General features: G+C 67.3%; 51 protein-coding genes and 2 pseudogenes (1 of these 53 running past the window's edge). 18 read left to right on the top strand and 35 right to left on the bottom strand.

Features of this window, described 5'->3' with window-relative positions; genetic code table 11:
- The 4 genes from ACN675_RS04205 to ACN675_RS04190 form a co-directional block, all read left to right on the top strand.
- Positions 1–222, top strand: partial view of a TetR/AcrR family transcriptional regulator gene (locus ACN675_RS04205; protein ID WP_420749659.1) — the 3' portion only. It extends 462 nt beyond the left edge of the window; only the last 222 of its 684 coding nucleotides appear in the window; the start codon falls outside the window, past its left edge; its stop codon occupies positions 220–222.
- Between the two features lie 54 nt (positions 223–276).
- On the top strand, positions 277–1,314 hold the full coding sequence (locus tag ACN675_RS04200) for a TIGR03857 family LLM class F420-dependent oxidoreductase (protein ID WP_420749658.1): 1,038 nt from the start codon (positions 277–279) through the stop codon (positions 1,312–1,314).
- 102 nt (positions 1,315–1,416) lie between these two features.
- On the top strand, positions 1,417–2,175 hold the full coding sequence (locus ACN675_RS04195) for a cutinase family protein (protein WP_420749657.1): 759 nt from the start codon (positions 1,417–1,419) through the stop codon (positions 2,173–2,175).
- 105 nt (positions 2,176–2,280) lie between these two features.
- Positions 2,281–3,243 carry a DUF808 domain-containing protein gene (locus ACN675_RS04190; protein WP_420749656.1) on the top strand — a complete coding sequence of 321 codons (963 nt, stop codon included), beginning with the start codon at positions 2,281–2,283 and terminating at the stop codon, positions 3,241–3,243.
- A gap of 59 nt (positions 3,244–3,302) precedes the next feature.
- Here ACN675_RS04190 and ACN675_RS04185 read toward each other — a convergent pair whose 3' ends face one another.
- Entirely contained in the window at positions 3,303–3,914 is a 612-nt protein-coding gene (locus ACN675_RS04185; protein WP_420749655.1) for a phosphoribosylanthranilate isomerase, read from the bottom strand.
- 159 nt (positions 3,915–4,073) lie between these two features.
- On the opposite strand from ACN675_RS04185, the gene ACN675_RS04180 reads away from it, so the two are divergent.
- Complete coding sequence (locus ACN675_RS04180; protein ID WP_420749654.1) at positions 4,074–4,547, top strand: SRPBCC family protein; 474 nt, start codon at positions 4,074–4,076, stop codon at positions 4,545–4,547.
- Positions 4,548–4,593: 46 nt separating this feature from the next.
- Here ACN675_RS04180 and ACN675_RS04175 read toward each other — a convergent pair whose 3' ends face one another.
- The 9 genes from ACN675_RS04175 to rpsF all read right to left on the bottom strand — a co-directional run bounded on the left by ACN675_RS04175 (position 4,594) and on the right by rpsF (position 13,063).
- The gene (locus tag ACN675_RS04175; protein ID WP_420749653.1) at positions 4,594–5,043 is read right to left on the bottom strand and encodes a hypothetical protein; all 450 of its coding nucleotides are present in this window, start codon (positions 5,041–5,043) and stop codon (positions 4,594–4,596) included.
- Positions 5,044–5,195: 152 nt separating this feature from the next.
- The gene (locus ACN675_RS04170) at positions 5,196–5,675 is read right to left on the bottom strand and encodes a hypothetical protein (protein WP_420749652.1); all 480 of its coding nucleotides are present in this window, start codon (positions 5,673–5,675) and stop codon (positions 5,196–5,198) included.
- Positions 5,676–5,863: 188 nt separating this feature from the next.
- Entirely contained in the window at positions 5,864–6,625 is a 762-nt protein-coding gene (locus ACN675_RS04165; RefSeq protein WP_420749651.1) for an alpha/beta hydrolase, read from the bottom strand.
- A gap of 316 nt (positions 6,626–6,941) precedes the next feature.
- Positions 6,942–8,420, bottom strand: a complete 1,479-nt coding sequence (locus tag ACN675_RS04160; RefSeq protein WP_420749650.1) for a glyceraldehyde-3-phosphate dehydrogenase — start codon at positions 8,418–8,420, stop codon at positions 6,942–6,944.
- Between the two features lie 368 nt (positions 8,421–8,788).
- Positions 8,789–10,987, bottom strand: coding sequence for a replicative DNA helicase (gene dnaB / locus ACN675_RS04155; RefSeq protein ID WP_420749649.1), 2,199 nt, complete (start codon positions 10,985–10,987; stop codon positions 8,789–8,791).
- Positions 10,988–11,433: 446 nt separating this feature from the next.
- Positions 11,434–11,889, bottom strand: coding sequence for a 50S ribosomal protein L9 (gene rplI / locus ACN675_RS04150; protein ID WP_197250690.1), 456 nt, complete (start codon positions 11,887–11,889; stop codon positions 11,434–11,436).
- Between the two features lie 16 nt (positions 11,890–11,905).
- Positions 11,906–12,148, bottom strand: coding sequence for a 30S ribosomal protein S18 (gene rpsR / locus ACN675_RS04145; protein WP_197250689.1), 243 nt, complete (start codon positions 12,146–12,148; stop codon positions 11,906–11,908).
- 41 nt (positions 12,149–12,189) lie between these two features.
- Positions 12,190–12,711 (bottom strand): single-stranded DNA-binding protein, encoded by a 522-nt coding sequence (locus ACN675_RS04140; RefSeq protein ID WP_420749648.1) that lies wholly within the window; start codon positions 12,709–12,711, stop codon positions 12,190–12,192.
- A gap of 64 nt (positions 12,712–12,775) precedes the next feature.
- Complete coding sequence (gene rpsF / locus ACN675_RS04135; protein WP_068161222.1) at positions 12,776–13,063, bottom strand: 30S ribosomal protein S6; 288 nt, start codon at positions 13,061–13,063, stop codon at positions 12,776–12,778.
- A 130-nt stretch (positions 13,064–13,193) separates the two neighbouring features.
- Between rpsF and ACN675_RS04130 the strand changes: the two genes are divergently transcribed.
- Genes ACN675_RS04130 through ACN675_RS04120 form a run of 3 tightly spaced genes read left to right on the top strand, consistent with a single transcriptional unit; the run spans position 13,194 to position 15,599 of the window.
- On the top strand, positions 13,194–14,564 hold the full coding sequence (locus tag ACN675_RS04130) for a hypothetical protein (protein WP_420749647.1): 1,371 nt from the start codon (positions 13,194–13,196) through the stop codon (positions 14,562–14,564).
- Complete coding sequence (locus tag ACN675_RS04125; RefSeq protein WP_420749646.1) at positions 14,561–15,163, top strand: GNAT family N-acetyltransferase; 603 nt, start codon at positions 14,561–14,563, stop codon at positions 15,161–15,163. Before ACN675_RS04130 ends, ACN675_RS04125 begins: the two co-directional genes overlap by 4 nt.
- 22 nt (positions 15,164–15,185) lie before the next feature.
- Positions 15,186–15,599, top strand: a complete 414-nt coding sequence (locus ACN675_RS04120) for a DUF2752 domain-containing protein (RefSeq protein WP_420749645.1) — start codon at positions 15,186–15,188, stop codon at positions 15,597–15,599.
- On the opposite strand, the gene ACN675_RS04115 is transcribed toward ACN675_RS04120, so the two are convergent.
- The 6 genes from ACN675_RS04115 to ACN675_RS04090 form a co-directional block, all read right to left on the bottom strand.
- Complete coding sequence (locus tag ACN675_RS04115; protein WP_420749644.1) at positions 15,600–15,740, bottom strand: hypothetical protein; 141 nt, start codon at positions 15,738–15,740, stop codon at positions 15,600–15,602.
- A 102-nt stretch (positions 15,741–15,842) separates the two neighbouring features.
- Positions 15,843–16,118, bottom strand: a complete 276-nt coding sequence (locus ACN675_RS04110) for a response regulator transcription factor (RefSeq protein WP_420749643.1) — start codon at positions 16,116–16,118, stop codon at positions 15,843–15,845.
- Between the two features lie 145 nt (positions 16,119–16,263).
- Positions 16,264–16,725, bottom strand: a complete 462-nt coding sequence (locus tag ACN675_RS04105) for an RNA polymerase subunit sigma-24 (RefSeq protein ID WP_420749642.1) — start codon at positions 16,723–16,725, stop codon at positions 16,264–16,266.
- Between the two features lie 26 nt (positions 16,726–16,751).
- Positions 16,752–18,359, bottom strand: a complete 1,608-nt coding sequence (locus ACN675_RS04100) for a glycosyltransferase family 87 protein (protein ID WP_420749641.1) — start codon at positions 18,357–18,359, stop codon at positions 16,752–16,754.
- Between the two features lie 10 nt (positions 18,360–18,369).
- Positions 18,370–20,973, bottom strand: a complete 2,604-nt coding sequence (locus ACN675_RS04095) for a transglycosylase domain-containing protein (protein ID WP_420749640.1) — start codon at positions 20,971–20,973, stop codon at positions 18,370–18,372.
- 488 nt (positions 20,974–21,461) lie between these two features.
- Positions 21,462–21,884, bottom strand: a complete 423-nt coding sequence (locus ACN675_RS04090; RefSeq protein WP_420749639.1) for a DUF5318 family protein — start codon at positions 21,882–21,884, stop codon at positions 21,462–21,464.
- A gap of 96 nt (positions 21,885–21,980) precedes the next feature.
- Between ACN675_RS04090 and ACN675_RS04085 the strand changes: the two genes are divergently transcribed.
- The 4 genes from ACN675_RS04085 to ACN675_RS04070 all read left to right on the top strand — a co-directional run bounded on the left by ACN675_RS04085 (position 21,981) and on the right by ACN675_RS04070 (position 25,221).
- On the top strand, positions 21,981–22,832 hold the full coding sequence (locus ACN675_RS04085) for a DUF1707 SHOCT-like domain-containing protein (RefSeq protein WP_420749638.1): 852 nt from the start codon (positions 21,981–21,983) through the stop codon (positions 22,830–22,832).
- 200 nt (positions 22,833–23,032) lie between these two features.
- Positions 23,033–23,587 (top strand): PadR family transcriptional regulator, encoded by a 555-nt coding sequence (locus tag ACN675_RS04080; RefSeq protein WP_420749637.1) that lies wholly within the window; start codon positions 23,033–23,035, stop codon positions 23,585–23,587.
- Positions 23,580–24,674 carry an inositol-3-phosphate synthase gene (locus ACN675_RS04075; protein WP_420749636.1) on the top strand — a complete coding sequence of 365 codons (1,095 nt, stop codon included), beginning with the start codon at positions 23,580–23,582 and terminating at the stop codon, positions 24,672–24,674. The genes ACN675_RS04080 and ACN675_RS04075 overlap by 8 nt, the downstream gene beginning before the upstream one ends.
- 100 nt (positions 24,675–24,774) lie before the next feature.
- Positions 24,775–25,221 carry a hypothetical protein gene (locus tag ACN675_RS04070; protein WP_420749635.1) on the top strand — a complete coding sequence of 149 codons (447 nt, stop codon included), beginning with the start codon at positions 24,775–24,777 and terminating at the stop codon, positions 25,219–25,221.
- Between the two features lie 26 nt (positions 25,222–25,247).
- Here ACN675_RS04070 and ald read toward each other — a convergent pair whose 3' ends face one another.
- A complete protein-coding gene (gene ald / locus ACN675_RS04065; RefSeq protein WP_420749634.1) occupies positions 25,248–26,348 on the bottom strand; it encodes an alanine dehydrogenase in 1,101 nt (366 codons plus the stop codon).
- A 162-nt stretch (positions 26,349–26,510) separates the two neighbouring features.
- On the opposite strand from ald, the gene ACN675_RS04060 reads away from it, so the two are divergent.
- Positions 26,511–27,062: an Lrp/AsnC family transcriptional regulator gene (locus ACN675_RS04060; protein ID WP_420749633.1), complete on the top strand. Its 552-nt coding sequence runs from the start codon at positions 26,511–26,513 to the stop codon at positions 27,060–27,062.
- Positions 27,063–27,115: 53 nt separating this feature from the next.
- On the opposite strand, the gene ACN675_RS04055 is transcribed toward ACN675_RS04060, so the two are convergent.
- The 3 genes from ACN675_RS04055 to ACN675_RS04045 are packed head-to-tail and all read right to left on the bottom strand — an operon-like array spanning position 27,116 to position 30,185.
- Positions 27,116–27,877, bottom strand: coding sequence for an SDR family oxidoreductase (locus ACN675_RS04055; RefSeq protein ID WP_420749632.1), 762 nt, complete (start codon positions 27,875–27,877; stop codon positions 27,116–27,118).
- Positions 27,878–28,942, bottom strand: a complete 1,065-nt coding sequence (locus tag ACN675_RS04050) for a phosphotransferase family protein (RefSeq protein WP_420749631.1) — start codon at positions 28,940–28,942, stop codon at positions 27,878–27,880.
- Between the two features lie 10 nt (positions 28,943–28,952).
- Positions 28,953–30,185 (bottom strand): acyl-CoA dehydrogenase family protein, encoded by a 1,233-nt coding sequence (locus ACN675_RS04045; RefSeq protein ID WP_420749630.1) that lies wholly within the window; start codon positions 30,183–30,185, stop codon positions 28,953–28,955.
- A 50-nt stretch (positions 30,186–30,235) separates the two neighbouring features.
- Here ACN675_RS04045 and ACN675_RS04040 point away from each other — a divergent pair, with 50 nt between their 5' ends.
- Entirely contained in the window at positions 30,236–30,826 is a 591-nt protein-coding gene (locus ACN675_RS04040) for a TetR/AcrR family transcriptional regulator (protein WP_420749629.1), read from the top strand.
- 163 nt (positions 30,827–30,989) lie between these two features.
- Here ACN675_RS04040 and ACN675_RS04035 read toward each other — a convergent pair whose 3' ends face one another.
- From ACN675_RS04035 to ACN675_RS04020, 4 genes are all read right to left on the bottom strand, one after another.
- Positions 30,990–32,474 (bottom strand): amino acid permease, encoded by a 1,485-nt coding sequence (locus ACN675_RS04035; RefSeq protein ID WP_420749628.1) that lies wholly within the window; start codon positions 32,472–32,474, stop codon positions 30,990–30,992.
- Positions 32,475–32,643: 169 nt separating this feature from the next.
- On the bottom strand, positions 32,644–33,966 hold the full coding sequence (locus ACN675_RS04030; RefSeq protein ID WP_420749627.1) for a purine-cytosine permease family protein: 1,323 nt from the start codon (positions 33,964–33,966) through the stop codon (positions 32,644–32,646).
- A gap of 176 nt (positions 33,967–34,142) precedes the next feature.
- Positions 34,143–36,104 carry a hydantoinase B/oxoprolinase family protein gene (locus tag ACN675_RS04025; protein ID WP_420749626.1) on the bottom strand — a complete coding sequence of 654 codons (1,962 nt, stop codon included), beginning with the start codon at positions 36,102–36,104 and terminating at the stop codon, positions 34,143–34,145.
- A complete protein-coding gene (locus tag ACN675_RS04020) occupies positions 36,101–38,164 on the bottom strand; it encodes a hydantoinase/oxoprolinase family protein (RefSeq protein ID WP_420749625.1) in 2,064 nt (687 codons plus the stop codon). Before ACN675_RS04020 ends, ACN675_RS04025 begins: the two co-directional genes overlap by 4 nt.
- 109 nt (positions 38,165–38,273) lie before the next feature.
- On the opposite strand from ACN675_RS04020, the gene ACN675_RS04015 reads away from it, so the two are divergent.
- Together ACN675_RS04015 and ACN675_RS04010 are read left to right on the top strand one after the other, a co-directional pair.
- Positions 38,274–39,833: a PucR family transcriptional regulator gene (locus ACN675_RS04015; RefSeq protein WP_420749624.1), complete on the top strand. Its 1,560-nt coding sequence runs from the start codon at positions 38,274–38,276 to the stop codon at positions 39,831–39,833.
- Between the two features lie 28 nt (positions 39,834–39,861).
- On the top strand, positions 39,862–41,430 hold the full coding sequence (locus ACN675_RS04010) for a PucR family transcriptional regulator (protein ID WP_420749623.1): 1,569 nt from the start codon (positions 39,862–39,864) through the stop codon (positions 41,428–41,430).
- 300 nt (positions 41,431–41,730) lie between these two features.
- Here the strand turns inward: ACN675_RS04010 and ACN675_RS04005 are convergent, their stop codons facing one another.
- The 3 genes from ACN675_RS04005 to gabT form a co-directional block, all read right to left on the bottom strand.
- Positions 41,731–42,846 carry a CaiB/BaiF CoA transferase family protein gene (locus tag ACN675_RS04005; protein ID WP_420749622.1) on the bottom strand — a complete coding sequence of 372 codons (1,116 nt, stop codon included), beginning with the start codon at positions 42,844–42,846 and terminating at the stop codon, positions 41,731–41,733.
- Positions 42,843–44,309, bottom strand: a complete 1,467-nt coding sequence (locus tag ACN675_RS04000; protein ID WP_420749621.1) for an aldehyde dehydrogenase family protein — start codon at positions 44,307–44,309, stop codon at positions 42,843–42,845. The genes ACN675_RS04005 and ACN675_RS04000 overlap by 4 nt, the downstream gene beginning before the upstream one ends.
- Before the next feature lie 214 nt (positions 44,310–44,523).
- On the bottom strand, positions 44,524–45,882 hold the full coding sequence (gene gabT / locus ACN675_RS03995) for a 4-aminobutyrate--2-oxoglutarate transaminase (RefSeq protein WP_420749620.1): 1,359 nt from the start codon (positions 45,880–45,882) through the stop codon (positions 44,524–44,526).
- Positions 45,883–46,058: 176 nt separating this feature from the next.
- On the opposite strand from gabT, the gene ACN675_RS03990 reads away from it, so the two are divergent.
- Positions 46,059–49,196: an NAD-glutamate dehydrogenase domain-containing protein gene (locus tag ACN675_RS03990; protein ID WP_420749619.1), complete on the top strand. Its 3,138-nt coding sequence runs from the start codon at positions 46,059–46,061 to the stop codon at positions 49,194–49,196.
- A gap of 102 nt (positions 49,197–49,298) precedes the next feature.
- Here the strand turns inward: ACN675_RS03990 and ACN675_RS03985 are convergent.
- The 8 genes and pseudogenes from ACN675_RS03985 to ACN675_RS03950 form a co-directional block, all read right to left on the bottom strand.
- Positions 49,299–49,822: pseudogene (locus ACN675_RS03985) on the bottom strand (zinc-binding dehydrogenase); the annotation flags it as partial.
- A 42-nt stretch (positions 49,823–49,864) separates the two neighbouring features.
- Positions 49,865–49,975, bottom strand: a pseudogene (locus tag ACN675_RS03980) (helix-turn-helix domain-containing protein); the annotation flags it as partial.
- Positions 49,976–50,014: 39 nt separating this feature from the next.
- Entirely contained in the window at positions 50,015–52,051 is a 2,037-nt protein-coding gene (locus ACN675_RS03975) for a transglycosylase domain-containing protein (protein ID WP_420749618.1), read from the bottom strand.
- Between the two features lie 243 nt (positions 52,052–52,294).
- Positions 52,295–52,486 (bottom strand): hypothetical protein, encoded by a 192-nt coding sequence (locus ACN675_RS03970; RefSeq protein WP_420749617.1) that lies wholly within the window; start codon positions 52,484–52,486, stop codon positions 52,295–52,297.
- Positions 52,483–53,334, bottom strand: coding sequence for a carbohydrate ABC transporter permease (locus ACN675_RS03965; protein ID WP_420749616.1), 852 nt, complete (start codon positions 53,332–53,334; stop codon positions 52,483–52,485). Before ACN675_RS03965 ends, ACN675_RS03970 begins: the two co-directional genes overlap by 4 nt.
- Entirely contained in the window at positions 53,331–54,440 is a 1,110-nt protein-coding gene (locus tag ACN675_RS03960) for a carbohydrate ABC transporter permease (protein WP_420749615.1), read from the bottom strand. The genes ACN675_RS03965 and ACN675_RS03960 overlap by 4 nt, the downstream gene beginning before the upstream one ends.
- Before the next feature lie 19 nt (positions 54,441–54,459).
- Positions 54,460–55,737: an ABC transporter substrate-binding protein gene (locus ACN675_RS03955; protein WP_420749614.1), complete on the bottom strand. Its 1,278-nt coding sequence runs from the start codon at positions 55,735–55,737 to the stop codon at positions 54,460–54,462.
- Positions 55,738–55,892: 155 nt separating this feature from the next.
- Complete coding sequence (locus ACN675_RS03950; RefSeq protein WP_420749613.1) at positions 55,893–56,966, bottom strand: ABC transporter ATP-binding protein; 1,074 nt, start codon at positions 56,964–56,966, stop codon at positions 55,893–55,895.
- Positions 56,967–57,013: 47 nt separating this feature from the next.
- On the opposite strand from ACN675_RS03950, the gene ACN675_RS03945 reads away from it, so the two are divergent.
- A partial coding sequence (locus tag ACN675_RS03945; RefSeq protein ID WP_420749612.1) for a DUF2786 domain-containing protein occupies positions 57,014–57,671 on the top strand: 658 nt, incomplete at its 3' end.

Genomic DNA, 57,671 nt, shown 5'->3' with positions numbered 1-57,671 from the left:
CAGTCATTCGTTGCCGGACAGCTTCGACGCGAGCAGGCGTCCGGCACCGTCGCCGCGGAACTCGACGTCGACCTGGTCGCGGAGATGATGGTCCGGATCACCGGCTCGTTCCTCGCTTTTCCCAGCCGCATCGTCGATCTCGACGACGACACCGAACTGACGGCGATCGCACGCCGGTTCCTGGTGCCCATGCTGCAGGTGCCGCAACAGGAAGCCGGCTGAGTCACCCACCGAAGCAAGGATGTTCCCACCCCGACGTCATCGGAAGGCTCAACCGTGCAACATACGCTCGACGAACTGGGTTACTACCTGCTTGCCGGAGCGGGCGGCGACGGGCCGAGAGCTCTGGTCGAGGAGGCCCGCCGCGGAGAGGAACTCGGCTTCGGCACCGCGTTCATCTCCGAACGGTGGAACGTGAAGGAAGCGTCGTCGCTGACCGGGGCCGCCTGCGCGGTCACCGAGCGCATGCGAATCGCCACCGCGGCGACCAACCACAACACCCGGCATCCCCTCATCACCGCGTCGTGGGCCACCACGATGCACCGACTCTCCGGCGGGCGGTTCACCCTCGGCATCGGCCGCGGAATCGCCGCCGTGCACTCCGCGTTCGGGGTGCCCGAGGTGACCACCGCACAGATGGAGGACTTCGCCCAGGTCATGCGCAGGCTGTGGCGCGGCGAGGTCGTCGTCGGGCACAACGGTCCCATCGGTGAATACCCGCTGCTGTTCCTCGATCCCGAATTCGACGAGGACATCCGCCTCGCCCTGGTGGCCTTCGGCCCCCGCTCGCTCGCGCTGGGCGGCCGAGCGTTCGACGACGTCGTCCTGCACACCTACTTCACGCCCGACACCCTGCAACGGTCGGTGGCGATCGTGAAGAAGGCCGCCGAGGAGGCGGGCCGCAACCCCGACGAGGTCCGGGTGTGGTCGTGCCTCGCGACCGTCGGCGACCACCTTCCCGAGGAACTGCGGTTGAAGAAGACCGTGGCGCGGCTCGCGACATACCTGCAGGGCTACGGCGACCTACTGATACGGACGAACAACTGGGATCCCGCTGTGCTGCAACGGTTCCGAAGCGACCCGGTGGTGCTCTCGATTCCGGGCGGGATCGACCACAAGGCGTCGGCCGATCAGATCGAGCACATCGCGACCCTGCTTCCCGACGAATGGCTCGAACCCGCAGCCACCGGATCCGCCGGGCAATGCGCACAACGGATCCGACGCGAGTTCGACCACGGTGCCGACGCGGTGATCCTGCACGGCTGCACACCCGACGAACTGGAGCCGATCGTCACCGCCTATCGCGCGAGCTGATCCGGGGAAGCCCACCGGGCAACGGTCGCAATCGTCCGAACGCACGACGGCGCCGACGACCGACCCCTGATAGCGTCCACGCGGATCAGAGGAGGAGCACGCATGCACCGGCGGCCACGAGCGACACGGTTCGGCACGATCGCCGTCGCCGCGGCCGCGATCGCCGGGATCACGACCGGTCCCGCCGTCGCGTCCCCGCCGGAACAAGGTACGTGTCCGCACACGATCGTCTTCGGTGTCGACGGCACCCTCAAGGTCGGCAAGCCCACATCGACCGTGCATCCGATCCTCGAGGGCCTGGCCGAGCGCGGGGCACGCACCGTACGGATCGACTATCCCGGGGAAATCAGTCCGCTCGGGATCCACACGTACGACCGGTCCAAGGAGATCGGGGTCCGTGAACTGCACCGGCAGATCACCCTCGCTCACACCGAGTGCCCCGGGGCGGCGTATCGCGTCGTCGGCTTCTCCCAGGGTGCCGCGATCGCCGGTGACGTCCTCGCCGACCTCGCGCAGGACGTGAACCGCCCGACTGATCTCGCCGGGGTGGTGATCGCCGACCCCCGCACCCCCGGCACCGGCGCGGAGGTCATCGCGCCGGGAACTCTTCCGGGGATCTCGTTCACGGGGGAGCGCGCTGCGTTCGGGACCGTTCCGGTCGCCACGGTCTGCGCCGTGGGCGACGCCGTGTGCGACATGGTCGACCCGCGCGCGGACTCGCGCGAAGCCGCGCGCCGGATCGAGCGCTACTTCGCGATTCATCAGCACTATGTGGAACTGACCGTCGGCGACCGCACGTTCGTCGACGCGATGATCGATCTCGTCGAGCATCCGCGGACCACTGTGGTCCGGGTCGGCTGACCGCGGCTCGATGGTGCCCGTCACCGCGAATTCGGTACCGTTCGAGACGACTCGCAACAGTGTGGGTCGCGTTCGGCTCGGCACAGCCGAAAGAGGGAGGTTCCCGTGGCTGGTGGTCTCGTCGCCCTGCTGGACGACGTCGCGCTGATCGCGAAGGCAGCTGCAGCATCCATCGACGACGTCGGTGCAGCCGCCGGTAAAGCCAGCGTGAAGGCCGCGGGTGTGGTCGTCGACGACACGGCCGTCACCCCGCGCTATGTGCACGGGTTCACCCCCGACCGCGAGCTGCCGATCATCCGCAAGATCGCGATCGGATCGATCCGGAACAAACTGCTGATCATCCTCCCGGTCGCGATGATCCTCAGCGAGTTCCTGCCGCAGGCGCTGCCGTACCTGCTGATCGCCGGCGGCCTGTTCCTCTGCTACGAGGGCGCCGAGAAGGTCTACGAAGCGCTCACCGGCGGTCACGGTCACCACGAGGAAGAGGACGCCACCGCGGCCGAGAAGGGGCCCGCGTTCGAGAAGACGATGGTCAGCGGTGCGATCCGCACCGACCTGATCCTGTCCGCCGAGATCATGGTGATCTCCCTGTCGTCCGTCGAGGACGAACCGTTCCTTACCCGGCTGCTGGTGCTCATCGTCGTCGCGATCCTCATCACCGCTCTGGTGTACGGCGTGGTCGCGTTGATCGTGAAGATGGACGACGTTGGCCTGGCGCTCGCAGGACGCGATTCGAAGTTCAGCCAGAAGATCGGCCGCGGTCTCGTCGCCGCGATGCCCAAGGTGATGTCGGTGCTGACCGTGGTCGGTATCGCCGCCATGCTGTGGGTCGGTGGCCACATCCTGATCGTCAACGTCGGCGAGGCCGGGTTCCATTGGCCGGCCGATCGGCTCCACGATCTCGAGCACTGGTTCGGTGAACTCGTGCACGGCGGGTTCGGTGGGGTCCTGTCGTGGACCGCGGGCACGGTGGCGTCGGCCCTCGTCGGCCTCGTCCTCGGTGCGCTCGTCGTGCTGATCATGCACCTGATTCCGGAGCGCAAGAAGCACGCGCACGAGGTCCACTGAGGCGGTAGACAGCCGCGCGGTGCATGCCACGCGCTGCTGTCTTCTCGCTCGGCGGTTAGCTACGTCCCTGCCCGGCCGATCCCGCGCACCGCGTCGGCGAACGCCCTCATCAGTTCCGGGTCCTTGACGCCGCGGCTCGACTCGATGCCGCTGGACACGTCCACACCCCACGCACCCGACGTCTCGACCGCGCGGGCCACATTGCCCGGGTTCAGCCCGCCGGCGAGGATCCACCGGCCCTGCGGCAGGCCGCTGCGGTCCTGCCAGTCCCACGTGACGCCGGCACCGGCGACCGTACCGTCGACCAACAGGAGATCGGCGCCGAAGTCCTCGTCGAGCGCCTCGGCACCGCCGGTGTTCACGGCGCGGATCACCGTCAGCCCTGCGTCGTGCAGCATCCGCACGTCGTCCGCGGACCGCAGGTCGTGCACCTGAACATGATCGATATTCGCGGCTTTCGCGGTCGCGACGACCTCGTCGAGCGGCATCTTCACGTACACCCCGACCGCGAGGACTCCTGCGGGAACTGTCGCCCGCAGGCGCGCCGCCTGCTCGACGGACACGCGGCGGGGGCTCTGGGCGAAAACGAAGCCGACCGCGTCGACCCCGAGTTCGACGGCCAGCTCCACCGTCGCCTCGTCGCGCAACCCACACATCTTGATGAACGTCACCGCATACCTCTCGCCCTCGTGTGCCTTCTCATCGACGATATTGCAGACGCCGGCCGCGGCGGGAACCTATCCCTCACGCGGGGGGTATCGAGGCTGCGCCCGGTGACGCACGCTGAATGACAACCACCGAATCGCCGAGCGACGTGGGAGGAAAGAACCATGAGTCGAATCATCCACTCCGATGCACTGTTCCGGCTCGGCCCGGAACAGACCTGGGACCTCGTCTTCGGCAACCGGCTGCAACGGTTCGTGGAGTTGTCTCCCTCCATCGTCGCGGTCGAGGACTACGAGATGCGCGCGGACGGGACACCGAGGTACACGATGGCGTTCCGCGTCGGTCCCATCACGATCCGCAGCATCTCCGACTACGCCGTCTACGACCGACCGCACAGAACCGTCAACGCCGTGCTCGGCGGTCTCTTCGGGGGCACCTACGAGATGGTCTTCGGTCCCGAAGGACCGGACACCCGATTGTCCTATCGCTGGAGAATCGAACCCAACACACCGGCGGCCCGAGTTCTGCTGCCGGTGCTCGCACCACTGCTTGCCCGCGCGCTCCGCAAGGACCTCCTCGCGATCGCGAGCGCCGCCGGGCGTACGCCGAAAGACCAGAAACGCTCCACTGCAAGATGACCGATACTGCACATCACCGTGGCGACCTCGTGAAGGGCGGAGTGCCCTATCCCGCGGCCTTGCGCACGAGTTCCCGCAGCCGCTGCTCGATCTCGTCGTTCACCTCGAGCACCGCGAAAGCCGTGGGCCAGAACGATCCGTCGTCGAGGAGAGCATCCTCGTTGAAACCGACCGTTCCGTACCGGGTGTCGAACTTCGACGCCGGTTGGTAGAAGACGACGACCTTGCCGTCGCGGGCATACGACGGGAAGCCGTACCAGGCCTTCGGGTCGAGGTGAGGAGCCTCCTCGGTCACGATCGCGTGGAGACGCTCGGCGATCTGTTTGTCGGCGCCGATCAGCGCGGCGATCGCGTCGACGCACGCCTGCGCCTCGCGCTCCCGTTTCGCGGCGCCCTTGCCGCTACGGCCCTGCTCGCGGAGTTCGGCAGCGCGCTGCTTCATCGCGGCGCGCTCTGCGTCGGTGAAGCTCGTTTCGTCACCGGTGTTCGACGCCATCGGTTCCATCCCCTCGTGAATTCCTCATCTACGTCTCGACGAAACCGGTGTTGTTGTCGATATTGCGGCCGAATATCGAAAACAATGCCGGTCTCGATCCGCCAGGATATCGAAGTTGTTGAGCGACAATCGATGTCTGGCGTCCCTTCACATCACCCTTCTGTCCCCTGCGGGTCCTGCCCACCCGCGCCGTGGTTGCGAGCTTCGATGGCCTCCACGGACTTCTCGAATTGCTTTCCCAGCAAGCGGGTTCCGACGACTCCGAGCACTCCCGCGAGAACCTTCCCCTTGAGGTTCTTGCCGTCGCGGACCACAACCACGTCCACATCGGTCTTTCCGGTGGGCTGCGGCGTCAGGGTGTAGGTGTGGCTCGAAGCTCCGCCCCACAGATTCGAATCGGTGGTCGTCAACACGACGTGGTGAGGGTCGCTCCAGTCGTAGTGCAGGCGTTCCCAGATTCCGCTCGAGCCCTCGGTGACATCGGCGTCGTGAGGGCCTTGGTGGTGCACCTCGAGATAGTTGTCCGTGCTGTTGCCGAAGAGCTCCTTGCGACCGGGCCCGAAGTCGGTGAGGCCCGCAATGAACTGCTCGGGTGTCGCTGTGGTCGTCTGGTGGAGGTGGATCGTGGTCATGGCGTGTTCCTCGATGATTGAGTGATCCGCTCCCGCCCCGGAGGCCGGGTGATGACCTGTCCAGCACACCACTGCTGAACACATCGCGAAAGAGGGACCGGATCGCGACGCCTCATGCTGCTCCCGACCAGGACGATCGGGGGACGGCAGGTATCGGCGCCCGGCACGGAACCGGACGCCGATACCGGTCACGTCAGCTCGAAGCCCGCGTCGGCAGCGCGGCCGAGATGATGGGCGAAGAACCGCGCCGAGCTGTCGCGCTCGTATTCCGGGGTGCGTCTGCCGGTATAGGCGTGCAGCGCCTTCTCCTTCGAGGCGAAGGCATCGAACAACGCGACTCCGGATGCGTTGTCGAATTCCTTCTCGTCCCATGGAATTCGGCACTCGACCGGGGTGGTGACCTTCCTTGCCGCCTCGATCAGAGCCTCGTTCACGAAGACTCCACCGAAGCCGAGGGCAGCGATCCGGGGTTCGACCGCCGCCCACATCACCCCGGTTACCACGCCCAGGTTCATGCCGCCGTAGCCGATCGGCGCCTCGTCGCCGATCTCGGGTAGGGCCTGTAGCGCGTCGAGGGTCGCCTGCCATTCCGGCACCGCACGCTCCGCCAGCGACATGTTGTACTCGGCGACGATCGGAGCGATCGGCTTGCCTTCCGTGCGCGCCGAATGGATGGCCTCGACCCACCGTTGATCCTCAACGTTTCGTGGCCGGTCACCGTGGCCTGGCGCGTCGATGGCGGCGACGGTGAACCCGTGAGCGGTCACGCCGTGGAGTGCGCCGGCCACCAGTCCCGGTGCCTTCTTGTGCATGCCGCCGGAGTGCCCGGACAGCAGCAGCGGTGCGCCTGCGGCTCCGGAGGCGGGCGTCCAGAGGACGCCGGTGATCTCACCCAGGGTGAATCGACGTTCGATGACACCGTTCGACGATGTCTCGGAGGTGAATTGCACGATGCAGCCTTTCGGGATTGCCTTGTTCAGGCGCTCCCGGCGATACCTGCTTCGATCACCCGACCGCGAACACGAGTGGGAGCACCCACATGGTTGTTGCGTTCATGGGTCTCACCTCCTCGCGTGAAGTCACGGTCGGGCGCACGCTATCAATCCGAGCCGAAGCCCGTCCATTCATTTTTCTGCCCGCACACCAACCAGGCTGAGCAGCGGCGGTCCCCAAATGCACCGAAGTGGTGGTCGGTGCACGGATATTTCCGTACACCAACCACCACTTCAGGAGCAGATCGGCGGAGGTGCTCCGCCGGGGGCGATGTCAGCGCGTAGCGGCAGGCAGGTCGACCTGCTCCACGACAGCACCGTCCGTCACCGGGTAGACCGGGTACTCCACGCCCGAGAGGTACTGGACGGTACGCACCACCTGGCAGGAGTAGCCGAACTCGTTGTCGTACCAGACGTAGAGGATGGCGGTGTCGCCGTCGACGATCGCAGCGTTCGCGTCGACGATGCACGCCGCGCGCGAACCGATGAAGTCGCTGGACACGGCGTCGGTGGCAGCCGTGTAGTCGAGGTTCCGGCTCAGCGCACCGGTGAGCGACTCCTGGCGGAGGTGCTCGAGCACCTCTTCCTTGGTGGTCTCACGGTTCAGCTGCAGGTGCAGGATGGCGACGGACACATCCGGCGTGGGGACGCGGATCGAGTTGCCGGTGATCTTGGCCTTGAGCTCGGGCAGGGCCTTCGCGACCGCCGAAGCGGCACCGGTCTCGGTGAGCACCAGGTTGAACGGCGCGGAACGGCCACGGCGGTCGGCCTTGTGGTAGTTGTCCAGCAGGTTCTGGTCGTTGGTGAACGAGTGCACGGTCTCGACGTGGCCGCGGAGGACGCCGAACTTGTCGTCCATGGTCTTCAGCGGCGGGACGATGGCGTTGGTGGTGCAGGACGCACACGAGACGATCTTCTCGTCCGGGTCGATGCTGCGGTGGTTGACACCGTGCACGATGTTGGGCAGGTCGCCCTTGCCCGGTGCGGTGAGCACCACCTTGGCGATACCGGGGCGGAGGTGCTTCGACAGCCCGTCACGGTCGCGCCAGATCCCGGTGTTGTCGATCAGGATGGCGTTGTCGATGCCGTACTCGGTGTAGTCGACGCTCGCCGGATCGTTGCTGTAGATGAACTTGATGACGTTGCCGTTGGCGATCAGGGTGTTGTTCTCGGTGTCGACCTTGATCGTGCCGTTGAACTGCCCGTGGACGGAGTCGCGGCGCAGCAGCGAGGCGCGCTTGGTCAGGTCGTCACCGCCACCCTTGCGGACCACCACGGCGCGCAGGTTCAGGCCGTTGCCCGAGCCGGCCTTCTCGATGAGCAGACGGGCGACGAGGCGACCGATCCGCCCGAACCCGTACAGGACCACGTCCTGCGGCTTCGGAGTGTGCGTCTGGCCGCCACCGACCAGGTCGGCGAGGCTCTCGGCGACGAACTCGGGGATCGGTCGTCCGGCGCCCTCGGCGTGGTACGCCGTCACCAGGAGGCCGAGGTCGATCTTCGACGGCCGCAGGTCGAGGTCGGTCAGCGCCTCGAGGAACGGGAAGGTCTCCTCGACGGACAGCTCGTCACCGCGGATCTGCCGCGCGAAACGATGGGTCCGCAGAATGTCGATGACCGACTTGTTCACGAGGGAGCGGCTGTGAAGCAAGATCGTGACCGAGTGCCGGCGGTGCAGGCCGCCGATGATCGGGATCATTGCTTCCGCAAGAGCCTCTTCGGAGTTCCAATGTGCCAATTCCGGGGTGCTCACTGCGCTCCTCTGCCTTTCCGGCTCGTCCCACCCGTCACAGGTTGGGTGTCACCCGGACGAGACGCACGTCACTCACCGGTCAGCGTTCTGAATCGGTGGACCAGTTCGCGACCGACGCCGATTTCGGCGTGCGCAGCACAAGCATAAGAGAGAGCTTTTTCAGGCCGACGCTGGGTAGCCGAAACCGACCCGCACGGGCCTGGTCGTCTCACGGGAAAGTCGGCCACGGAGAGCCCGCTGCCGTTCGACGCCCCCAAGTATCCGCGGGGCCGTCAGTCATCCGCTGCGACGATCGTCGGGGAGGATGACTGAGCCCGCCGCGGATACCTGAGGCCCATCCGAAGAGAGAGGAAGCGTCGCCCGCCGGATCAGCCTCGCGCCATGTCCACGAACCGCGACAGGTGCAGCTGGTGCGCGACCGTGATCGTGGCCGTCGGACCGTTACGGTGCTTGCCCACGATGAGGTCCGCCTCGCCGCCACGCGGGTCGTCGCGTTCGAACGCGTCGGGGCGGTGCAGCAGGATCACCATGTCGGCGTCCTGCTCGAGCGATCCGGACTCACGAAGGTCCGAGACCTGCGGCTTCTTGTCGGTTCGCTGCTCGGGGCCACGGTTGAGCTGACACACCGCGACGACCGGAACCTCGAGTTCCTTCGCGAGAAGCTTGAGGCTACGCGAGAATTCGGAGACTTCCTGCTGACGCGACTCGACCTTCTTGCCGGACGACATCAGCTGCAGGTAGTCGATGACGATGAGTCGGATGTCGTGCTTCTGCTTGAGCCGCCGCGCCTTTGCGCGGATCTCCATCATCGTCAGGTTGGGGGAGTCGTCGATGAACAGCGGGGCCTCGCTGATCTCGCTCATGCGGCGGGCCAGGCGCGTCCAGTCGTCGTCGGTCATGCGGCCGGACCGCATGTCGCCGAGCTTGATTTTCGCCTCGGCGGAGAGCAGACGCATGACGATCTCCGTCTTGCCCATCTCCAGGGAGAAGATGACCGACGCCATGCCGTGCTTGATCGAGCACGAGCGCATGAAGTCCATGCTGAGCGTCGAATTGTGGGTGGGGACCATCGACCGGCCCGCCAGGTACAGGTGCTCGCCGTCGACCTCGACGCACCGCACCGGCACCGACGCGACGGGTCGCACCGCGACGATGCGGCGTTCCTGTGCGACGGCGCGACGATTCTCCTTGTGCTGCAGGGCCTTGCTGGGCAGCACGAACACGTCGTCGTCGGCGAGGAAGGACACCGAGCCGGAGGCGAGGGTGCGGGTGTAGCCGAGGCCGGCGAGCAGTTCGGCGACGTCCTCGAGCAGACGCGGGCATTCGCTCTCGAATCGGACGGTGCCGTCGTCGTCGACGGTGGCCCCGGCGTCGAGGACTCCGGCGAGCAGGTCGCGACGCTGCCGTTCCGAGGCACGCAGATAGGCCTCGGGGATGTGGGCGCCGAGCGTCATCAGCTCCTCGGCGAAGTCGCCGTCACCCTCCATCCGCATGTGCAGGTCCGGGTCCTCGGACGGCCCACCGAGCCACGCGCCGAGCGTGAACGGCGCGACCGGCAGGTCCGCGGCGGGCAACTGCAGCGCCGCGCTGTTGGCGACGATGTGCCCCTGGTCGACTGTCGCGGCCAGCTCGCCGGTGGTGCGGATCCCCGCGACCGTGCGCCACTGGTGCTGTTCGTCGGCGACGACGACGGTGCCGTCGGAGAATTCGATCTCGTAGCAGGGGCGTCCGGTCATGACCGGCGTCGCGGCAACGACGCGTGTCGGGGCGCCGTGGGCGTCGAGCAGCAGATCGCCCACCGCGACCTCGCCCATCGTGATCCACCCGGTGGGGGTGGGCAGGGGAGTGTCGAGCGCGAGAGCCTTACCGACACCGGGGCGCGCGGCGACGATGATCATCTGACCGGCGTGCAGGCCGTTGGTGAGTTCGTCGAGCTCGGCGAAACCGGTGGGGACACCGAGGGAGATGCCGCCGCGGCTGGCGATGGAGTCGATCTCGTCCATCGTCGGCTGCAGCAGTTCCTCGAGGGGAACGAAGTCCTCGGTGGTACGACGCTCGGCGACGTCGAAGATCTCGGCCTGGGCGCGGTCGACGACCTCGGCGACGTCCTGGCCTTCGGCGCCGGCGTAGCCGTACTGGACGATGCGGGTGCCCGCCTCGACGAGGCGGCGCAGCACGGCCTTCTCGGCGACGATCTCGGCGTAGTAGCCGGCGTTGGCGGCAGTGGGCACCGTCTGGGTCAGCGTCACCAGATAGGCGGCGCCGCCGATGCGCTTGAGTTCGCCGCGGCGGTCCAGTTCGGCGGACACGGTGACCGGGTCGGCCGGTTCACCGCGGCTGTAGAGGTCGAGGATCGAGTCGTAGACGACCTGGTGGGCCGGCCGGTAGAAGTCGCCGGGACGCAGCACCTCGAGGACGTCGGCGATGGCGTCCTTGCTGAGCAGCATGCCGCCGAGTACCGACTGCTCCGCGACCATGTCCTGCGGAGGCTGCCGACCGAAGTCGCCGCCCGGTTCTTCCGGGGGTTCGTTGTAGTCGGAATGGCCTCGATCGTCCACAACAGCCACGCGATGCCATCCTTCCCCATCCGCGTTCCACGTTCGGTAGGGCGTGGTCGACGCGTATGTCCGTACACACGTTCTACTCGCCCCCACCGACATTCAGCGTGCAGGCGCGCTCGACGTTAGGGAGTCCGGCGCGCCGATCCAAATCGGGTTGTGCACATATCTGTGGATGAATTGTGGAAAGGGGAGGACACGCTTGTGCACCTCCTGTGGAAAAACTGGGGACAACGCATCTCACACTTGGGATACACCCAGGTCAGCTGCCCAAAATCGCTTTTCACAGCTGTGCACAACGACGATTTCGGCGTGTCGCACACCGGGCGTGTTCGCTGCTTCGTTCCGGAAACGATATGCCGTAGGTCACATCGAAGCCCGTCTATCCACAGGCTTGTGGATAGACGGCGAAGAGCCCCACGCACCAAGTGCGTGGGGCTCTTCGGGAGCCGGAATCAGGCGCCGACGACGTTCAGGGTGAACTTCGCGGTGACGTCCGGGTGCAGCTTCACGACGACGGCGTGCTTGCCGGTCGCCTTGATGTGAGCCTTGGGCAGCTCGATGATGCGCTTGTCGACGACCGGGCCACCGGCAGCCTTGATGGCACCGGCAACGTCGGCGGCGGTGACCGAGCCGAACAGCTTGCCCGAGTCGCCGGCGGTCTTGACGCTCAGCGAGACGCTCTCGAGACCCTCGATGGTCTCCTTGAGCTCCTTGGCGTGATCCAGGCCGCGCACAGCGCGCGCTTCCTGGGCACGACGGATGCCCTCGACCTGCTTCTGGGCGCCACGGGTGGCGACGATCGCCAGGCCGCGGGGCAGCAGGTAGTTGCGGCCGTAGCCGTCCTTGACCTCGACGGTGTCGCCAGGCGCACCGAGGTTGTCCACGTCAGCAGTCAGAATGAGCTTCATCGGTTCCTCCCTTTCCTCAGCGAGCCGTCGAAACGTAAGGAAGCAGGGCGACCTCACGAGAGTTCTTCACAGCAACAGCGATGTCACGCTGGTGCTGCACGCAGTTGCCGGTGACGCGGCGAGCGCGGATCTTGCCGCGGTCGCTGACGTACTTACGCAGCAGCGTCGTGTCCTTGTAGTCGATCTGCACGTTCTTTTCCTTGCAGAAGGTGCAGACCTTCTTCTTCAAAACCTTGTCGCGCGCAGGCGCCTTAGGCATGGTCTTTCTCCGTATTTCTGGATGTTCCGATCGAGGTCGGATCAGAACGGGGGCTCGTCGTCCCCGGGACCACCGAACGAGCCGGCCTGCGGAGCGCTGCCCCACGGGTCGTCGCCACCGGTGCTCGCGCCGGCGCTTGCGCGCCCGCCGCCCGATCCTGCGGAGGAACCACCACCGAAGCCACCGCCGCCGCCACCACGGCCGGCCTTGGTGACCTTGGCCGTCGCGTAGCGGAGCGAGGGGCCGATCTCGTCGACCTCGAGCTCCACGACAGTGCGCTTCTCGCCTTCACGCGTCTCGTAGCTGCGCTGCTTGAGCCGGCCCTGCACGATCACGCGCGAGCCACGGGTCAAGCTCTCGGCCACGTTCTCCGCTGCCTCACGCCAGATGTTGCAGCGCAGGAACAGAGCCTCGCCGTCCTTCCATTCGTTGGACTGACGGTCGAACACGCGGGGCGTGGACGCGACGGTGAAGTTCGCGACCGCGGCACCCGCCGGGGTGAAACGCAGTTCGGGGTCGGCGGTCAGATTGCCGACCACGGTGATGACGGTGTCGCCTGCCATGTGGTTCCTCCTGCTGTGTGTGGAGTCCTGATGCGCCCGAGCCTACGGTCAGGCGCCGACAGGATCACTTGTCGTTGCGCAGAACCTTGGTGCGGAGCACCGACTCGTTCAGGCCGAGCTGGCGATCCAGCTCCGCAACGGCAGCAGGCGTCGCGCTGATGTCGATCACCGCGTAGATGCCTTCGCTGTTCTTGGCGATCTCGTATGCGAGACGACGCTTACCCCACACGTCGACCTTGTCGACCTTGCCGCCTTCCTGGCGGATCACGTTGAGGAACGTCTCCAGCGAGGGAGCGACAGTGCGCTCATCCAGGCTGGGGTCCAGGATGATCATCAATTCGTAATGACGCATAAGACCTCATCACCTCCCATGGACTGTGAACGGTCACGGACGATCCGTGACAGGAGGGTCGTTGCGTCAGCAACCCAAGAAGGGTACATGACCACGCCCTGACCAGCGAAATTCACCTAGGGTGAGGAACATGCGCACGAGCACCCGGATCCCCGCGCTCGTCGCCGTCCTGCTGTGCGCGGTCACGCTCGTCCTCGGCTACCTCAACAAGGCACGTTGCGCCGGACCGCGTTTCGACGAGCTCGGCCGCACTTTGCGGTTCGAATCGGTCAAGGATGCCGACGTCTGTTACTCCGACATCCAGCAACTGTGGATCGGACGGGACATCAACCTGCATCGCTTCCCGTTCCTCGACGGCGACATCACCGCCGCCGGCCACCTCGTCGGCGGCACCGTCGAATATCCCGTGCTCAGCGGTGTGCTGATGTGGCTCGGGGCCGTCCCCGCCCACACCGATGCGGAATTCCTTTTCTGGTCGGCGATGCTGCTGGCACCGTTCGGTCTGCTCACCGCGTGGATGCTGGGACGGCTCGCCGGCTGGGCCGCGCTGCTCTGGTCGGCGACGCCCCCGCTGGTGCTGTACGCGTTCCACAACTGGGACCTGCCCGTCGTCGCGACGACGGTGGGCGCGATCGCGATCGTCACCACACGACGCTGGTCGCTGCGTACCCGCGGGGTGATCGCCGCGGTGCTGCTCGGCATCGGCTTCTGCCTGAAGCTCTATCCGGGGATCTTCCTGCTGACACTCGTCGCCTATGTCCTGACCCGTGGTGACCGCACCGATCGGGACCCGGCCGACCGCACCGGAGCGGCTGCTCGCTTCGATGTGCGCGGCGCCGCGGCGGTGGTGGCCGCGGGTGCCGCGACCGTCGTCGCCGTCAACCTGCCGTTCGCGCTGCTCGGCTACCCGGGCTGGCGCGCGTCCTTCGAGTTCCAGAGCAACCGCGCCGCCGATGCGACGAGCAACTCGATCTGGTTCTGGGGACTGCGCCCGCTGCTGGGCGGCTACGAGGGCACCGAGGTCACCCCCGCCTACAACGGTCTCGTCTCCGTCCTGTCGCCGTTGCTGATCTGCGCGTCCTTCGCGGTGGCCCTGGCGATCGGCTGGCGTCGCTACCGGCGCGAGGGCACGTACCCGTGGATCGCGACCGGTGCGGCGATGTTGTGCGGGTTCCTGTTGCTGCACAAGGTGCACTCCCCGCAGTACACGCTGTGGTTGCTGCCCCTGCTGGTGCTCGTGCGTGTCCGGTGGTCGCTCGTCGCCGCGTACCTCGCCGCCGACGTCGCGATCGGCGTCGGCGTCTTCCTCTGGTTCGCGGCCACCGCCGGTCAGCGCGACATGACCACGGCGATGCTGCTCACCCAGGTGGGCGTGTGGGGACGCGCGATCCTGCTGGTCGTACTCTTCGTCGTGTTCGCGCGCGCACCGCTGCGGATGCGCGCCCCCGCCCCGGCTCCCGAAAGGACCAGGCAGATGACGACCGCTGGATGTGCCCGATGAGCGAATCCTGGCATCGGCAACCCACTCTGGAAGGCACCCGCGTCCGCCTCGAGCCGCTCACCATGGAGCATGCACCGGGACTGCTGGCCGCCGTCGACGACGCCGAGGCGATCTTCCGGTGGACGTCGGTGATCATCGAGGAACTCGCCGACGCCGAAGCGTTCGTGCGCGCCGCGCTCGACGACCCCGACCGCCTGCCGTACGCGATCGTCGACACCCGCACGAACGCGGTCGTGGGTACCACCTCCTACTACGGGATCGACCCCGCCCACCGGAAGCTCGTCATCGGCTACACGTGGCTGTCGCGCGCGGCCCAGGGCACCGGCGTCAATGCGGAATCGAAACTGCTGTTGCTCCGCCGCGCCTTCGAGGAACTCGGCGCGGTTCGCGTCGAATGGCACACCGACGAACGCAACGCGCACTCGCGCGGGGCGATCGCCAAACTCGGTGCCGAATTCGAGGGGCTGCTGCGCAAGCACCGGCGCCGGCGCGACGGAAGCTGGCGGACCACCGCGCTGTTCGCGATGACGGACGACGACTGGCCGCTCGCCCGCGCCCGCCTCGAGGCGCGGGTCGCCGACAGTTCCGCACAACCCTGAGAACCCCGACGAGGACACGACCGTGCAGGCCGCGCTGAGCAGGCTCGCCGCCCCCGCCGGGGTGGCGGCCCTGTCCGCGTGCGTGTGCGCCGCCGTGGTGTGGGCCGACCCCACCACGCCGGGCGGACCGATCCCGCCGTGCCCCACCCGCGCGCTGTTCGGACTCTGGTGCCCGGGCTGCGGGTCGTCCCGCATGCTGTATTCGCTTCTGCATCTCGACGTTCCGTCGGCGCTGCGGTACAACGCCGTCGGTGTACTCGCGGTGCTGGTTCTGCTGTGGTCGTTCGCGGTGTGGACCGTCGGACGCGCCCGCGACCGGCACTACCCCCAGTGGTACCGGTGGCGGCGCGCCCCGCAGATCGTGTTGGCGATCGTCGTGTGCTGGTTCGTGATTCGCAACATCCCCGCGGAACCGTTCTCGTCCCTCCGGATATGATCACCGGCCGGCGCAGGGATTCCGGTAGGGGACTCCGAGAAGGAACCGTTCCCGCTCCTCCTCGGTGATCGCGGATCCGGCGTTCTCACACACCCGGTCCGTCGCGGCCTCGGTGTAGGTGTCGGTGGTCCACAGTCGCACCAGCCGGTCCGGTCCATCCCCGGCAAGGATCTCGTCGCCGTGCGCCCACGTGGCACGGGCTCTGCAGGACGGTCTGACGACGCTCGACGAGTGGTAGCCGGCTTACAACTCGTCGAGGGTGACAAGGCCGTCCTGCAGGGCCCGCGCGGTGAGCGCGGCCTTGGTACCGGCATTCCGGCCCACCGCGGCGTATTTCTCCCGAATCCGGGCCAGATGCGTGTTGACGGTGGCGGCGGAGATGAACAACTCGGCGGCGACCTCGGTCTTCGAATCGGATCGGAGCCAGCCGCGGAGAACCTCGATTTCACGAGGGGACAGCGCCGGGCGGGTCGGTTCGGGGTTTACGGCAGCAACCGACCACGAAATATCAGCTGACACGGGATCCTCCTCGATCGGCCCACCGCCGCAGGTCCCCCGACCTTTCCGAAAACGATCTTCGGGATAATAACGGTTATGGGCCGACGAGGCCGTCCGACGACTGCAAGGAATCGTCACAGAGCGCAAATGTAACGTCGCGCCGGCCTCATGCCACGCGGAAGGACTGCAAGGCCGCGTGCTGTTCCAACCGGACCCGGCCGGGGCTGATGCTCAGCACCGCCGCGGTCTGTTCGGGATCCAGCCCGACGATCGTGCGCAGAATCAGCACTTCCCGGCGCAGCTGCACCGCCGTGTCCGTGGATACCGAATCGACGGCAGCGGACGCGATCTCGTAGACGAGCGTCGCGAAGTTCCGATTCGCGCCCGTGGGGGAGGAAAGTTCGGCGAGCACGGTCCGGCATGCGTCGAGAGCGATACGGTCGGCTTCGACGAAGGGGATACCACCGTCGTGGGCCCGGGCGCGGCAATAGCCCGACACCCGCGGGTGCAGAACACGCAACAAGGCCGGGATCGCGGACGAGTCGCCGCGGGCGACAGCCCACGCGAGTTCACACGGAACCGATCCGGTCGTCGCCTGCCCCGACGAGCCGCGGTGATTCACAGCCACAGCGCCTCCTCACGTCCCCGTCGAGATTAGGTCGAGGCACCGACAATCCGCGTCGTCCCTTCGGATGACTTCGTGGGTGATTCGCGCCTGTCCCGGGGGCGCAGCACCCCCGGCCACCAGCGCGGGAAGGCGTCCGGGGCCTGATCGACGACCCCACCGATCGGGTCGTCGACGAACCCGTAACGCACGAGATCCTCGGTGGGTCTCCGGATCTGCCGGATCACCGCGGCACACAGCGCCAGCACCGCCACGTCCCGGATCAGGACGGTGACCGTGAACCACTGTTCGGGCAGTCCCTTCTCCGCAGGACCGAGGTAGTAGTACATGCGCGGAACCCACACGAGCGCATCGATCGTCATCCACGCGAGCAACGCCCGGCGATGAGGCAGCGCGAGCACCGCGAGCGGCACCAGCCACAGCGAATACTGCGGACTCCACACCTTGTTGGTGAGCAGGAACGCCGCGACCACGAGGAAACACAACTGGGCCAGCCGCGGCCGGCGCGCGGCGGTAAGGGCGAGCCACGCGATCGCCGCGCACGCGGCCGCGAACAACAGCAACGACATCATGTTCGACGTCGCCGGATCCCACCCGGACCACGTGGTGAGGGAACGCACCACGTTGTAGATCGAATCGGGATCGACGCCGCGTTCGGTGTTGAGACGGAAGAACTCGGCCCATCCGCGCGGGAACAGCAGCAGGATCGGCAGGTTCACGGCCAGCCACGCCGCCGCGGCCGCTGCCGCGGTCCGGCCGAAGGCGCGCATCTTGCCCGCGCGCAGACACAGCAGGAACAGCGGACCCAGCAGCAGCAGCGGATACAGCTTCGTGGCGCCGCCGAGTCCGAGGAGAACGCCGGCCAGGACCGGCCGGCGTCGCGCCCAGGCGAGCAGACCACCGGCAGCGCACGCGGTGGCGAGTGCGTCGAAGTTGGTGAACGCGTGCACGATCACCAGCGGGGACGCCGCGACGAGCGCGGCATCCCAGATCCGGCGGCCGGCGGACAGCGCGGTCGCCCACACCGTCACGAGCCACGCCATCGCCGAGCCGAGTGCGACAACGTTGAAGTAGATGGCCACCTGCAGGCCGCCGGGCAGCCACGACGCGGAATCCCAGGCCTTCGCGATCCGCATCGACAGGTACTGGTACAGCCCGGCGACCACCGGGTATTCCATGTAGCGGACCTGGGTGCCGCCGTCCGGTGCGGGTTCCTCCCACGACGTCGCGTACGGGAACGCGCCTTCGTTGAGGCGTTCGGCGCCGTACAACGGCACCACGTCCGAGTAGCACATCGCGACGTACTGGCGGTTGCCACGCCAGTCGAGTCCCAGTTCACCGTTCGGCCCGATCGGCGCCTGCTGGATGCAGGCGGCCTTGGTGAACCAGCCGAAGGACAGGAACACCACGGCCAGGAGCAGCAGCACCCGCAGGGGGGTGAAGAAACGGGTGCGGCCGAGCAGGGCGTACCGGCCGACCGGCCCACCGATGGCGGTGGACAGGCGCGACACCATCGGATCGTTCCATCCGGGGGTGTCGCGCCAGTCCGCCGAGCGGAGGTCGGGTGCGAGCGGTGCCGGCGACACGACCCTCGTCTTCACGCCCGCCGGCCTGCCGGTCGCCTCCTTGTCGCTCACGGAGGCGAGGTTACCTGCCGGGTACTGCTCCGCCGGGTTGCTGCTGACCGGCCTGTCCGCCCGGATCCGGAACCGATTCCTCCACGGACGGTTCCGTTCCCTGCTCGTCGCCCGAATCCTCCTCGGTTCCGAAACCGGGGGAGTCCTCTTCCGGGGTCGTCTCCGTTTCCCGGCCGGGCCGCTGCGGGGTGGTGGTGGGCTGTTGCTGCGCCACCCCCGGCAGCTGAATGGTCACGCCCGGCAGGATCTCGACGTCGCGCGTCGTGATCTCGGGGATCTCCGGCAACGCCGGAATCGTGCGGCTCGTCTCCGGGGCCTTGGTGGTCGTCGGCACAGCGGTGACCTCGGCGGTGAAGGAGGGCACACCGGACACGCCGGCGATGGCGCCCGGAGTCGGGAACTTCTCGACGTCCGTGCCGTCGAGGGCACCGTCCATCGTCGCCTTCCAGATGTCGGACGGCAGACCGGAACCGTAGATCATGCCTCCCCAGCTGTTCTCGAGCGGAAGGCCCTGTTCGGTGCCGACCCACACCGCCGTCGACAACGACGGGGTGTACCCGACCATCCAGGCGTCCTTGTTGGAACCGGTGTCACCGAGCTGCGCGGTGCCCGTCTTCGCCGCCGACGGACGTCCGCCCGCGAGAGCGTGCCCGTTGGAGTACGCGGCGATCGGCTGCATGGCGGCGGTGGTGTTGTCGGCGACCGCGTCGTCGACGACCTTCTCACCGGTGGGTGAACCGCGGTCGAGCAGCACGCTGCCGTCGGCGGTGACGACCTTCTGCACGAAGTACGGCTGGTGGTAGGTGCCGGACGCGGCAAGGGTCGCGTATGCGGAGGCCATGTCGAGGACACGGGACTGGTACTGGCCGAGGACGATGCCGTAGTTCGGTCCGGCGCCGTCCGGTTCCGTGAGGGTTTCCCCGACACCGGGGATCTCCTTGGGGATGCCGAGCTTGTGCGCCATGTCCGCGATGGCCTGCGGACCGTTGTCCATCGACAGCATCATCCGGTAGAAGCTGGTGTTCAGCGACCGCTTCAACGCCTCGGCGATGGTGCACTGGCCGCACTGTTCACCCTCGACGTTGCCGATCTTGATGCCGTTCACGGTGAGCGGCCCGCTGTCGTATGTCGTCGACAGGGGCTTGCCCTGCTCCAGGTTCGCGGCCAGGCCGAACACCTTGAACGACGAACCGGTCTGCAGGCCGGACTGAGCGAAGTCGAACCCGATGCCGCTCTCGCCGCCGTAGTACGCGCGGACGGCACCGGTGCGCGGGTCGACGGACACTACGGCGGTGCGCAGTTCCTCCGGTTCGCCCTCCATCGTCGAGCGGACCGCGTCGAGCGCCGCTTCCTGTGCCTGCGGGTCGATGGTCGTGGTGATCTCGAGGCCCTCGGTGTTGAGGAGCTGCTCGTTGATGCCTTCCGCGGACAGCTCCTGCAGCACCTGGTTCTTCAGGAGTCCTTCGGGGCCCGAGGTTTCGTCGCCGTTGTCCAGTTCGGCGAGCGGCACGTACGCGGGGTACTTCATGCCGGCACGATCCTGGGCATTGAGGGTTCCGGCCGTCACCATGCCGTCGAGCACGTAGTTCCAGCGGGCCTCGGCACCCTCCGGGTTCTGCTCCGGGTCCAGCAGCGACGGCAGCTGGATCGACGACGCCAGCACCGCGCCTTCCTCGACGGTCAGCGCGCCGACCGGCTTGCCGAAGTAGGCGTTGGACGCCGCGGCGATGCCGTACGCACCGCGACCGAAGTAGATGGTGTTCAGATAGGCGGCGAGGATGTCGTCCTTCGACCACTGGTTGGCCATCTTCGACGACAGCACCAGCTCCTTCATCTTTCGGGTGAGCGTGCGCTCCGACCCGACGAGGGCGGTCTTGACGTACTGCTGGGTGATGGTCGAGCCACCACCCGCGCTCTCACGGCCGAGGATGTTGTCACGGGCCGCGCGCGCGAAGCCGGTGATCGAGAAGCCCGGGTTGGTGTAGAAGTCGCGGTCCTCGGCGGCGAGCACGGCGTTGCGGACGTGCTCGGGGATCTCGTCGAGCCGGACCTCGGTGCGGTTTCCTTCGGGCGGGATCACCTTCGTGATGACCGTCGAGCCGTCGGACGCGTAGATCGTGGCGACCTGATTGGTCTTGAGGTCGCCGGGCCTGGGCACGTCCTGGACGACGTAGGCGACCATGAACGTGAGAATCGGAATGATCAGGCCCAGCGCGACCGCCACGTAACCGATGCGCCGGACAGTGCGCCACCGGGACGACTTGCCGCCCTTACCGCCGCCGCTGCTACCGTCGCCGCCGCCGCGAGCGGTCGGAGGCGGAGTCGGCGGACGTCCACCCGGCGGAGTACCTGCGGGGCGTGACGGAGGCTGCCGGTTGGCGGCCACGGCCTGCCGGGCCTGGTCCTGCGGGATCCGTACGGTCGGGTCGGCCTGCGGCCGGGCCCCTTCCTGCGGGATCCGTACGGTCGGGTCGGCCTGCGGTCGGCCGCCGGCGAACTGCTGCGGACGCTGCTGCTGGGGCATGGGTCCGCTGCGCGGGTTCTGCTGGGGCATCGGTCCGCTACGCGGGTTCTGCTGCGGCATCGGTCCGCTGCGCGGGTTCTGCTGGGGCATGGGCCCGCTCCGTGGGGACTGCTGAGGCCCTTGCGGACGCTGAGGCCCCTGCGGATATCGGGGGCCCTGCGGCTGCTGCGGATTCCGGGGCATCGGGTTCCGCATCGGCGGCGGTCCCGGCGGGCCCCCGGCGCGCGGGCCGGGTTGCCCCGGCTGGCCCTGCTGACCCGGATGGGGCTGCGGAGGGTACGGCCGGCTCTGGCCGGGCTGCGGCGGCAGCGGCCGATCCTGGGCGGATCCCCCGACCGGTCCCGGTCCCGGGACCCGCTGCTGGCGCGGATCGGCAGGGCCGGTCCGGCGCGGCGGGGAGGACCGATCGACCTGTGGATCGTTGTCAGGGGAATTCACGTACTCATCTCCAACTGGTTGCGCGGACGCGGTACGACACGTCCTCGTTTCACGCCGGTGGGCACCCGACAACAACGTCGGGCCTCAACGGACAGCGTTACGTTCAGGCAGCGTTCGATCACGGGACCGGGCGTCCTCGTTCACTCGCTCGCGGTGCGACGGCTCTGCCCCGTCGACCGGCGTCGCGGCCGCGGCGGCGCAGGCTCGGCGCCGACGACATAGGACTGGACCAAATGGTTCCAACTGCAGGTGCGGCACACCTCGACCACGTGGACCGAGAACGCCTCCTGGCTGGCTGCCAGGCGGTCGAGTTCCTCGGTGGTGCGGGCGGACCCGGACACCTGGCCGAGTTTCTCGCCGAACACCCAGGAAACGAGTGTGAGCTGCTCTTTCCTGCAGATCGGGCAGACGACTTCGCTGCCCTTCCCGTGGAACTTCGCGGCACGCAGCAGGTAAGGACTGGCGTCGCAGACTTCCGCGACACCTCGTCGTCCCGAGTAGACCTCGGCGAGCAGCGACCGTCGCTGCAACGCGTAGTCCACCACCTGCCGCTGTGTTCGCACGCGTTCCAGAGTACGTGCGGGTCCTGTCGAAGTGGTCGGGGTGTGTGCTGCGTGACGGTTTCCCCGCGATCGTTCGGGACGAATTACTCTGCACCGGTGTCCACCCGACAGACGCCGCAGACCCGGGCCCGCGACATCGATCGCGTGAACACGTGTGCCCGGCTGGACCAGGCCTACGCCGACGGTCAGCTCGACGCATCCGAGCACCGCGAGTTCGTGGCCCGGGCCCAGTCCGCGAAGACACTGCGTGAACTCGCCGACCTGGTCCGCGACCTGCAACCACCGGTGGAATCCGTCGAGGTCGCCCCTCCCGCGGCCCCCTTGCGGCGTGGCCGGAAAACGGCCTGGGTCGTCGCGGCCGCAGCCGTCGCGGTCGCCGTTGCCGTCGTGGTGTCGAAGGGGAGCGATTCTCCCGAATCCGGATCGGCAGCGCCTGCGGGCGAGGTCGCGCCGGCCGACAGAGTCGCCGATCCCACAGGTCCGGCCGAATCGAACGCGGTCGAGCCCGTCGAACCGGTGCGCCCGCTGCAGCCCGGCGGTTTCCAGCGCGTCGTCGACAGCTACCGCGCGGGTTTCGGCGACACCATCGCGTACGAGGTCATCCTGTATCCGGAACGAGCGGCGGTGGGTCGTGCGCTGCCCGAGGCTCCCGACCGCATCGTGCCCTACACGTTCGAGGGTGACTGGGAGCGGACGAACGTGCCGGCGTCACCGCGTTTCCCCGGCTATCGCGATTTCGACGCCGCCTTGGTCGATGCCGCGGCCCTGGACGACCTGATCGCCCGGGCCCCGGGATTGCTGGGCGCGCCGGAGGGAATCGTCACCCACGTCATCGTCCGGGACGACGGCACGCCGACGACGAACATCTACGTCGACTACCGCAACGACCTCGGAAACGGGTATCTGAAGGCCGGTTTCGACGGATCCGTCCTGCGCGAATACCGCTGACTCCGCGGCCGGCGCGACCGCTCGATCTGTGCGACGACCGCGGCGCCAACCGTGTTGCCGCACGCCTCGAACAGGCCGGTCCACCGGCGCATGTGGCAAACCTATCGGCGCGGAGTATCGTCGTATATATCGGTGCGATATAGTTCCGCGTCGTATCAAGTCGGTTTTGTCGGATCGGGAGAGTCGAGGAGGTAACCCCTGTGCTCGAACTGGCAATCCTCGGGCTGCTTCTCGAGTCCCCGATGCACGGTTACGAGCTACGCAAACGTCTGACCGGACTACTGGGCGCCTTCCGCGCCTTCTCCTACGGTTCCCTCTATCCGACGCTGCGCCGCATGCAGGCGGACGGCCTCATCGAGGAGGACTCCGGAGTTCCCGGCACCGTCAGGCGGGCCCGTCGCGTGTACCAATTGACGGACGCCGGTCGGGAACGTTTCACCGAACTGGTTGCCGACACGGGACCGCAGAACTACACCGACGACGGATTCGGCGTGCACCTCGCCTTCTTCAGCCGCACTCCCGCCGAAGCGCGGATGCGGATTCTCGAGGGCAGGCGCCGCCAGGTCGAGGAGCGCAGAGAAGGGCTCCGCGACGCAATCGGACGGGCAAGCGGCACTCTCGACCGCTACACCCGTCAGCTCCACCAGCTCGGTCTCGAATCCAGCGAACGCGAAGTCCGCTGGCTCAACGAACTGATCGCCGCCGAGCAGTCGACAGCACCCAGCAAGAAAGAAGGAGAACCCGACCATGGGTGAGAACAACACCTCGGTGCGCGTGGCCATTGTGGGCGTGGGGAACTGTGCCTCGTCCCTGGTCCAGGGCGTGCAGTACTACAAGGACGCGGACGAGAGCTCCACCGTTCCCGGCCTGATGCATGTGAAGTTCGGTTCCTACCACGTGCGCGACGTCAAGTTCGTCGCCGCGTTCGACGTGGACGCCAAGAAGGTCGGTTTCGACCTGTCCGAGGCAATCCTGGCGTCGGAGAACAACACCATCAAGATCGCCGACGTCCCGCCGCTCGACGTCCCCGTCCAGCGCGGCCCCACCCTCGACGGCATCGGCAAGTACTACGCGCAGACCATCGAGCTGTCCGACGCCGAGCCCGTCGACGTCGTCCAGGCTCTCAAGGACGCGCAGGTGGATGTTCTCGTCTCCTACCTCCCGGTGGGCTCCGAGGAAGCCGACAAGTTCTACGCCCAGTGCGCCATCGACGCCGGGGTCGCGTTCGTCAACGCGCTGCCCGTGTTCATCGCTTCCGACCCGGAGTGGGCCGAGAAGTTCAAGGCGGCCGGTGTCCCGATCGTCGGTGACGACATCAAGAGCCAGGTCGGCGCGACCATCACCCACCGCGTGATGGCGAAGCTGTTCGAGGACCGCGGCGTCGTGCTGGATCGCACCTACCAGCTGAACGTCGGCGGCAACATGGACTTCAAGAACATGCTCGAGCGTGAGCGCCTGGAGTCGAAGAAGGTTTCCAAGACGCAGGCCGTGACCTCGAACCTCAACGGCCCGCTGGCCGGCAAGGTCCACGACCGCAACGTCCACATCGGCCCCTCGGACTACGTGGAGTGGCTCGACGACCGCAAGTGGGCGTACGTCCGCCTCGAGGGTCGCGCATTCGGTGACGCCCCGCTGAACCTCGAGTACAAGCTCGAGGTCTGGGACTCGCCGAACTCCGCCGGCATCATCATCGACGCCATCCGCGCCGCGAAGATCGCCAAGGACCGCGGCCTCGGTGGCCCGATCCTCCCGGCGTCGGCGTACCTGATGAAGTCCCCGCCGGTCCAGATGGCCGACGACAAGGCTCGCGCCGAGCTCGAGGCCTTCATCATCGAGGCCTGAGTTATCGAGGCCTGAGTTCGAATCTCACCCGACGGCGGTGGGTCGGTCCGGATTTCTCCGGGCGACCCACCGCCGTCGGCGTATGTAGGAAGATCCGGTCATGGACACCTGTTGGGCGGCACTGCAACTGATCGCACCCGCGTTCTGGCTCGGGTCGGTGTTCGCGATCTCGTTCCTCGAGGCGCCGTTGAAGTTCCGCGCGCCCGGCGTCACGATCCCGATCGGCCTGGGCATCGGGCGCCTGGTCTTCCGGGCGCTCAACCTCACCGAAGTGGTGGTCCTCGTGGTGCTGTGGATCGCGACCGTCGCCGCACCGACCGCCCCCGCCACGGCGATGTGGTGGCTGCTCGGGATCGCCACCGCGGTGCTGGTGATCCAGGTGGCCGGGGTGCGGCCGGCGCTGACGAAGCGGTCGGACCGGGTGCTGGAGGCCGGCACCGACCTGCCTCGTTCGAACGCCCACTATGTGTACGTCGCGCTGGAGGTGGTCAAGGTGGTTGCACTGGTTGCGTTGATCGCGGTGACCGCCGACGCGTTGCTGTCGTAACGACACCGAGCAGCGGCACCGTCGGATCAGAGGCGGGCAGAAGTGTATCCGTGCGCCTCGGCCACCTCGGCGGACAGCAGTTCCCCCCGGTGCGTCGAAAGGCCTTCCGCGAGCCCGGGATCCGACGCGACAGCTTCTTCCCAACCCTGGTCCGCGAGGGCCACGACATAGGGGAGCGTCGCGTTGGTGAGCGCGAAGGTGGAGGTGCGGGGGACCGCGCCCGGCATGTTGGCGACGCAGTAGAACACCGAGTCGTGTACCCGGTAGGTCGGCTCGTCGTGCGTCGTGGGCTTCGAGTCCTCGAAGCAACCGCCCTGGTCGATGGCGATGTCGACGAGCACCGATCCCGGCTTCATCCGGGACACCAGGTGGTTGGACACCAGCTTCGGAGCCTTCGCACCGGGCACGAGGACCGCGCCGATCACCAGATCCGCGTCGAGGACCGCCTGCTCGAGCTCCAGCGTGTTCGAGACGACGGTCTTGACCTGGCCGCCGTACAGGGCGTCGATCTCACGGAGCCGGGCGACGGACAGGTCGAGGACGGTGACGTCGGCGCGCATTCCGTGTGCGATCGCGATGGCGTTCTTGCCGGAGACACCGGCTCCGATGACGACGACCTTGGCCGGACGCACACCGGGAACACCGCCCATCAGGACGCCTCGGCCACCGCCCTGGGACATGAGGTGGTACGCACCGGCCTGCGGGGCCAGGCGGCCCGCAACCTCGCTCATCGGCGCGAGCAGGGGCAGCGAACCGTCTGCGGCCGTAACGGTTTCATAGGCGATGGAGGTGGTTCCCGAGTCGAGGAGCGCGTCGGTGCACTCCTTGGAGGCGGCGAGGTGCAGATAGGTGAACAGCACCTGGTCCCGGCGCAGACGCGAGTACTCCTCGGCGATGGGCTCCTTGACCTTCAGCAGCAGGTCGGCACCCTCCCAGACCTGGTCGGCGTCGGAAAGGATCTGTGCACCTGCGGCTTTGAAGTCCGCGTCGGCGAACGACGAACCGACACCGGCGTTGGTCTCGATGAGCACCTCGTGGCCGCGGTCGACCAGTTCGTGGACGCCGGCGGGGGTGATCGCCACCCGGTACTCGTGGTTCTTGATCTCGCGGGGGATACCTACTCGCATGTGAAGCTCCGATGGTGGGGTCGCGTCGACGACATCGCCGGACTGCGTGGGTTTGTCGGACTGAGGGGAGAGCGTCGGGGGAAGGTGATCGCTCACCGAAAATTCTGAAGAAACCGCAGAATCACCACAATAGATCCGAAGATAATTCTCTAGAATCGGGATATGGCTATCGACAATTCGAAGAACCGGGTCGTCGGGGCCGCTCGATCGAACGATGTTCAGCGGGGCGTCACGATCGACGCCGTCGACCGGATCATTCTCGACGAACTCTCACGGAATGCGCGGATACCCAACAATGCCCTGGCCGCGGCCGCCGGTATCGCCCCGTCGACCTGCCTGGGCCGCGTGCGGTCGCTCATCGATCGGGGAGTGATCCGCGGCTTCCACGCCGAAATCGATCCTGCGGCCCTGGGAAAGGACCTTCAGGCGATGATCGCGGTCCGTGTACAGCCCGGTGCACGCCGACATCTCGGGCAACTCGCCGAACAGCTCAACGATCTCGACGAAGTCCTGAACCTCTACTTCCTCGCGGGTGCCGACGACTATCTCATCCACGTCGCAACCTCGAACACGGACGGGCTGAGGCGCTTCGTTCTCCAGCACCTCAGCGCAAACCCCGCCGTCGCATCCACCGAGACCAGCCTGATCTTCGAGCACGTACGGCCGAGCCCCCGATCGGAGAACTCCCTGTCACCCGACGCGCCGGGGCGGTGACGGGATCGATCGGATCCCTTCACCGCCCCGGGTGGTCTTCTCCGACGGACTCGTCAGGCCATGCGCCGCACGACCGCCAGCGGCAGCACCTTCATCGCGTAGGCGATCGGCGTCCACGGCCACGCCGGGACATACGCCTTGTTCGGTTCCTTCTCGATGGCCGCAGCCAGTGCCCGGCAACCGGTTTCGGTGTCGACGATGAACGGCACCTTCTTCACCTTCTCGTTGATCTCCGACCGGATGAAGCCGGGGAAGATCGTGCTGACGTCGATACCGGTCTGCGCGAGGTCCGCGCGCATGCCTTCGCCGAGCGACGCCACCGCCGCCTTCGACGCCGCGTAGGTGGTGAGGTTGCGGGGCATGCCGCGCACAGCGCTCACCGACGAGATGAGCACCAGGTGGCCGGCATTGCGCGGCCGGAACAGCTCGAGCGCCGCCTCACTCTGCGCCAGCGCTCCCAGGAAGTTCGTGCGGGCGGTCGCGACGTTCGCGTGGAAGTAGCCCGTGCCCAACGGCTGTCCCTTGCCGAGACCGGCGTTGACGACGATCCGGTCCAGACCGCCGAGCTCGTCGTCGAGCTCCCGGAAGACGCGGAAGACGTCGTCGTGCACGTCCACGTCGAGCGTGCGGACCGCGACGGTGATCTGCGGGTGTGCGGCGAGCAGTTCGTCGCGCAGTTCCTCGAGCCTCTCGGTGCGGCGGGCGGCGAGCGCGAGATTGCGTCCGCGCGCGGCGAATTCACGTGCCATGCCGCGACCGAGCCCCGAGCTGGCGCCCGTGATGAGGATGTTCCTGCGTGTCGTGGACTTGCCCACTTACTTCCCCTCCGCCTTGTCGATCAGTTCGTTGCAGCGAGCGTCCAGGTAGCCCACGATCATCCAGAAGTTCTCGAACATCGGGTTGGTCGTCTGCCCGTGATGGAACCGGTAGTAGATCTGCTGGGCGATCACCGCGAGCCGGAACACCCCGAACACCTCGTAGAAGCTCCAGTTGTCGATCGGCAGACCGGTTCGCTCCCCGTAGTATTCGACGATCTCGCGGCGGGTGAGCATGCCCGGCAGATCCGTCGGTTGCAGCTTGGTGGCGAGCATCATCGGTTCGTCGTCGGCCTGTACCCAGTACGCGAGGGTCGACCCGAGATCCATCAGCGGATCGCCGACCGTGGCGAGCTCCCAGTCGAGCACGGCGCGCGGCGTCAGATCGTCGCCGAGGACGATGTTGTCGAGTTTGAAATCGCCGTGGATCACCCGGGAAGCGACATCGGCGGGCTGGTTGTCCGCGAGCCACGTGGTCACGCGCGCGAAGTCGGGGACGTTGTCGGTGCGGGCAGCGGCGAACCGCTTGGTCCATCCCTCGACCTGGCGTGCCACATAGCCCGAGCCGTGGCTCAATTCGACGAGACCGGACGCTTCGGTGTCGACGCCGTGCAGCTCGATGAGCAGGTCGATCACGCGCAGGCACAGCTCCCGCGTCTTCTCCGGGGTGAGCCCGAGATCCTCGGCCGACGATCCCGGGCGCAGGATGGTGCCTTCGACCCGCTCCATGACGTAGAAGTCGCTGCCCAGCACCGACGGATCGGTGCACAGCCCGATCATCTTCGGCACGTGCGGATAGACGGGGGCGAGCAACGATTGGATGCGGTACTCCCGGACCATGTCGTGCCCGGACTTCGGCTTGGTGCCGGACGGTGGACGTCGCAGCACCAGGTCGCGATCGGGGTAACGCAGAAGGTAGGTGAGATTCGATGCGCCACCGGCGAATTGACGTACCTCGGGCACACCGGTGATTCCGGCGTGCTCGGTGAGCCACGCGGCGACCGCGGCGACGTCGAAGCTGTCCTCGTCGCGGACGGGCCGGGCGTTGTCGGGAAGGCTGCTCACGGGGTTCCCTTCAGTTGTACTTGCCGAGTTCGAATCGGGCCACGAGACCCTGGTGCACCTCGTCCGGTCCGTCCGCGAGCCGCAGTGCCCGCGCGGCCGTCCAGGCGCCGGCGAGCGGGAAATCCTCGGAAAGCCCTGCACCCCCGTGGATCTGGATGGCGAAGTCGACGATCTGCTGGACGACGCGTGGGGTGGCGACCTTGATCTCGGACACCGCCGACCGGGCTCCGGCCAATCCCTGGGTGTCGAGCAGCCACGCGGTGTGCAGGACGAGCAGCCGCAGCTGATTGATGGCGATACGGGCGTCGGCGATGCGTTCGCGGTTGCCGCCGAGGTTGACCAGCGGCTTGCCGAAGGAGACCCGCTCGAGGCCGCGACGGCAGGCGAGTTCGAGGGTGCGTTCGGCGAGGCCGATCAGGCGCATGCAGTGGTGGATGCGGCCGGGCCCGAGGCGGCCCTGCGCGATCTCGAATCCGCGGCCGGGTCCGGCAATGATCGCGTCCAGCGGCAGGCGCACGTCGGTGAACGACACCTCGCCGTGGCCGCTCGGCTCGTCGTAGAAGCCCATCGTGGACAGCATCCGCTCGACCTTCACACCGGGGGTGTCGATCGGCACGAGCACCATCGAATGCCGTTGGTACTTGTGGGCTTCCGGGTCGGTGAGACCCATGAAGATCAGGACCTTGCAGTCCGGGTGGCCGACACCGGTGCTCCACCACTTGCGTCCGTTGAGGACGACCTCGTCGCCCTCGACGACCGCGGTCGCGGCCATGTTGGTGGCGTCCGACGAGGCGACGTCGGGTTCGGTCATGCAGAACGCGGAGCGGATCTCGCCGTCGAGCAGCGGGCGCAGCCAGCGGTCCTTCTGCTCGGCGCTGCCGTAGTGGTAGAGGACCTCCATGTTCCCGGTGTCGGGGGCGGAACAGTTGAAGACCGCGGACGCGAACTGGGAGCGGCCCATCTCCTCGGCGAGCGAAGCGTATTCGACGTTCGACAGCCCGGCACCGAGCTCGGCGTCCGGGAGGAACAGATTCCACAGCCCCTGTTCCCTGGCCTTGCGCTGCAGCTCCCGGAATTCGGGCGGCACCGACCACGTGGCCGCCCCGGAGCTGTCGCCGCGCTGCGCGAACGGTTCGACGCGCGCCGCGTGCATCCGCTGTTCGAACGGTTCGACCTCGGTTGCGATGAAGGTTCGCAACCGTTCGAGGTAGTCGCGGGAACGTTCCGACTGTGCGAAATCCATAGGTTCCTCCGTCGAGCTCTAAATGAGCAATGCTCAGTTAGAGTATCGGGGTGACCCCAGCACGACAAGCACCACCGCAGCCCGCACCCCGGCGGCGACTGCCTCCGGAGGAACGCAAACGGCAACTCGTGGCCATCGGCCTGCAGGAACTCGCCACGCGTCCCATCCACGCGCTGTCCGTCGACCGGGTCGCCGAGATCGCCGGCATCTCCCGCGGACTGCTCTTCCGCTACTTCCCGACCAAGCAGGACTACTACGCCGCGGTCGTCGGTGCGGCCGCCCGCCGCCTGCTCCGCGCCGCGGTACCCGACCCCGGTGACGACGACCCGCTGCGCGGTGTGGTGCGGGCGTTCGTCTCGTTCATCGACCGGCACGGCCGGAACTACCAGATGCTGTTCCACGGAGCCGGATTCGGTTACGACCCGCAGATCCGGGAGATCCACGAGAACGTCAAGAACACCATGGCCGCCCGGATCCTCGACGCCACCGGCACCGAGCCGAGCACCGCCACCACCATGAAGGTGTGCGGCTGGTGGTCGATGGTCGAGTCGGTCGCGATCGACCGCACCACCGAACCGTCGGTCACGGTCGACGACGTCGTCGACTTCGCCCTCCGCACGCTGCCGGTGATTCTGACCTGAAGGAGCGTCCAGGTCGCCGTGGTGGCGACCTGGACGCTCGAGCCGACCCGAAGAATGCCACGCACTGGTCGACGCGGGCGATGGCGCAGGAGGAGATGGGTCTGTCTCCGTCGACGGTCTCGCGGATCCGGGGGGCCTTCGGTTTGCAGATGAGAGCGAATCCTCAGTCGGCCCGATCACCCGAGACGGTGGTCTGCGGCGTTTCGAGCCGCGAGGCCGCATCGACGTGCATCGCCCGGGCCAGCGCCGCCTCCTCGGGCGGAGCGGGGCGTGCACCACTGCGCCGGCGCAGGTATCGAGTCTTGAGGTGGTAGGCGGCGACGATGACCGCGAATGCGATCAGCGACTGCACCAGTTCGGCGCGGGCGCCGGTGAACCACATACCGCCCAGAATCGTGACGATGACGATCGTGACAACGACAGGCAGGACGGGATAGAGCCACACCCGGAACTGCAGGACCTCGGGGGAAATGCGCTCCCAGCGGCGGCGCAGCACCAGTTCGGACAGACAGATCATGATGTACACGAACAGGCAGATCGCACCGGACGACGTGACCAGGTACAAGAAGATCGTGTCGGGCCAGACATAGGCGGCAACGATGCACACGTATCCGACGAACGTGCACGACAGCACGCCCTTCAGCGGGACGCCTCGGGAGTTGACGGCCGTCATCCATGCGGGTGCGTCGCGGTGAGCGCCGAGCACGAACAGCATGCGCGACGCAGTGTAGAGCCCGGAGTTCAGGCACGAGAGCACGGCGACCAGCACCACGAAGTTGAGGATCTCGGCCGCGCCGGGGATGCCCAGGACCTCGAGTGCAGACACGAACGGGGATTCACCGACGACGTAGCTGTCCCACGGCAGCATGGTGACGAGCAGGAACGTCGCGCCGACGAAGAAGCCGAGGATCCGGAACACGACGGTGCTGGTGGCGCGGCGGATCGCCGCGGCCGGCTCCTTCGACTCGGCCGCGGCGATCGTGACCAGCTCGGCTCCGGTCATCGAGAAGATGACGGCGACCACCCCTACCATGACCGGAGTGAAGCCGTTCGGCAGGAAGCCGCCGTGCGCGGTCAGGTGGCTGAACGACAAGTCGGCCCCTGGCCAGACACCCAGCACGTAGAGACCGGCCAGGACGAGGAACGCGATGATCACCGCGACTTTGATTCCGGCGAACCAGTACTCGGCCTCGCCGAAGTTGCCGACCGACAACAGGTTCACCACCGTCATGATCAACAGTAGACCGGCCGCCATCAGCCACAACGGAACACCGGGGAACCAGCGGCCGAGCAGTGTAGCCCCGACTACGGCCTCGATTCCGACGACGACCACCCAGAAGTACCAGAACAGCCAGCCTGTGGCGAAGCCCGCCCAGTTGCCCATGGCGTCGCGGGCGTACTCGGTGAACGAGCCGGTGCAAGGCTTGGCGACGGCCATCTCCCCGAGCATCCGCATGACGAGGAAGACGATGAGCCCGCAGATCAGGCAGGTGAGGATAGCGCCGGGGCCGGCCTGGCCGATGATCGCGCTGATGCCCACAAAGAATCCCGCGCCGATCACCCCGCCCATGGACAGCATGGTGAGATGACGCCTCTTCAGCGCGTGACCCAGGGTGTCGGACCTCTCGGCCGGTGAATCGGTGTGCACGGCACTCCCTTCGAGACCTGGTGTGCGGTGCCGTCGGGTGCTGGTTCCCGCGTTCCGGCGGCACTGTCGCTCGGATGGGAGAACCCTACGACCGCGATGTGACCCACGACATGTCCGTAATGTACATGGATCGGAGTCACACTCGCCGCCGAGGCGATTGCCGTCGGAGTCAGACAGGCTGCGCCTCGTCCGGCGCCACCTCGGGTTCCTCCGGCGTTTCAGGTTCCGACGACGCACGACCCGCCGCGCGTGCACGCGGGGTGAGCAGTACGTAACTGCCCGCCGCCAGCAGCACCGTCACCACCGGGGCGAGCTGCGCCCATGTGGTGCTCACTTCCTGCACGGTGAGCAGGATGCCCGCGACCGAGGAGATCAGCCACGCCAGCGCCCCGCCGGAAGCAGTGCGGGGCATGACACGACCACGATCGCGCAGCACGTAGACCACCGCGATCGCCACCCACGCGGTGATCAGCACGCCCTGCCAGGCGAGGGCCTGCAGCAGGTACCCCAGCACGTCGGTGAGCATGAGCAGATAGGCGAGCACCGCGGTGACCACCACCCACGCTGCCCGCGGTACGTCGAGGCGCAGTGCCCGCCGGACGAACACCTGCAGATTGGTGGAGGCAAGGTAGAAGTTGGCCGAGTTGATGCGGGTCTGGGACACGATGATCAGCAACACCCCGGCGAAGCCGAGGGAACCGACGACAGCCTCTACCACACCGGTCTCGGTTCCGGCGATGTCCCACGCTCCGAGCAGATAGAGGCCGACAAGTCCGTTGACGCCGAAGGTCAGCGCGTAGAACACCCAACCGAAGGTGACGGTGCCGTGGAATCCGGCGTCGGTGCGGCGTCCGAGCCTGGCGTAGTCGAAGGTGTACATCATCAGCACCCAGACGCCCATGTAGACGAGATAGACGGTGAGCCATCCCGGAAGCGGACCCGATGCCACCGTGGTGGTCAGCCACCCGGTGGGGTACCCCCGTTTCACGGTCGCTGCCACCACGACGGCCACCATGCCGACAACGTAGAACGGCAGCAGGATCCCGTTGAGCTTGTCGAGCCACGCAGCGACGCCCCCGATCACCACGGGGATCATGTAGACCGTGCACAGCAGGTACCACAGCCTGATGTCGCCGCCGAAGTACTCCTGCAGCGCCACGGCGACGATGGATCCTTCGAACACCCCGTAGTAGAGCGCGGTGGCGGCGAACAGTGCCGGAGCAAGCAGTGAGCCGACCGCACCGAACATGCGCCGGGACAGCAGCTCGACGGAAAGTCCGGTGTGGATCGCATAGCGGGAGAGCAGCAGATTGATGACGCCGAAGGTGCCGATGGAGGCGGCCATCCCGACCAGGGTTGCCGGCACCCCGACCGCGCCGGCCGAGGCGACGGCGACGTAGAGCCAGAACATGGCGCTGAACATGGCCCACCAGGCCATCGTCAGCGACCATCGGGACAGCCGGCCGGATTCGGGCAAATGTTCGTATTCCACGAAGGAATCGGGGGCGGAGTCGGTGACATGATCGGACAAAGGGTCGCCTCTCGAGGGGGGAATCCGAACCGGCGCAGGGCCCATGACCGCGCAGCACGGGAGGTTCGGCAGGGGTCTTCGGGGGAGGGAAAGCGGAAACCGATGTGGGGCAGCGGAATCGCTGCCCCACATCGTATTCACGACCAGTGCGCGACGGACCGGGTCCGCAGCAGATCGCGGAACTGTGCGGTGGTGGTGGGCAGCAGCTCGCCGGTGCCCCAGTCGACGATCACGCCGTAACGGCGCACGAGGTCGAGCATGGACAGCTCACCGTTGCGGTAGCGGAGGGCGACGGATTCGGGGTCCTCGTCGAGCCAGCCCCGGCGTGACGTGCGGATCTTCGTGCGGAGCTGATCGGTGGCGTCGTCGTCGAGTTCGTAGCGGTCGATCTCGGGATCTACGGGCACGACGACGACGCCGTAGTCCAGCGCGGCACGCTCGACGGAGACGTAGCCGTCGATCACGTCCTCGAGCACGGCCTCCGGGTCCCGCCGCAGCGGATCCCCGTAGCCCCCGCCACCCGCGGACGGCCGCTCGAACGAATCTCCGGACTGAACCGGAACATTCGAGAACACGGACCCGAGGAAACGCTCTTCGGGGGTGCCGCGGTTGAGCCAGACACCGTGCGGGATGGAGGGTAGACCACCCTCGATACCCCAGGTGACCGACCGGGAACGGTCACAGCAGTACGACATCACGCTGTTGTCGCTGTCGGTGAGGACACCGCCCTTGGACAGGCCGCACCCTCCACGGTATTCGCCGGGCCCTCCGGAATCGGTGATGATGGCGTGCTCGGTGGTGAGTACGGGGGTGAGGCGCTCCTGTCCCTCGCACGGCTGAACGGCCAGGCCGATGCCGAAAACCGGTGCGGTGGCGCTCGATCCGTCCTTCGAGCTGCGACCTCCCCAGCCGCCGGCCATCCAGTCGTACCACATGAAGAACGGCCGCTCCTCGGTGCGGGCGTCGCGACCGCCGACCAGCAGGTATTCGAGGTTGAACGAACAGGCGATGGCCCGCGAGGGCACGACCTTCGACCACAGTTCGAAGATCGCGTTCATGATCTTCTCGTAGGGGCCGGAGCAGAACCCGGTCACTGCGTGTGGCCAGCCTGCGTTGACGACGGTGCCCTCCGGCCCCAGGTCGGTGCGAATCGCGTTGTACAGGCCCGAGTTCAGCGGCACGTCGGGGAAGAAGGACTTGGTGCCCGCCACGATTCCGGAGAACGCGGTGCCGTAGCCACTGTTGAGGAAGCTGGCCACGGCGGGCGCGCTGCCGGTCAGGTCGTAGCTGAGTTGGTCGCCCTCGATCGTCATGGTGACGCGGATCGGGACGAGACCTTCGGGACGCGCCGGATCGGAGTCGAGGTAGTCCTCGGTGGTCCAGGTGCCGTCCGGCAGGTCGGCGACCCGGCTGCGCACGATCCGCTCCACGTAGTCCTGAACCTCGCGCATCGCGTCGGTCACCGTGTTGCGACCGTACTTGTCTACGAGCCTTTGGATTTCGCGTTCACACACCCCGGTCGCCTCGGCCTGGGCGTGCAGATCGCCCATGCTGATCTCCGGAGACCGGGTGTTCGCGACGAGCAGTTTTGCGACGTCGGCGAGGAAGCGGCCCTCGTGCCACACCCGCACGGGGGTAATCCGCAGACCCTCACCGAAATGCTCGGTGGCGGTCACGTCGAACGATCCCGGCACACTGCCGCCGATGTCGGCCCAGTGTCCCTTGTTCTGTGCGAAGGCGAGGAGGACACCGTCCGCGAAGATGGGCCGGACAAAGCTGACGTCGTTGAGGTGGGTGCCGCCCCGATAGGGGTCGTTGACCATGAAGATGTCGCCGGGGTTGATGTCGGAGCCGAATTCCTCCAGCACGGCCTTGCATTGGAAGTGGAGGGTGCCGACGTGGACGGCGATGTCCTGGCTGCCCTGCATCACGGTATTGCCCTCGGCGTCGCAGAGCGCGGAGGAGAAGTCCCGCGAGTAGATGACGAACGAGTAGCAGGTGCGCAGGATCTGCTCGGACATCAGGTCGACCGAGGTGGCGAACGCGTTCTTGAGGACCTCGAACGTGACCGGATCGAGGGTGGGGGACGTGGTGGTCATCGGGACTCCTGGATGTCGATGCGGATGTTCGCCCACTCGTCGATGGTGGCGGTGGTCCCAGGGGGGACGACGGTGGTGGAATCGAGCTGGGTGATCACGGCGGGGCCGGGAATGCACGCCCCGAACTCCAGTGCGTCGCGGTCGAAGACGGGCGTGTCGACCCGGCCGCGCTCCTCGTCGAAGTAGACGCTGCGCCGTTCCACGGGCACCGGCTCGGTTGTGCTGGGTTCGGAGGTTCGTGGGAAGTTCGGTTTCGGCGTCGTGCCGACCGCGCGCAGGCCGATCTGGTAGATCTCCACGGGCGTGTCGTCGCGCCGGAACGAGTAGTCCCGCTCGTGTTCCTCGTGGAATCGTTCGACGGCCTCCGCGAGAAAGTCGGGTCCGCTGCCGGCGGTGACGGTGAGCGACCGCCACTGCCCCGCGTAGCGCATGCTGATGTGACGGTCGAGCACCATACGGTCGGGTGCGACCCCCTCATGGCGCAAACGTTGCGTGCCCTCCTGCTCGAGGCGCAGGAACTCGCGTTCGAGTGCGGTCGTATCGATCTCGTCGACGCGGCCCTGGAACATCGCCGACAGGTCGTGCCGGATGTCGACGAGCAGACAGCCCTGCGCCGAGGTGATACCCGGGTGGGGTGGCACCACAACGGTCGGAATGGACAGTTCCTTCGCCAGGGCCGCACCGTGCAGGGCGCCCGCGCCGCCACAGACAACGAGGACGAAGTCACGCGGATCGTAGCCACGACGAATCGACAACAGCCGCACGGCATCCGCCATATTGGCATTGGCCACCTGGAGGATGTTGCTTGCCGCGGTGTCGGCGTCCAGGCCCAGCGGTCCGGCCACGCTCTGCTTGATCGCGTTCTCCGCGGCCGCCACGTCCAGGGTGAGGCCGCCGCCGATGAGAGCGGTGCCCAGTCGGCCGAGCAGCACGTTCGCGTCGGTGTTCGTCGGCTCGGAGCCGCCGCGCAGGTAGCAGGCAGGGCCGGGGGAGGCGCCGGCGGACTGCGGCCCGTTGCGCAGCGAGCCTGCCTCGTCGAGCCAAGCCAGCGATCCGCCACCCGCACCGATCGTGAGCACCTCGATGCTGGGGAAGGAGATGGGGAAGCCGTACTCGACCTGCCACTGCTTGGTGGTGCGGACCTCGCCGTCGTAGACGAGCGAGATGTCGGTGCTGGTGCCGCCCATGTCCAGGCCGATCGCGTTGGGGTATCCGCAGCGGGTCGCGATATCGGCCACGGCGATCGCTCCGGCAGCGATGCCGGAAGCGGCGAGCCGGACGGGGAACTTCTCCACCATTGCGGGTGTCATGGAACCGCCGCCGGAATGAAGCAGGAGGAGGTCGCCGCCGTACCCGTCGGCGCGTAGCTGCGCTTCGAGCCGGTTGACGTATCCGCTGACCAGCGGTGCAAGCACGGCGTTCGCGACAGTGGTGGAGGCGCGGTCGTACTCGAAGATTTCGGGGAGGATCTCGCTCGAGGTCGAGACCGTCACGTCGGGAAGCTCGGCCTCGAGCAGGGCCCGCACGCGTTGTTCGTGGGTGTTGTTGACGTAGCTGTTGATCAGGCAGACCGCGACGGTCTTGATGTTCTTGCGGCGAAGGATTCGGGCCAGCTCGCGGACTTCGGACTCGTCGAGCGGTGTGACGACTTCGCCGGCATAGTCGATGCGCTCGGTGACCTCGTACCGGTCCCGGCGACGGATGTAGGGGGTACCGACGTCGACGTACGTGTCCCACAGTTCGTCCTTGGTGCCGTCGCGGATCTCGAGCACGTCGCGGAACCCGCGGGTGGTCACCAGAGCCGCGGGTGGGAACCTACGGGTGATGAGCGCATTGGTCGCGACCGTGGTGCCGTGGGAGAACAGTGTCACGTCGGTCAGATCGATGCCTGCTGTGCGCACACCGTCGATCACGGCTCGCATCGGGTCATCGGGGGTCGAGGGGACCTTCGCGATGCGGGTGGTGGAGGCGCTCTCATCGAAGATGCACACGTCCGTGAAGGTGCCGCCGACGTCCACGGCGACGCGCAGATGGGGATTGCGAGATGTGATCATCGTCATACTCCTGTTTCGGGTGGACTCAGTATTCGGCCTGGTCGGCGGGCCATCAATTGGAGAAAGTGAATCGACTTTCCAGAATCGTTGGAGATTCTCACACCGGAGAGGGAAGATGTCGGGCATGCTTCCGGACCGTTTCCGGCTCGTCGATCTGCTGCTCGAACCCGATTTCGGGCTCCGGCTGGTGACCGACGCCGACCCCAACGTGGGAATTACCGGTGCGCACCCGATCGAGATCGAGAACCCCACCCGCTGGCTGCGCCCGGGTTCAATGATGCTCACCACCGGCTCGCGCTTTCCCGCCCTCGAGCACCCGCAGCAGGCCTGCCGTGAGCTGATCCGCGAACTCGTCGGGTCCGGCATCGCCGCACTCGGTTACGGCGTCGGAGTGATCACCGACGACATTCCCCGGTCCCTGCTCGACGAGGCCGAACGCCATCGGTTCGCCGTGGTGGCGGTCCCACCGGAACTGCCCTTCATGGAAGTGGTCGGACGCGTCAATACGGCCGTGCAGGCGCAGGACTCGATGCTGCTGCGGCGTACGCTGCAGATGCAGAACCACCTGCTCGAGGCGATGACAGCCGAGGCTCCGGAGACAGACCTCGTCGCCCGCCTCGCAGGGCTGCTCCGCAGCAGCGTGGTCCTCTACAACGAGGTGGGCGATGTCGTGGCCTCGGCCGGCGGCGCGCCTGTGCATCTGATCCGTAATCAATTACGCGGCCGGGACGGGCGACTGCGGTTCCGGGTGGGCCGCTGGTCGGTCAGCGCGCACTCGATCTCGCCGGGCGACCAGCACTACTGGCTGGCCCTCGCCTCCAAGAGCAACGAACTCGCCGACCCGCTCACCGCACCCGCGGTCGAGGTATCGCTGCGACTGCTCAACACAATCGAACGCACCCGCCAGCGCGCCACCGTCGAGAACCGCGCGCGGCACGCCGCGCTGGTGAGGGCACTGACCTCGGGTGACCCCACGGATGCCGACACCGTCCTGGACCAGCTCGAGATGCTCCGGTTCGGTCCTGAGCCGGACATGCGGATGCTGGTTCTGTCCGCCCGCCCCGACTACGACAACCGCCGATGGGTGTTCCGCGCCAATTCACTGCTCGACGCCGTCGAAGCGGACGTGTCCGGGCTGGCGCGTGACATCGGGCTGACCCTGCTGCTCGCCCGGGACGACGGCGGCCTCGTCGGAGTCGTTCCGGCTCGGGCGGAGGCCTTCGACTCCTGGTCCGCCAACCTCCCGGAGGGATTGACATGCGGCGTGAGCGAACCCTTCAGCGATCCCGCGCGCGGACCCGGCAAACTACGTGAGGCACGCTGGGCGCGACGGGCCGCCGAGCGGCTGGGTAAGATCGCGCAGCGCTTCGAGGACGTCGGTCTCGCCGACTGGCTGTTGGCGGGCCGTACCCCGGAGGCAACCCTCCTCCGCGCTACCGCAGTTCTGGCACCCCTGCTCGACGGCCACGACGACCTGATCGATTTCCTCGTGCTGCACCTGGCCCGGGAACTGGACGTCGGGCGCACGGCACGAGAGTTGAACCTGCATCCGAATACCGTGCGGCACAGGGTAAAACGTGTCGAGGATCTGCTGGGCCGGTCCCTGCGCTCGCCCCGCGACGTCACAGACATCCAGCTGGCACTCGAAGTACTAGCCGAACGCCCCACCGCCTAGCTGCCCGGCGCGGGAAAGGAACACCATCATGGCCATCACCGTGCGTCGACTCACGGCGCTGCCGGAGCTGGGACTCACCCTCGTTGCCGGCCGCGAGGGAGCCGACCGAGTCATCGAATGGGCGCATCCGATCGAGCTTCCCGATCCCACCCCGTGGTTGTCCGGGGGAGAACTCGTCATGACCACCGGGTTGGAGATCGGTGCCGCCGCCGACGACCAGTTCGCCTACCTCCAAGGCCTGGTCGCTGCCGGCTGCGTGGCACTGGCGTTCGACACCGGTACCCGGTTCGACAGAGTGCCGGACGGTCTTCGGGCGGCCGGTGACGCACTCGGGTTCCCGGTACTTGCCGTGCCCGCTTCCACCCCCTTCATTGCCATCACCCGCGCAGTCATCGACGAACTGACAGCCGATCAGGTTCGATCGGTGCAGCGCGTCGTCGATCAACAGGAGCGACTGGCCCGCGCCACCCTGCGTGGGGGAGTGCCCGCGGTTGTGACCGCGCTCGGCCAGGCGCTCGCCGGCGTCGTCGCCGTCGTCGACCCTGATGATCGTGTCCTCGCCGAATACGGTTCGGACACGACGCGGGCGATCGGGCACGCCCGCGCAGTATCGGAGTCGGCCTCTCGAGCGCCGCGACGCCGGCAGATGAGCAAGGTGCTGGTGGACGACGGGGACCACTACACCGTTCAGAGCATCGCGGCCGCACCGGACGTCTACGGATACCTTGCCGTCGGCACCGCGGAACCGCTCCCGCCGGCCGACCGCTTGCTCCTCGCCCACGCGGTGTCGCTGATCTCCATCGAACTCGGGAAGCCCGCGAAGGTGCAGAGCGCGGAGCAGAGGCTGCGGTCCGCCGTCACCCGGACACTCTTCGACACACCCGAACGTATGGACGCCGGCCTGCTCCGATACTTCGGATTCGAACCGACCGACACGGTCGCGGTCGCCGTGCTGACCGAGGTCGGTCCGCTGCTGCCGGCGGAACGGCAGGTCGGCGCGGCCCTCGCCGCGGAGGCGGTCCCTTATCTGGCGGCCTCGGTCGATGCGGATGTCGCGGTGGTGCTGCCGGCCGGCCGTGCGCGAGAGATCGCGACCCGGATCCAGGACCGGGTCCGGGCGCAGCTCGGCCGGAGGGTCCGGTGCGGACTGGGTGGGCCATGCGTCGTGCTGGATGCGAACACCAGCGTGCGTCAAGCTCTCTCGGCGGCACGGGCGGTGCGGGACGGAGGGACGGCACCGGTGGTGTTCGCTGAGCTGGGCACCTTCTCCGTGTTGCTGGGCATGCAGGATCCCGATGCCCTACAGGCCATCTCCCGAGCCGGCCTCGAAGCACTCGATGCCTATGACGAGAAGCGTGGGGGGAGTGGGCGACTGGTCGAGACTTTGGCCGCGTACCTCGAGCACAACGCTCAGGCCGAGAGCACCGCCGTAGCGCTGGGCATCCACCGGCACACCCTGCGGAACCGGCTCGCCCGGATCGCCGAACTGACGGGCCGCGACCTCGACTCGATCCACACCCGGGTGGAGTGGTGGCTGGCCGTCAAGGCTCGGGAGATGCTCGATGGTCGAGGGGGACAGGCGCCGACGGTCAGGTGAATCCCGCCGCCCCTGGGACGGTCCGCCCCCTGACTGTGCCGGACAAGACGGCTCGACCCGTGGTCGCACATCTTGGGCCGACGTAGTCGACGATCATCGATCGTTTGCGGTCGAAGTCTGGCTGCCACGAGAAGGCCGACCTCACAACGCGTCCCGTCCGCACGACCCCCGCGCATTGCAAAGTTATGGCAGACGAATAGATTTCGTCTGGAATCGACCGGGAGATGTTCTGTCGTCCGTACGACGCCCGTCCCGTCACGGCAGGACGCGACGGGACGGGCCCTCCTCCATTCCCGCCGGTCAGTCCGCGGTTCCGCCCAGGGGTGGCGGAGCCGATCGATACCGGACCGGAGTCCTGGAGAAGCTCAACGGGTTTCCGACCTGTGGAGTAGCGCTTCCCGGCACGGACACAACGGCGTCGAGACCGAGACGTCGAGCGAATTCGAAGGCCTCGGCAATGTTGTTGATGGGCCCGGCCGGGACACCCACGCGGGAGAGCTCGTCGTACCAGTAGTCTGCCCCGGCCGTCGTGAGGATCGAGGTGATCTCTCCGCGCAGTTCCTCGCGGTGGGCGACACGCGACGGGTTGCTGCTGAACCGCGGGTCGGTGGCCAATTCCGGCGCGCCTATCGTCTCGGCGAACCGGGTGAACTGCTTGTCGTTTCCCACTGCCAGCGCCAGCGGCCGGTCCTTGGTCGGGAGCACCTCGTACGGGGCGATGCTCGGATGCCGGTTTCCGAGGATACCGGGCACCACCCCGGCGCCGAGGTACGCCGATCCCTGATTGACGAGTGACGACAGAAGCACGGCAAGAAGATTGGTTTCGACACGCTGCCCCTCGCCGGTACGCTCCCGGTGGTGCAGCGCAGCGAGGACCCCGGCGAGCGCGTGCAGACCCGTGAGTACGTCGACGACCGCGACGCCCACCGTCGTCGGCGTGCCGGCCTCGGGCCCGGTGATGCTCATAAGCCCTCCGGCGGCCTGCACGAGCAGATCGTAGCCCGGTAGGGCCGCTCCGTCCCCGCTCCCGAATCCGGTGACGGAACAGTAGATCAGACCCGGGTTGACGTCGAGCAGGTCGTCGTAGCCCAGGCCGAGCCGCTCCATGGTGCCCGCCCGGAAGTTCTCGACCACGATGTCCGCGCGCGCGACGAGTCGCAGGGCTTCGGCCCGGCCCTGCTCCGACGCGAGGTCGAGGACCACGGACGTCTTGTTGCGGTTCACCGAATTGAAGTACGTGGCCGAACCCGCGTCGTCATAGGGCGGTCCCCATGCCCGGGTGTCGTCGCCGGTGTCCGGACGTTCGATCTTGACGACCTCGGCACCCATGTCCGCGAGCATCATCGTGGCGTAGGGACCGGCGAGGACCCGGGTGAAATCGGCGACGACGATACCGTCGAGTGCGCCCTTGCTCATGCGATCGGCCTCCCGCCGCGAAGGTAGACGGTCGTGGTGTGAGTGAAGAATTCCCTTGCGGCACGGCCCTGTTCCTTCGGGCCGTACCCGCTCTTCTTCACGCCACCGAACGGGACGTGCGGGTCGGCGCCGGCGGATTCGGAGTTGATGTGCAGGATGCCCACGTCCAGGTCCTCGAGCGCCCCGAGCGCACGGGTGAGGTCCTGGGTGAACACTGCCGCCGACAATCCGTAATCGCTGTCGTCGGCGAGCGCGAACGCCGCCTCGGTGTCCGCCGCACGGCACACGGCCAGGACGGGTCCGAACAACTCCTCCCGCCACACATCGAGCCCGGCGCCGGGTAGCTCGAGCACGGTGGGGGACACGAAGAACCCGGCCGCGAGTTCACCGTCCTCGTACGGTCGCCCGCCGCACAGCACTCGGGCACCCTGCCGGACCGCCTCGTCGACACCTGTCCGGATCGACATCCGTGCCGCACCGTCGATCACGGGGCCCATGTGAACGTGCTCGTCCAAGGGATTGCCGACGGTCCACTTCCCGATCCGCGCGACGAGTTCACCGACGAACTCGTCGGCGATGTCGTCGGTGACGATCAGCCGTGAGGTTGCCGTGCACTTCTGCCCCGACGATCGGAATGCACCGAGCAGTACCTGCTCGGCGGCGAGATCGAGGTCCGCGTCGCCGAGCACGACGGCCGCGTTCTTCCCTCCCATCTCGGCCTGTACCGGCACGCCCCGCGCAGCTCCTGCCGCCGCGAGGCTCCGGCCGACCGCAGTCGAACCGGTGAAGGTCAGCGCGTCGATGCCCGGATGATCGGCGATCCCGGCGCCGACCGTGCGGCCGCCGATGACGAGGTTGAGCACCCCGGGCGGCAGGCCCGCATCGGCGAGGGCCTGCATGAGCCGCATCGCCAGCAGCGGCACGGTACCCGCCGGCTTCCACACGACGGTGTTGCCGTAGGTCAGGGCCGGGGCGATCTTCCAGGCGGGGATGGCGATGGGGAAGTTGAAGGGAGTGATGACCCCGACTACACCGACGGGCTTGCGCGCGACCAGGATCTGCTCCCCACGCCGCGGGGAGGCGAATACCTGACCGGCTTCGCGATCGCCCTCCCCGCCGTAGAAGCGCAGGATCTGGGCGGCGCGGAGCACCTCGGCGACACCCTCGCCGCGCGTCTTGCCTTCCTCGCGGGCGAGTTCCACACCCCATTGTTCGGCGGACGATTCGACGACGGAGGCTGCCCGGGTGAGGACGGCACCGCGTTCGTGCGCGGGGGTCTTCGCCCAGTGCCCCGCCGCGGCGCGCGCGGCAGCGACGGCCGCGTCGACGTCGTCGCCGGTGGCCGCCCGGCCGTGGGCGACGGTGACGTCCGGCTCGGCGGGGCTGATGCTGGTCACGGTCTCGCCCTCGCCGTCGAACCACTTGCCGTCGATATAGTGTTGCAGCAGAACAGGTGTCGTCATGATGTGTCCTTCGACGTGTCGATGGTGCGGGTCAGCAAAATGCGGCCTGACCGGTCGACGCGCGACCGATCGAGCGTTGGTGCATCTCACTGGTGCCTGGTAGGTCAGCACCGACTCGAGGTTGTTGTCGTGCCGTGGTGGCGAGTGCTTCGGTGTGAGGTCGCCGGCGCCGAGCGCGGTGGTGGTCATGGCCCGCCGCCCGGAATCGAGGTGATCAGAGGGCCGCGAATGCGTCGCGCAGTACCGAGAACGCCTCGGTGAGCAGTGCATCGGAGATCGACAGCGGCGGCAGGAACCGGAGCACGTTCCCGAAGGTTCCGGCCGTCAGGGTGAGGACTCCGTGGGTCTGACAGTACCGGGTGATCTCCGCGACGGCCTCGCGGTTGGGGTTGGTCGTACCGGGCTCGACGAGTTCGACAGCGATCATGGCGCCGCGGCCACGGACGTCGCCGACGACGGGGTGACGCGTGCCGATGTCGCGCAGTTCCCTCAGCATCAGTGCGCCGATCTCCTGGGCACGATCGAGCAGATGCTGGTCTTCGATCGTCTCGAAGACGCCGAGCGCCGCAGCACACGCCGCGGGGTTACCGCTGTAGGTGCCACCGATGCCGCCGGGGTGAGCGCGGTCCATGATCTCGGCCCGGCCGGTGACGGCGGCGAGCGGGAGCCCGCCGGCGAGTCCCTTGGCCGTGACGATCAGATCCGGCACGAGTCCCTCGTGCTCGCACGCGAACCACGCTCCGGTGCGGGCGATTCCGGTCTGCACCTCGTCGGCGACGACGAGGATGCCGCGGTCCCGGCAGAAGTCGGCGATGCGCCGAAGGAAACCGTCGGCGGGAACGATGAAGCCCCCTTCGCCCTGAATGGGTTCGACGACGACGCAAGCCACCTGGTCCGCACCGATCTGGGCGTCGACGAGCAGACGGAACTGCTCGAACGCCTCCTCCGCGGCGTGGTCGGGCCCGCTGGGCCACCGGTAGGGGTAGGCCATCGGCGCGCGATAGACCTCCGGGGCGAACGGACCGAAGGAGTGCTTGTAGGGCTGGTTCTTCGCCGTCATGGTCATCGTCATCAGTGTCCGGCCGTGGAAGGCATGGTCGAACGTGACCACGGCAGACCGACCGGTCGCCGCGCGGGCGTACTTCACTGCGTTCTCGACTGCCTCGCTGCCCGTGTTGAACAGTGCCGTGCGCTTGGCGTGGCTTCCCGGGGTCAACCGGTTGAGGATCTCGGCGACCTCGATGTACGGCTCGTACGGCGTGGCGAGGAAGCACGTGTGGGTGAACTGCCGCAGCTGCGCGGTGGCGCGCTCGACGACCCGCGGCGCGGAGTTGCCGACGGTGGTGACGGCGATGCCGGAACCGAGGTCGATGAAGGAGTTCCCGTCCACGTCGACGAGCACACCCCCGCCGCCCGCCGCCGCGTAGATCTCGGCGCCACTGGCCAGACCCGCCGGCAACGCGGCGGCGCGGCGTTGCGCCAGTTCGCGGGACCGGGGTCCCGGGATCTCCGTCACGATGCGGCGGGCCTGCTCAAGTCCGGGCCCACCCTGAACGAGTTCCACTGCGGTCATGTCCTTCTCCCTCGGTCGGTTTCCTCGAACTGTAGGAGGGGAGACTCGGGTCGCTGATGGACTACAAGTACAATTCTGCCGCAAGTGTGGACATCACGTACATGTCTGTCTCGGACGGTTCGCCGCAGACTGACGGCACACCGCGGCCGACACCGGGTGACCGAAAGGACATGCAGATGACCACCGACACCGCCCCCACGCACCCGTACGAACCGGCGCCCGCCGACGTCGCCGGGGCCGCGCGACGTCTCGTGTGCTCGCAGGATGCCGGACCGTCCTTGCTGTTCGTGGAGGACTCCGCCTCCGACAGCACCGCCTGTGCAGTCATGAGATGGCCGGGCCGAGACCCGCTGTTGACCGACTCCGTCCACACATTCGAGCACTTCGGACTGCGGATAGACGATCACGAACTGCTGACGACCGACGATGCGGACTGCCGGGTCCATCGGTTCGCGTTCGTCACGCCCCCGGAGTGGCGATCCGGTTCGCCGCACCGGGTGGCGGCGGTCTTCGACGCCCACGCACAGGGCCACACCGTCGTCGACGGATACTCCCGCCTCGCCGTCGTCGCCGACGTGGGTGTGCGGGACATCGCCCTGGTCCGGGCCGCAGCCCGCTTCGCCCGCCAGGCGGGTCTGATCATGTCGGAACGGTATGTTGTCGACACACTCTGCCGGCACTCCGGATTTGTCGAAGCTCTGGTCGCCTGCTTCTCCGCGCGCCTCGACCCCGACCGGCCCAACCGGGACGACGCCGCCGAACGTACGCTCGCCGAGCGGCGCGGCGCGGCGGAAAGCCTCGACGAGGACCGCATCCTGCGCAGCCTGGAATCGTTCGTCACCGCCACTGTGCGCACCAATTGGTACCAGCACGACGAACACGGCGCGCCGAAACCGTACGGGGCCTTCATGCTCGATTCCGGTCATCTGGCCGATCCCGGGCCTGTCGTGCCCCACCGCGAGATCTTCGTTCACTCGGACCACGTGGAGGGCATTCACGTGCGGAGCAGCACCGTCGCCCGCGGTGGGCTGCGGTTCTCGGACCGTCCTGAGGACTACCGCACCGAGGTCCTCGGTCTGATGAAGACCCAGATCGTGAAGAACGCGCCCATCGTCCCCGTCGGAGCCAAAGGCGCGTTCATCCGGACGAACTCGGATGTAACTCCCGCCCAAGCATATTCGACCTTCATCCGGGGAATGCTCGACCTCGTCGACAACATCGTCGACGGGCAGATCGTCCACCCGGACCGCACCATCGTCCATGGCGGGGACGATGCCTATCTGGTAGTGGCCGCCGACAAGGGCACTGCCCGGTTCTCGGACCTGGCCAACTCCATCGCCGCGGAGTACGACTACTGGCTCGGTGACGCCTTCGCCTCGGGCGGATCGAGCGGATACGACCACAAGGCGATGGGCATCACCGCGCGCGGCGCGTGGGTCGCGGTCCGCGAGCACTTCGCCGACCTCGACATCGACGTCGACACCACCGAGTTGACGGCGGTGGGGATCGGGGACATGTCCGGCGACGTCTTCGGCAACGGAATGCTGCTCTCCCCGCATCTGCGCCTCGTCGGCGCCTTCGATCACCGGCACATCTTCCTCGACCCGGATCCCCGCCCGGCTCGCGCCTACGCGGAGCGACGTCGACTGTTCGAGCTTCCCGGATCGAGCTGGGACGACTTCGATCGCGACGTCCTCTCCGCCGGAGGAGGTGTATGGCCACGCTCCGCGAAGTCCATCAACGTCCCGGAACCGGCACGCCGCCTGCTCGGACTATCCCATCCGACCACCACCCCGGACGGGTTGATCAAGGCGCTGCTGACAGCGCCGGTGGACCTGCTCTGGAACGGTGGTGTCGGCACCTACGTCAAGGCCTCGTCCGAGAACCACACGGATGCAGCCGATCCGGCGAACGACACCGTCCGTGTCGACGCGTCGCAGTTGCGGTGTCGCGTCGTGGGAGAGGGCGGCAACCTCGGTTTCACGCAGCGGGCCCGCATCGAGTTCGCGGCCGCCGGCGGGCGTATCAATGCGGACTTCATCGACAATGCGGCCGGGGTGGCCACTTCCGACGCCGAGGTGAATCTGAAGATCGCCCTGGAATCCGCTCGGCACAAGGGATCTCTGACTCTCGAGGAACGCGACCGGCTGCTCGGTGACGCCCGGGACGAGGTGGCCCGGACGGTGCTACTCATGAACCGGGACCAATCAGTGGCGCTCGGACTTGCCGTCTCACGTGCGGCCCGGCTACTCGGCAGGCACGAGCGGCTCATCATCCACCTCGAGACCAGCGGTATCCGACGCAGCACCGAGGTACTGCCCACCGTGCAGGAGTTGGCCGCCCGAGCCGGCGCCGGCCGTGGGTTGACCAGGCCGGAGATCGCGGTGCTGCTCGCCCGGTCGAAGAACGTTGTGTGCCGGGACCTGCTCGACTCCGATGTGCCCGACGACCCCGTTTTCGCCGCCGTCGCCCTCGAGTACTTCCCCACCCGCATGCGTGACCTGTTGCGGGACGAGATCCGAGACCATCCTCTACGTCGCGAGATCATCGCGACCCGGATGGCCTCCGATCTCGTCGATCATGTCGGTCCGGGAATGATCTACCAGCTCGAGGAACGGTTGGGGGTGCGCACGCCGGCGGTTGCCCGAGCGTACGCAGTGGTCCGGGCGGTGTTCGACACCGACCGGTTGTGGGCCGAAGCGCGGGACCGTTCGGTTTCCGGTGCAGACCGCTGGGAGCAGCTCGCCGCGGTCCAGGAGTTCATCGAGCATGCGGTCTTGTGGATTCTGCGGCTGCGGCCGTCGCCCCTCGACGTGACCGCCGAAATCGAGCGACTGAGTGCCGGGGTCGCAGATCTGGTCGGGGTCGGCGTGGCCGGTGACGGACCGGACTTCCGACTTCTCGCCGAGTGCCCGGCGTTGGTGGACACCGCGTACACGCTGGACTGCCCGGCACACCTCGTTGCCCGGATGCACGCGGCGACGGGACCGTTGCTCGGAATCGAGAGGATGTCACTGGATCCGGCCACCGGGTCCCACACTTGGTGGGACAGCATGGCGCGCGCCACCGTGCGGGACGAACTCACCGAAGGCCACCACCGCCTCGTCGCCGCAATCCTGCGTCGGGACTGCGGTCCACACACCCTGACGGACGTCGACGCGATACTGGCGCGATGGAAGCAGCGGGTTCCGGACGCGATCGCTCGGGTGACGCGCCTGACCGACGAACTGTGCCGGGACGGGCGGATCGATCTGGCGCAGGCATGCACGCTCGGCGCGGAACTGCACCTGCTCGTGCGCGCAACGGAGCGGTGACGGGATGGCGCCCTTTCGGATCCGGGAGATCCGGAAAGGGCGCCACACCTCGCCGAGGAGGGTGTGAGACGCTTCCTGTGGGTCACTGCGCGGTTGGGTCCGTTACCGAGCGTGCACGATCACTCCGCGAATATTCTTGCCGTTGCGCAGATCCTCGTACCCCTGGTCGACTTCCTCGAGCGAGTAACGCGTCGTGACGAGTTCGTCGAGTTTCAGTTCGCTCTGGTCGTACATACGCAGCAATCGAACGATGTCGTACTGCGGGTTGGCCGAGCCGAACAAAGTCCCCTTGATCGTCTTCTCGTTGAGCGTCAGATCGGCTCCCGACACATGCACGGTCAGTTTGCTCGGATCGGCCGACCCGTGATGACGACGGTGACACCCTTACCGATCACGGCAGTCGCCGCTGCGATCACCTCCTCGTCGACCGTGCCGACCAGGACCAGCGCCTGATCCGCGCCCTGACCCCAGCTCAACTCATCGACCTTCACCGCCGCTTCTTCCGCAGTCGCGAAGGCGTGTGTGGCTCCGAACTTCAATGCTGTCTCCCGCTTGAAGGCAAGCGGATCGACCACAACCACGTACCGTGCCCCGGCCTGCACCGCACCCTGCACGGCGTTGATGCCATCTCGTCGACGAGCCGGTACATCGTCGCCTGCGGGATACCCGGACCGTCGGGCCAGGGCGCTGACGGTCAACGCCGGTTGTGCGTCGTCGAAGGATTCGAGGATGCGTACGACGCGGTCGAGAATCGAGTCACCGGACGGCGAATCGGCCATGCCCCGATCGTCGGCGCTGCCCGGGCACCCGCGCCCGGGTCAGCCGGGGATTCTGATCGTGATACCCGGGAACACCTCGATCTGCGGCGGCAGGTCGATCGGCACATCCGGGATGTCCACCGGCGGTGCTTCCAGGGTGATCGGCGGCAGTTCCGGCAACGTCAGTTGCGGCAGCGGGGGAGCGGTCGTCGTCGTTTCGCTGATCCCCGCGTCGGCGGGCACGCCCGCCTGGCCGTCGATCGGGTCCGGCCACGGGAAGCTCTCGAAGTCGGTGCCCTCGAGCGCACCGTCCATCGTGCCCTTCCAGATGTCCGACGGCAGGCCCGAACCGTAGATGGATCCGCCCCAGCTGTTGACGATCGCCTCGCCATCGGGGGTGCCGACCCACACCGCCGTCGACAGCGACGGCGTGTACCCGACCATCCATGCGTCCTTGTTCAGGCCGGTGTCCCCGAGCTGGGTCGTGCCGGTCTTCGCCGCCGACGGACGACCCCCGGCCAGCGCGTGACCGCGCGAGTACGCGGCGATCGGCAGCATGGCCTGCGTGACGTTGTCGGCGACCGCCGGATCGAGCCGGAATTCGCCGGGGGAGGCGGGGCGGTCCAGCAGCACGTCGCCGTCGGCCGTCTCGACCCGCTGGACGAAAAACGGCTCGTGGAAGGTGCCGGACGCGGCGAGCGTCGCATAGGCCGAGGCCATGTCGATGACGCGGGACTGGTACTGCCCCAGAACGATTCCGCCCTCCGGCGGGCCGCCCTCGTGACTCAGCGTGGTCCCCTCCACGCCCGGGATGGTCATGGGGATGCCGGCGTCGTGCGCGGCGTCGGCGATCGCCTGCGGGCCGTCGTCCATCGACATCATCAACCGGTAGAAGCTCGTGTTCAGCGACCGCTTGAGGGCCTCGGCGATCGTGCACTTGCCGCACGAGGCGCCCTCGACGTTGCCGATCTCGATGTTGCCGACCTTGAGCGGCGAGCTGTCGAAGCGGGCGTTCAGGCCGATGCCCTGCCGCAGAGCCGCGACCAGGCCGAACACCTTGAACGACGAACCGGTCTGCAGCGGTGCCTGCGCGAAGTCGAAACCCGCACCCTCCTCGCCGCCGTAGTAGGCGCGCACGGCGCCGGTGCGCGGGTCGATCGACACCACCGCGGTCCGCAGGCTCCCGTCCTCACCTTCGAGGGTGCTGCGAGCGCTGTCGATCGCCGCCTGCTGCGCAACCGGATCGATGGTCGTCGTGATCCGCAGTCCCTCGGTGTTCAGCGTCTGCTCACTGATGCCGGCGGCGGACAGTTCACGCAGCACCTGGTTCTTGACGTGACCTTCCGGGCCGGTCGAATCATTCTGTTGCGCAAGCTGATTCGACGGAACTGTCGGCGGGAACTGCTGCTCGTCACGTTCACCGGCATCCAGCACGCCCATCTCGACCATGCCGTCGAGCACATACGTCCAGCGCGCCTCGATCGCCGGCCGGTTGAACTCCGGATCCAGCGACGACGGGCTCTGGATCACCCCGGCGAGCACCGCCCCCTCGGACACCGACAGCTGACCGACGGGCTTGCCGAAGTACGCCTGCGACGCCGCCGCGATGCCGTACGCACCGCGACCGAAGTAGATGGTGTTCAGGTAGGCCTGCAGGATCTCGTCCTTCGACGACTGCCGGGCCATCTTGGTGGAGACGACCAGCTCCCGCATCTTGCGGGTGATCGTCCGGTCCGCGCCGACCAGCACGTTCTTCACGTACTGCTGGGTGATCGTCGAACCACCACCGGCGGTTTCCTTGCCCATCACGTTGTCGCGCGCCGCGCGCACGAACCCGGAGATCGAGAAGCCGGGATTGGTGTAGAAGTTGCGGTCCTCCGCGGACAGCACCGCGTTGCGGACGTGCTCGGGAACTTCCTCGATGTCCACCTCGGTGCGGTTGCCCTCGGGCGGCACGACCGTGCTGAGCACCGTGGTGCCGTCGGCCGCGTAGATCGTGGCCACCTGATCGTTCTTCATGTCCGACGGACGCGGTACGTCGACCGACATGTACGCCACCGCGAAGCCGATGCCGGGCACGATCACCAGGAGCGCCACGACGGCGAGCACAAGGTAACGGACAAGGCGCCACCCCCGTGACTTGGCGGGGGTGGCAGGTCTGGAAGGCGACGACGACGAAGAACTCACACGGGCTACTTTCTGGCGAAATCCGGGCTCGACAGATCATCGCACCCTGTCATCCGTATGGTACGTAGTCCGCGACAACTGTGATCGAAGGCGCACGGGCCGTGTCGGTGTCTATTTGTGGCGCCTCCCACCGCCACAAAGGCACACGGGCGCCTACGGCGCCCTCCGCCAGGCCCGGAACGCGAAACCCCACGCGACCGCGAAGCCGAGCAGCACCAGTGCCGGGACGATGCCCGGCGCCGAGGACCACAACTCGGCGATCGCGGCGATCAGCGCCATGACCGTGAACACGGTCAGGAACCCCAGCAGCATCTCGAGCCGCTGCCGCCGGGGAACCCGCCTCACGACTTCACGCCGCCCGCGGTCAGACCCGCGATGATACGGCGCTGGAAGATCAGCACCATGATCACCAGCGGCACCATCACCAGCGTGCCGCCGGCCATGATCGACGCGTACGGCGTCACGTACGGATCGGTGCCGGTGAACCGTGCCATCGCGACCGTCACCGGCGCGGTCTTCTCGCTCGACAGCTGCGACATCAGCAGGTACTCGTTCACGGTCGCGATGAACGCCAGGATCGCGGTGGTGAACATCGCCGGCGCGGCGAGCGGCAGCATCACCAACCGGAACGCCTGCCCGCGCGTCGCACCGTCCATCCGGGCCGCCTCCTCGAGTTCCCACGGCAGTTCCGAGAAGAACGAGGTCAACGTGTACACCGTCAGCGGCAGCACGAACGAGATGTTCGGGATGATCAGCGCCTGGTAACTGCCGATCCAGCCGATGTCGGTGAACAACTGGAACAGCGGCGTCACCAGCGCCACCACCGGGAACATCGACGCACCCAGGATGATGCCGGTGACGAAGTACTTGCCCCGGAAATCGAACCGGGACAGCGCGTAGGCGGTGAACACACCGAGCAGCAGCGCGACCGCGGTGGTCGCACCGGCGATGATGACGCTGTTCATCAGCGCGCGGGAGAAGTTCACCTTCGCGTCGGGATCGAGGGCGTCGGCGAAGTTCTGCAGCGTCGGATTCGCGGGCCACAGCGACGTGCTGAACGTCTCGGACGGCTCGCGCAGCGCCGTGACGATCATCCAGTAGCAGGGCGCCAGGCCCCACAGGACGATGAGGATCACCCCGGCATACGTGCCGGCCGAGCGCACCCTCGTACCTCCGGTACCGGGACTGCTCATCCGACGTCTCCCTTCCGCTGCGCCTCCTGCGTCTGCACGGCGTTGGCACCGAGGAACCGCACCAGCACGAACGCGACCGCGAAGATGATGAGGAACGTGATCGTCGACAACGCGGACGCCGAATTCGCGCCCTGACGCATCTGCTCGACGACCAGCACCGAGATCGTGGAGGTCGCGGGGTTCGAGCCCATCATGATGGCCGGCAGGTCGTACATGCGCAGCGCGTCCATCGTGCGGAACAGGATCGCGACCATCAGCGCCGGCTTGACCAGCGGCAACGTGATCATCTTGAAACGCTGCCACGCGTTCGCGCCGTCGACCTTCGCGGCCTCGTACACCTCCGCCGGGATCATCTGCAGGCCGGCGAGGATGAGCAGCGCCATGAACGGCGCGGTCTTCCACACGTCCGCGACGATGATCGCAAACCGGGCCGGCCACGGATCCGCCGTCCACAGGATGTCCGTGCCGAGCATCTTGTTGGCGATGCCGTCGTTGGCGAAGATGAAGAACCACAGCTTCGCGGTGACCGCGGTCGGGATCGCCCACGGCACCAGCACCGATGCGCGGAGCAACCCGCGACCACGGAACGATTTCGCCATCACGACCGCCATCGCGAAACCGATGACGGTCTCGAGCGAGACGGTGACGACGGTGAAAAAGAACGTGTTGAAGATCGAGCCCCAGAACTGGGAGCCCAGCGTGCCCGGCGGGCACGGAATGCTGCCGGTGGCGGTACCGCAGGACTGGGTGATCCACCGGACGTAGTTCTCGAAGCCGACGAAACCGCCCTCGACGAACCGGCCGGTTTCGGGATCGAGCTTCTTCGCGTCGCCGTGCAGCGACATCCAGACCGCCCGCCCGAGCGGGTACAGGATGATGACGGCGAGCACGGCGAGGGACGGCGCCACGAACATCCACGGAGGGATCCGGCGGCGCTGCTTGATCGCGGGCGCGCTCGGCTCCGGAGGTTCGGTCACCCGGTGCCGTCCGTGCACACGGTCGCGGTCGGGACCGAGGTACTCGGTCCCGACCGCGGAATCGTGTGGCGGATCCGCGGGAACCGGTCGGCGGTCTTCGTGACCGGCATGGACCTGCGGTTCTGCCATAGGTACTGCTCCTAGTGGATCAGTTGCCGGCGGTTTCGATGCCGGCCTTGATGTCCGCGAGCGCCTGCTCGACGGTCTTCTCGTTCCGGATCGCCGCGTACGAGTTGTCGGCGATCGCCTTCGACACGTTCGAGTAGTACGGCGAGGACGGACGCGGCTTCGCGCTCTCGAGCGCTTCCTTCAGCGTCGCGAAGTACGGGAACTGCTCGAGAATCGCCGGGTCGTCGTAGACCTCGGCGAGGACCGGCGCGCCGCCGACCTCGGCGTAGTAGGTCTGCGACTGGCGGGTCTGCATGAACTCGAGGAAGTCACGCGCGGTCGCCGGCGCATCCGAGAACGCGCTGATGCCGACGTTGTAGCCACCGAGGGTGGAGACGCCCGGTCCGTCGACACCGGGGAGGACCGCGATGCCGTAGTTGCCGGCGATCGACGAGGACTCGCCGTCGGTGTAGAAGCCCGGCCACGTGCGCAGGAACAGCGCCTTGCCGTCGCCGAACGCGGTCTGAGACTCACCTTCGGTGTAGGTCTGCGCGGCCGCCGGGATAGTGCCGTCCGCGAAGCGATCGACGATGAACTGCAGACCCTCGCTCGTCTTGTCGTCGATCGACGGGGTGAGACCGTCCTCCGCGACGAAGCTGCCGCCGAAGGCGTTGACGATCTCGGTGACGTTGACCGTCAGGCCCTCGTAGTTCTTGAACTGGCCGAGGTAGCAGTCGATGCCCGCCTCGACGGCCTTCGGGCACTCCGCCTGCAGGTCCGCCCATGTGGCCGGGGCCTGGTCGACGAGGTCGGTGCGGTAGTACAGGAACGCGGCGTTGGTGTTCTTCGGAGCCGCGTACAGGGTTCCGTTGTAGGTGCCCGACTCGACGGTCGCGGGCAGCAGGCCGTCGGTCGAGATGGCGTAGTCGCCCTCGAGCGGCAGCAGCCAGCCGTTGGCGGCGAACTCGGCGGTGTTGGTCACGTCGACGGCCACGAGGTCGTACTCGTCGCTCTTCGCCTGCATGCGCTGGGCGATGTCGTCGTACTGGTCGTCGGCTTCCTTCGCCAGCGGCTTGAAGGTCACCGTCTCGTCCGGATGCTCGGCATTCCAGTCGGCGATGATGTTCTCGAGCGCCGCGTTCAGGGGGTCCTGACCCTCGACGATGGTGATCGGGCCGCGCCCTTCGCCGGCCGCGGACGCCGTGCCGCTGCTGTCGCTGCTCGAGCCGTCGTCGGACGAGCAAGCAGTCAGGACCAGCAGCGACGCCGCCGATGCAGCGACCGCTGCGCGGCGGACCGCCTTCGTGTTCAGAACCATGGATTACTCCCGTTCGGATTCGGAAAACTCCTCGTCGGCAGCCTATGGCCACCGACATCGGCACCTACTCTGGCATGCGAGACCGGGAAAAGGGGATATTGCTCCCAACCTGAATCGGTCATGTCCGTTCCCGCAGGCCTCGTCGTCGACCGTGCTCAGCCGAGCCGGCGACCGTCCTTCGTCGAGAACACATGCACCTGTTCCGGATCGAAGTTCAGGTAGATGCGCTCGCCCTTCTGCGGCGGATTCCGCCAGTCGCCGCGCGCCACGATCTCCTGCGAGCGACCCGCGATGTACGCGCGGCCGTACACGTAGGCGTCGGAGCCGAGCTCCTCGACGACGTCGACGTCCATCGCGAGACCGTACTCGGTGATCTGGATGTGCTCGGGACGGATACCGACGACGACCTCGGTCTCGTGGACCTCACCGACGATGTCACGCGGGATCGGCACGTACGTCTCGCCGAGGATCGCGCCGCGGTCGAACACCGGCAGCGTGAACAGGTTCATCGCAGGTGAGCCCATGAATCCGGCGACGAACACGTTCGCGGGCCGGTTGTAGAGCACCCGCGGCGACGCGCACTGCTGCAGGATGCCCTTCTCGAGAACCGCGACCCGGTCGCCCATGGTCATGGCCTCGACCTGGTCGTGGGTGACGTACACGGTGGTCGTGCCGAGGCGACGCTGCAGCTGCGCGATTTGCGTGCGGGTCTGCACACGCAGCTTCGCATCCAGGTTCGACAGCGGCTCGTCCATGAGGAACACCTGCGGCTGCCGGACGATGGCGCGCCCCATGGCGACGCGCTGACGCTGACCACCCGACAGGGCCTTGGGCTTGCGGTCGAGGTACTGCTCGAGATCGAGCATCTTCGCGACCTCCTCGACCCGCTCGCGGATCTCCGCCTTCGGGGTCTTCGCGAGCTTGAGCGCGAAGCCCATGTTCTCGGCGACCGACATGTGCGGGTACAGGGCGTAGTTCTGGAACACCATCGCGATGTCCCGCTGCTTCGGGTCCTGGCCGGTGACGTCGGTGTCGCCGATGAGGATGCGGCCGCTGTGAACCTGCTCGAGACCGGCGAGCATGCGCAGCGACGTGGACTTGCCGCAACCCGACGGACCGACCAGCACGAGGAACTCCCCGTCCTCGATCTTCAAATCCAATGCGTCGACCGCCGGCGTGTTCGAGCCGGGGAACAGGCAGGTCGCCTTGTCGAAGGTCACTGAGGCCATGGCACGAGAGAATAGGCGACAAAGCCGAACGCGCCTATTCTCTGTCGGTGAGTTCCGACCGGATGCTGACCCGTATCGGCGGCCTGCTCCGCCAGGCGGAATCGACCGACAACCAGCACGAAGCCGACGCGTTCCTGGCCGCGGCACAACGTCTGGCGACCGCGTCGTCCGTGGATCTCGCGGTCGCGCGCGCCCACACCGCGTCCCGGGAACGCCGGGCCACGCCGGTGCAGCGGCTCATCACGATCGGGGAGAGCGGGAGGAAGGGGCTGCGCACGTACGCGCAGTTGTTCCTGGCGATCGCCGCCGCCAACGACGTGCAGTGCGACATCACTGCCACCTCCACCGTCATCTATGCGTACGGGTTCGCCGCCGACATCGACGTGTGCGAGGCGTTGTACTCGTCGCTGCTGGTGCAGATGGTGCGGGCGTCGGACGCGTACCTGCGCGCGGGCAGCTACCGGGAGGAGACGACGGTGCGAACGGTCGTCGAGCAGCGCGGGGGCCGGCGGGTCCGCACGCGGGTGCGCAAGCCCGTCGCCGGGGTGACCGCCCGCCTGAACTTCCAGTCGGCGTTCGCGGCGCGGATCGGGGCACGGCTGGCCGAGGCGAAGCAGCAGACCGAGCAGGAAGCGGAGGTCGCGGTGCCGGGCACGGAATTGGTGTTGCGCGACAAACAGCTCGAGTTGCGCGATTTCTACACCA

Source organism: Rhodococcus sp. O3, from assembly GCF_048897285.1.
In the GTDB taxonomy this organism is placed as follows: domain Bacteria; phylum Actinomycetota; class Actinomycetes; order Mycobacteriales; family Mycobacteriaceae; genus Rhodococcus.
Note: the sequence above shows the minus strand (reverse complement) of the source record. Positions and strands in the feature narration are given on the sequence as shown.

Coding starts and splice junctions, on each gene's coding strand:
- ACN675_RS04005 (WP_420749622.1), bottom strand. CDS start 42,846: ATGAGCAAGGGCGCACTCGACGGTATCGTCGTCGCCGATTTCACCCGG.
- gabT (WP_420749620.1), bottom strand. CDS start 45,882: ATGACCGCAGTGGAACTCGTTCAGGGTGGGCCCGGACTTGAGCAGGCC.
- ACN675_RS04180 (WP_420749654.1), top strand. CDS start 4,074: ATGAGTCGAATCATCCACTCCGATGCACTGTTCCGGCTCGGCCCGGAA.
- ald (WP_420749634.1), bottom strand. CDS start 26,348: ATGCGAGTAGGTATCCCCCGCGAGATCAAGAACCACGAGTACCGGGTG.
- ACN675_RS04170 (WP_420749652.1), bottom strand. CDS start 5,675: ATGACCACGATCCACCTCCACCAGACGACCACAGCGACACCCGAGCAG.
- ACN675_RS04075 (WP_420749636.1), top strand. CDS start 23,580: ATGGGTGAGAACAACACCTCGGTGCGCGTGGCCATTGTGGGCGTGGGG.
- ACN675_RS04060 (WP_420749633.1), top strand. CDS start 26,511: ATGGCTATCGACAATTCGAAGAACCGGGTCGTCGGGGCCGCTCGATCG.
- ACN675_RS04095 (WP_420749640.1), bottom strand. CDS start 20,973: ATGCCCCAGCAGAACCCGCGCAGCGGACCGATGCCGCAGCAGAACCCG.
- ACN675_RS04000 (WP_420749621.1), bottom strand. CDS start 44,309: ATGACGACACCTGTTCTGCTGCAACACTATATCGACGGCAAGTGGTTC.
- rplI (WP_197250690.1), bottom strand. CDS start 11,889: ATGAAGCTCATTCTGACTGCTGACGTGGACAACCTCGGTGCGCCTGGC.
- rpsR (WP_197250689.1), bottom strand. CDS start 12,148: ATGCCTAAGGCGCCTGCGCGCGACAAGGTTTTGAAGAAGAAGGTCTGC.
- rpsF (WP_068161222.1), bottom strand. CDS start 13,063: ATGCGTCATTACGAATTGATGATCATCCTGGACCCCAGCCTGGATGAG.
- ACN675_RS03950 (WP_420749613.1), bottom strand. CDS start 56,966: ATGGCCTCAGTGACCTTCGACAAGGCGACCTGCCTGTTCCCCGGCTCG.
- ACN675_RS04045 (WP_420749630.1), bottom strand. CDS start 30,185: ATGGATTTCGCACAGTCGGAACGTTCCCGCGACTACCTCGAACGGTTG.
- ACN675_RS04130 (WP_420749647.1), top strand. CDS start 13,194: ATGCGCACGAGCACCCGGATCCCCGCGCTCGTCGCCGTCCTGCTGTGC.
- ACN675_RS04015 (WP_420749624.1), top strand. CDS start 38,274: ATGTCGGGCATGCTTCCGGACCGTTTCCGGCTCGTCGATCTGCTGCTC.
- ACN675_RS04070 (WP_420749635.1), top strand. CDS start 24,775: ATGGACACCTGTTGGGCGGCACTGCAACTGATCGCACCCGCGTTCTGG.
- ACN675_RS03955 (WP_420749614.1), bottom strand. CDS start 55,737: ATGGTTCTGAACACGAAGGCGGTCCGCCGCGCAGCGGTCGCTGCATCG.
- ACN675_RS04010 (WP_420749623.1), top strand. CDS start 39,862: ATGGCCATCACCGTGCGTCGACTCACGGCGCTGCCGGAGCTGGGACTC.
- ACN675_RS04175 (WP_420749653.1), bottom strand. CDS start 5,043: ATGGCGTCGAACACCGGTGACGAAACGAGCTTCACCGACGCAGAGCGC.
- ACN675_RS04195 (WP_420749657.1), top strand. CDS start 1,417: ATGCACCGGCGGCCACGAGCGACACGGTTCGGCACGATCGCCGTCGCC.
- ACN675_RS04020 (WP_420749625.1), bottom strand. CDS start 38,164: ATGACGATGATCACATCTCGCAATCCCCATCTGCGCGTCGCCGTGGAC.
- ACN675_RS04125 (WP_420749646.1), top strand. CDS start 14,561: ATGAGCGAATCCTGGCATCGGCAACCCACTCTGGAAGGCACCCGCGTC.
- ACN675_RS04140 (WP_420749648.1), bottom strand. CDS start 12,711: ATGGCAGGCGACACCGTCATCACCGTGGTCGGCAATCTGACCGCCGAC.
- ACN675_RS03965 (WP_420749616.1), bottom strand. CDS start 53,334: ATGAGCAGTCCCGGTACCGGAGGTACGAGGGTGCGCTCGGCCGGCACG.
- ACN675_RS03990 (WP_420749619.1), top strand. CDS start 46,059: ATGACCACCGACACCGCCCCCACGCACCCGTACGAACCGGCGCCCGCC.
- ACN675_RS03960 (WP_420749615.1), bottom strand. CDS start 54,440: ATGGCAGAACCGCAGGTCCATGCCGGTCACGAAGACCGCCGACCGGTT.
- ACN675_RS04025 (WP_420749626.1), bottom strand. CDS start 36,104: ATGACCACCACGTCCCCCACCCTCGATCCGGTCACGTTCGAGGTCCTC.